Origin of the sequence: Achromobacter piechaudii NBRC 102461 (assembly GCF_001571245.1) — a bacterium.
GTDB lineage: Bacteria > Pseudomonadota > Gammaproteobacteria > Burkholderiales > Burkholderiaceae_B > Achromobacter > Achromobacter piechaudii.
The window spans coordinates 279271-335247 of sequence record NZ_BCTK01000001.1 but is presented as its reverse complement, the minus strand read 5'-3'; the positions used below and the strand labels follow the sequence as shown (position 1 = coordinate 335247).

At 65.2% G+C, this 55977-nt stretch carries 56 protein-coding genes (2 of these 56 cut by a window edge); 14 read left to right on the top strand and 42 right to left on the bottom strand.

What is annotated here, in order from left to right; genetic code table 11:
• Positions 1–908: the 5' portion of an extracellular catalytic domain type 1 short-chain-length polyhydroxyalkanoate depolymerase gene (locus API01S_RS01615; RefSeq protein ID WP_006220434.1), read on the bottom strand. 178 nt of this gene lie to the left of the window's left edge; 908 of the gene's 1086 nt are visible here — the first part of the coding sequence; its start codon is at positions 906–908; its stop codon lies beyond the left edge, outside the window.
• 389 nt (positions 909–1297) lie between these two features.
• Here API01S_RS01615 and trhA point away from each other — a divergent pair, with 389 nt between their 5' ends.
• Positions 1298–1942: a PAQR family membrane homeostasis protein TrhA gene (trhA, locus tag API01S_RS01610; protein ID WP_061302817.1), complete on the top strand. Its 645-nt coding sequence runs from the start codon at positions 1298–1300 to the stop codon at positions 1940–1942.
• 18 nt (positions 1943–1960) lie between these two features.
• On the opposite strand, the gene API01S_RS01605 is transcribed toward trhA, so the two are convergent.
• Positions 1961–2728: an AraC family transcriptional regulator gene (locus API01S_RS01605; protein ID WP_061302815.1), complete on the bottom strand. Its 768-nt coding sequence runs from the start codon at positions 2726–2728 to the stop codon at positions 1961–1963.
• A 109-nt stretch (positions 2729–2837) separates the two neighbouring features.
• Between API01S_RS01605 and API01S_RS01600 the strand changes: the two genes are divergently transcribed.
• From API01S_RS01600 to API01S_RS01590, 3 genes are all read left to right on the top strand, one after another.
• On the top strand, positions 2838–3656 hold the full coding sequence (locus API01S_RS01600; RefSeq protein WP_061302813.1) for a sulfite exporter TauE/SafE family protein: 819 nt from the start codon (positions 2838–2840) through the stop codon (positions 3654–3656).
• Between the two features lie 302 nt (positions 3657–3958).
• The gene (locus API01S_RS01595) at positions 3959–4351 is read left to right on the top strand and encodes a DUF4168 domain-containing protein (RefSeq protein ID WP_050730004.1); all 393 of its coding nucleotides are present in this window, start codon (positions 3959–3961) and stop codon (positions 4349–4351) included.
• Positions 4352–4530: 179 nt separating this feature from the next.
• A complete protein-coding gene (locus tag API01S_RS01590) occupies positions 4531–5229 on the top strand; it encodes a glutathione S-transferase family protein (protein WP_039884327.1) in 699 nt (232 codons plus the stop codon).
• Here the strand turns inward: API01S_RS01590 and API01S_RS01585 are convergent, their stop codons facing one another.
• The 6 genes from API01S_RS01585 to API01S_RS01560 form a co-directional block, all read right to left on the bottom strand.
• Positions 5230–5991 (bottom strand): ABC transporter permease, encoded by a 762-nt coding sequence (locus API01S_RS01585; RefSeq protein WP_006220442.1) that lies wholly within the window; start codon positions 5989–5991, stop codon positions 5230–5232.
• Positions 5988–6911 (bottom strand): ABC transporter ATP-binding protein, encoded by a 924-nt coding sequence (locus API01S_RS01580; RefSeq protein ID WP_006220443.1) that lies wholly within the window; start codon positions 6909–6911, stop codon positions 5988–5990. The genes API01S_RS01585 and API01S_RS01580 overlap by 4 nt, the downstream gene beginning before the upstream one ends.
• Positions 6912–7021: 110 nt before the next feature.
• Positions 7022–7954: a dihydrodipicolinate synthase family protein gene (locus API01S_RS01575; protein WP_061302811.1), complete on the bottom strand. Its 933-nt coding sequence runs from the start codon at positions 7952–7954 to the stop codon at positions 7022–7024.
• Between the two features lie 6 nt (positions 7955–7960).
• Complete coding sequence (locus API01S_RS01570; protein WP_061302809.1) at positions 7961–9133, bottom strand: L-rhamnonate dehydratase; 1173 nt, start codon at positions 9131–9133, stop codon at positions 7961–7963.
• Between the two features lie 13 nt (positions 9134–9146).
• Positions 9147–10172 carry a 4-hydroxythreonine-4-phosphate dehydrogenase PdxA gene (locus API01S_RS01565; RefSeq protein WP_061302807.1) on the bottom strand — a complete coding sequence of 342 codons (1026 nt, stop codon included), beginning with the start codon at positions 10170–10172 and terminating at the stop codon, positions 9147–9149.
• A gap of 7 nt (positions 10173–10179) precedes the next feature.
• A complete protein-coding gene (locus tag API01S_RS01560) occupies positions 10180–11154 on the bottom strand; it encodes a Bug family tripartite tricarboxylate transporter substrate binding protein (protein ID WP_061302805.1) in 975 nt (324 codons plus the stop codon).
• Between the two features lie 121 nt (positions 11155–11275).
• Here API01S_RS01560 and API01S_RS01555 point away from each other — a divergent pair, with 121 nt between their 5' ends.
• Both API01S_RS01555 and API01S_RS01550 read left to right on the top strand, forming a co-directional pair.
• Entirely contained in the window at positions 11276–12205 is a 930-nt protein-coding gene (locus tag API01S_RS01555) for a LysR family transcriptional regulator (RefSeq protein ID WP_061302803.1), read from the top strand.
• An 86-nt stretch (positions 12206–12291) separates the two neighbouring features.
• The gene (locus API01S_RS01550) at positions 12292–12636 is read left to right on the top strand and encodes a zinc ribbon domain-containing protein YjdM (protein WP_050730241.1); all 345 of its coding nucleotides are present in this window, start codon (positions 12292–12294) and stop codon (positions 12634–12636) included.
• A gap of 54 nt (positions 12637–12690) precedes the next feature.
• Here API01S_RS01550 and API01S_RS01545 read toward each other — a convergent pair whose 3' ends face one another.
• The 12 genes from API01S_RS01545 to API01S_RS01490 form a co-directional block, all read right to left on the bottom strand.
• Positions 12691–12927, bottom strand: a complete 237-nt coding sequence (locus tag API01S_RS01545) for a hypothetical protein (protein ID WP_061302801.1) — start codon at positions 12925–12927, stop codon at positions 12691–12693.
• Positions 12928–12942: 15 nt separating this feature from the next.
• Positions 12943–13179, bottom strand: a complete 237-nt coding sequence (locus API01S_RS01540) for a FixH family protein (RefSeq protein ID WP_050729997.1) — start codon at positions 13177–13179, stop codon at positions 12943–12945.
• An 18-nt stretch (positions 13180–13197) separates the two neighbouring features.
• A complete protein-coding gene (gene ccoG, locus API01S_RS01535) occupies positions 13198–14688 on the bottom strand; it encodes a cytochrome c oxidase accessory protein CcoG (RefSeq protein ID WP_006220453.1) in 1491 nt (496 codons plus the stop codon).
• A gap of 56 nt (positions 14689–14744) precedes the next feature.
• The gene (ccoP, locus tag API01S_RS01530; protein WP_061302798.1) at positions 14745–15752 is read right to left on the bottom strand and encodes a cytochrome-c oxidase, cbb3-type subunit III; all 1008 of its coding nucleotides are present in this window, start codon (positions 15750–15752) and stop codon (positions 14745–14747) included.
• Complete coding sequence (locus tag API01S_RS01525) at positions 15749–15925, bottom strand: cbb3-type cytochrome oxidase subunit 3 (protein ID WP_006220455.1); 177 nt, start codon at positions 15923–15925, stop codon at positions 15749–15751. Before API01S_RS01525 ends, ccoP begins: the two co-directional genes overlap by 4 nt.
• Positions 15926–15927: 2 nt before the next feature.
• The gene (ccoO, locus tag API01S_RS01520; RefSeq protein WP_061302797.1) at positions 15928–16671 is read right to left on the bottom strand and encodes a cytochrome-c oxidase, cbb3-type subunit II; all 744 of its coding nucleotides are present in this window, start codon (positions 16669–16671) and stop codon (positions 15928–15930) included.
• Between the two features lie 10 nt (positions 16672–16681).
• The gene (gene ccoN, locus API01S_RS01515; RefSeq protein WP_006220457.1) at positions 16682–18169 is read right to left on the bottom strand and encodes a cytochrome-c oxidase, cbb3-type subunit I; all 1488 of its coding nucleotides are present in this window, start codon (positions 18167–18169) and stop codon (positions 16682–16684) included.
• Positions 18170–18424: 255 nt separating this feature from the next.
• Complete coding sequence (gene ccoS, locus API01S_RS01510) at positions 18425–18586, bottom strand: cbb3-type cytochrome oxidase assembly protein CcoS (protein ID WP_006220458.1); 162 nt, start codon at positions 18584–18586, stop codon at positions 18425–18427.
• Positions 18583–19557, bottom strand: a complete 975-nt coding sequence (locus tag API01S_RS01505) for a P-type ATPase (protein WP_061303795.1) — start codon at positions 19555–19557, stop codon at positions 18583–18585. Before API01S_RS01505 ends, ccoS begins: the two co-directional genes overlap by 4 nt.
• Before the next feature lie 63 nt (positions 19558–19620).
• A complete protein-coding gene (locus tag API01S_RS01500) occupies positions 19621–20817 on the bottom strand; it encodes a CaiB/BaiF CoA transferase family protein (RefSeq protein ID WP_061302795.1) in 1197 nt (398 codons plus the stop codon).
• Positions 20814–21692 carry an HpcH/HpaI aldolase/citrate lyase family protein gene (locus tag API01S_RS01495; protein ID WP_050729994.1) on the bottom strand — a complete coding sequence of 293 codons (879 nt, stop codon included), beginning with the start codon at positions 21690–21692 and terminating at the stop codon, positions 20814–20816. Before API01S_RS01495 ends, API01S_RS01500 begins: the two co-directional genes overlap by 4 nt.
• A 39-nt stretch (positions 21693–21731) precedes the next feature.
• Positions 21732–22724: a Bug family tripartite tricarboxylate transporter substrate binding protein gene (locus tag API01S_RS01490; protein ID WP_050729993.1), complete on the bottom strand. Its 993-nt coding sequence runs from the start codon at positions 22722–22724 to the stop codon at positions 21732–21734.
• 146 nt (positions 22725–22870) lie between these two features.
• Between API01S_RS01490 and API01S_RS01485 the strand changes: the two genes are divergently transcribed.
• Positions 22871–23728, top strand: coding sequence for a LysR family transcriptional regulator (locus tag API01S_RS01485; protein ID WP_061302793.1), 858 nt, complete (start codon positions 22871–22873; stop codon positions 23726–23728).
• A gap of 28 nt (positions 23729–23756) precedes the next feature.
• Here the strand turns inward: API01S_RS01485 and API01S_RS01480 are convergent, their stop codons facing one another.
• The gene (locus API01S_RS01480; RefSeq protein WP_061302791.1) at positions 23757–24653 is read right to left on the bottom strand and encodes a LysR family transcriptional regulator; all 897 of its coding nucleotides are present in this window, start codon (positions 24651–24653) and stop codon (positions 23757–23759) included.
• A 105-nt stretch (positions 24654–24758) separates the two neighbouring features.
• On the opposite strand from API01S_RS01480, the gene API01S_RS01475 reads away from it, so the two are divergent.
• Positions 24759–25823, top strand: a complete 1065-nt coding sequence (locus tag API01S_RS01475; protein ID WP_050729991.1) for an NAD(P)-dependent alcohol dehydrogenase — start codon at positions 24759–24761, stop codon at positions 25821–25823.
• A gap of 111 nt (positions 25824–25934) precedes the next feature.
• Here API01S_RS01475 and aceA read toward each other — a convergent pair whose 3' ends face one another.
• Positions 25935–27254: an isocitrate lyase gene (aceA, locus tag API01S_RS01470; protein WP_039883373.1), complete on the bottom strand. Its 1320-nt coding sequence runs from the start codon at positions 27252–27254 to the stop codon at positions 25935–25937.
• Positions 27255–27573: 319 nt separating this feature from the next.
• Between aceA and queF the strand changes: the two genes are divergently transcribed.
• The 3 genes from queF (at position 27574) to API01S_RS01455 (ending at position 31120) form a co-directional block, all read left to right on the top strand.
• Positions 27574–28398 carry an NADPH-dependent 7-cyano-7-deazaguanine reductase QueF gene (gene queF / locus API01S_RS01465; protein ID WP_061302788.1) on the top strand — a complete coding sequence of 275 codons (825 nt, stop codon included), beginning with the start codon at positions 27574–27576 and terminating at the stop codon, positions 28396–28398.
• Positions 28399–28546: 148 nt separating this feature from the next.
• Positions 28547–29701: a M20 aminoacylase family protein gene (locus tag API01S_RS01460; protein ID WP_061302786.1), complete on the top strand. Its 1155-nt coding sequence runs from the start codon at positions 28547–28549 to the stop codon at positions 29699–29701.
• A gap of 90 nt (positions 29702–29791) precedes the next feature.
• Entirely contained in the window at positions 29792–31120 is a 1329-nt protein-coding gene (locus API01S_RS01455; RefSeq protein WP_217481362.1) for an MFS transporter, read from the top strand.
• Here API01S_RS01455 and API01S_RS01450 read toward each other — a convergent pair.
• The 12 genes from API01S_RS01450 to API01S_RS01395 all read right to left on the bottom strand — a co-directional run bounded on the left by API01S_RS01450 (position 31066) and on the right by API01S_RS01395 (position 46011).
• Positions 31066–32379 (bottom strand): MFS transporter, encoded by a 1314-nt coding sequence (locus tag API01S_RS01450; RefSeq protein ID WP_061303791.1) that lies wholly within the window; start codon positions 32377–32379, stop codon positions 31066–31068. The two genes, API01S_RS01455 and API01S_RS01450, sit on opposite strands and share 55 nt — an antisense overlap.
• 212 nt (positions 32380–32591) lie before the next feature.
• Positions 32592–33164, bottom strand: coding sequence for a CDP-diacylglycerol--glycerol-3-phosphate 3-phosphatidyltransferase (gene pgsA / locus API01S_RS01445; protein WP_006220473.1), 573 nt, complete (start codon positions 33162–33164; stop codon positions 32592–32594).
• Between the two features lie 107 nt (positions 33165–33271).
• On the bottom strand, positions 33272–35101 hold the full coding sequence (gene uvrC, locus API01S_RS01440; protein WP_061302784.1) for an excinuclease ABC subunit UvrC: 1830 nt from the start codon (positions 35099–35101) through the stop codon (positions 33272–33274).
• Entirely contained in the window at positions 35064–36122 is a 1059-nt protein-coding gene (gene nagZ / locus API01S_RS01435; protein WP_061302782.1) for a beta-N-acetylhexosaminidase, read from the bottom strand. Before nagZ ends, uvrC begins: the two co-directional genes overlap by 38 nt.
• Before the next feature lie 47 nt (positions 36123–36169).
• Complete coding sequence (gene acpS / locus API01S_RS01430; RefSeq protein ID WP_006220476.1) at positions 36170–36601, bottom strand: holo-ACP synthase; 432 nt, start codon at positions 36599–36601, stop codon at positions 36170–36172.
• 63 nt (positions 36602–36664) lie between these two features.
• Positions 36665–37405 carry a pyridoxine 5'-phosphate synthase gene (locus tag API01S_RS01425; RefSeq protein WP_006220477.1) on the bottom strand — a complete coding sequence of 247 codons (741 nt, stop codon included), beginning with the start codon at positions 37403–37405 and terminating at the stop codon, positions 36665–36667.
• A complete protein-coding gene (locus tag API01S_RS01420) occupies positions 37402–38919 on the bottom strand; it encodes an efflux transporter outer membrane subunit (RefSeq protein ID WP_006220478.1) in 1518 nt (505 codons plus the stop codon). Before API01S_RS01420 ends, API01S_RS01425 begins: the two co-directional genes overlap by 4 nt.
• Positions 38916–42146, bottom strand: coding sequence for an efflux RND transporter permease subunit (locus tag API01S_RS01415; protein WP_006220479.1), 3231 nt, complete (start codon positions 42144–42146; stop codon positions 38916–38918). The genes API01S_RS01420 and API01S_RS01415 overlap by 4 nt, the downstream gene beginning before the upstream one ends.
• Positions 42147–42210: 64 nt before the next feature.
• Positions 42211–43470 (bottom strand): efflux RND transporter periplasmic adaptor subunit, encoded by a 1260-nt coding sequence (locus tag API01S_RS01410; RefSeq protein WP_039883374.1) that lies wholly within the window; start codon positions 43468–43470, stop codon positions 42211–42213.
• A gap of 166 nt (positions 43471–43636) precedes the next feature.
• Positions 43637–44038, bottom strand: coding sequence for a helix-turn-helix domain-containing protein (locus API01S_RS01405; protein ID WP_084802335.1), 402 nt, complete (start codon positions 44036–44038; stop codon positions 43637–43639).
• Positions 44039–44197: 159 nt separating this feature from the next.
• A complete protein-coding gene (locus API01S_RS01400; protein ID WP_050729985.1) occupies positions 44198–45391 on the bottom strand; it encodes a DUF3734 domain-containing protein in 1194 nt (397 codons plus the stop codon).
• A gap of 14 nt (positions 45392–45405) precedes the next feature.
• Positions 45406–46011, bottom strand: a complete 606-nt coding sequence (locus API01S_RS01395) for a DUF4136 domain-containing protein (protein ID WP_061302780.1) — start codon at positions 46009–46011, stop codon at positions 45406–45408.
• Positions 46012–46206: 195 nt separating this feature from the next.
• Here API01S_RS01395 and API01S_RS01390 point away from each other — a divergent pair, with 195 nt between their 5' ends.
• Positions 46207–47001 carry a TOBE domain-containing protein gene (locus API01S_RS01390; protein ID WP_006220484.1) on the top strand — a complete coding sequence of 265 codons (795 nt, stop codon included), beginning with the start codon at positions 46207–46209 and terminating at the stop codon, positions 46999–47001.
• 28 nt (positions 47002–47029) lie between these two features.
• On the opposite strand, the gene API01S_RS01385 is transcribed toward API01S_RS01390, so the two are convergent.
• From API01S_RS01385 to API01S_RS01355, 8 genes are all read right to left on the bottom strand, one after another.
• Positions 47030–47716 (bottom strand): ATP-binding cassette domain-containing protein, encoded by a 687-nt coding sequence (locus API01S_RS01385; RefSeq protein WP_050729983.1) that lies wholly within the window; start codon positions 47714–47716, stop codon positions 47030–47032.
• Positions 47713–48399: a molybdate ABC transporter permease subunit gene (gene modB / locus API01S_RS01380; RefSeq protein WP_006220486.1), complete on the bottom strand. Its 687-nt coding sequence runs from the start codon at positions 48397–48399 to the stop codon at positions 47713–47715. The genes API01S_RS01385 and modB overlap by 4 nt, the downstream gene beginning before the upstream one ends.
• 24 nt (positions 48400–48423) lie before the next feature.
• On the bottom strand, positions 48424–49182 hold the full coding sequence (gene modA / locus API01S_RS01375; RefSeq protein ID WP_061302778.1) for a molybdate ABC transporter substrate-binding protein: 759 nt from the start codon (positions 49180–49182) through the stop codon (positions 48424–48426).
• 126 nt (positions 49183–49308) lie between these two features.
• Positions 49309–49659, bottom strand: coding sequence for an adenosylmethionine decarboxylase (gene speD / locus API01S_RS01370; RefSeq protein WP_061302776.1), 351 nt, complete (start codon positions 49657–49659; stop codon positions 49309–49311).
• Positions 49656–49832, bottom strand: coding sequence for a hypothetical protein (locus API01S_RS29295; RefSeq protein ID WP_006220489.1), 177 nt, complete (start codon positions 49830–49832; stop codon positions 49656–49658). Before API01S_RS29295 ends, speD begins: the two co-directional genes overlap by 4 nt.
• Before the next feature lie 4 nt (positions 49833–49836).
• Complete coding sequence (locus API01S_RS01365; protein ID WP_061302773.1) at positions 49837–51306, bottom strand: DUF4178 domain-containing protein; 1470 nt, start codon at positions 51304–51306, stop codon at positions 49837–49839.
• Between the two features lie 6 nt (positions 51307–51312).
• Positions 51313–52341: an SPFH domain-containing protein gene (locus API01S_RS01360; RefSeq protein WP_061302771.1), complete on the bottom strand. Its 1029-nt coding sequence runs from the start codon at positions 52339–52341 to the stop codon at positions 51313–51315.
• Positions 52342–52382: 41 nt separating this feature from the next.
• Positions 52383–52769, bottom strand: coding sequence for a DUF350 domain-containing protein (locus API01S_RS01355; RefSeq protein WP_006220492.1), 387 nt, complete (start codon positions 52767–52769; stop codon positions 52383–52385).
• A gap of 90 nt (positions 52770–52859) precedes the next feature.
• On the opposite strand from API01S_RS01355, the gene API01S_RS01350 reads away from it, so the two are divergent.
• Complete coding sequence (locus tag API01S_RS01350) at positions 52860–54371, top strand: polyamine aminopropyltransferase (RefSeq protein ID WP_006220493.1); 1512 nt, start codon at positions 52860–52862, stop codon at positions 54369–54371.
• On the top strand, positions 54371–55977 hold the 5' portion of the coding sequence (locus API01S_RS01345) for an NAD(P)-binding protein (RefSeq protein ID WP_061302769.1). 31 nt of this gene lie beyond the right edge of the window; only the first 1607 of its 1638 coding nucleotides appear in the window; it begins with the start codon at positions 54371–54373; its stop codon lies beyond the right edge, outside the window. The genes API01S_RS01350 and API01S_RS01345 overlap by 1 nt, the downstream gene beginning before the upstream one ends.

Below are 55977 nucleotides of genomic sequence, written 5' to 3'. Positions count from 1 at the left end.
ACGCGGCGATAGGCTTTCTCGGTGCCCAGCCCCAGCACGCGCTCGACGGGCACGTCTTCGGGGCGTGTGGGATTCAAGGCGCGAAACTGCTCGAACAACTGTTTGGCGTTGCGCGGCGCGACGGCCGGATCCAATTGGCCCTGGAGTATCAACGCCGGCATGCCCAGATCGAAGACGGCGGGGTCCGCCACGCCTTCGATCAGCGGCAGCAAGGGCTTGAGTGAACCGCGGCGCATGGTGCCGATGCCAGCGGCGGCGCTGTGTGCATCGCCCACGACCGGCCCCGAGTGCATGGCCACGGCGGCGATCAGCGAAGGATGCCGCAGGGCCACCAGTGCGGCCATGCCCGCCCCCGCCGACAGCCCCGCGACGTAAACGCGTTCGGGGTCCAGCCCATGCCGGGCCACTTCCGAGCGGATCAGCGCCGCGATCAGATCGGCCTCGGCGCCGCCATGTGCATCGTCGGGTTGGAACCAGCGCCAGCAGCGCTGCACCTGACGTGTCATGGACTGCTGCGGATACAGCACCATGAAGCCGCCTGCATCCGCCCACTGGTTCATGCGCGTGCCGCGCGCGAAGGACAATGAGGTCTGGCGGCAGCCGTGCAGCATGACCACCAGCGGCATGCCGGCTGGTGTGGCGCCTGCTGGCGTATAGCGCGCGTAGGTCAGCTGGCGTCCCTTGCCATCGGAAAATTGACGGGTGCCTTCCCACCGGCCCGTGCCCAACGATGCGGCGGCTGCCGCGCGCGGCGTGGCGGCTGCCGGGCTGGGCTTGGCGGCGGCCTTGCGCGCGGCCGTGGCGCGCTTTTTGGCGGGCTTGGGCGTGGCCAGGCGCAGCGCCGTGCGCTGTAGCTTGCTGATTTTCTTCGCGGCTTTGAAAAACAGATTGGTGAAACTGCGCGCCATTGGTAGGCCTCGGCCAGTAAACCTGCTTGAACCTCCCGGCCCGGCCGGGGCCGTCTGTCTGCAATGGCGAACAAGACGCCAGCGCGACGGCGATGGTCAGGACGGTAAGGATATCCGTTGCGCATTGCGCGACTGCGCGAGCGCGGGGCGAGCCCAGAAAAAAGAACAGGATTCCTCCGCTGCGAGCGGTCGGAAAGCCGCAGGAAATGTATCACAGAGTAACCACCCCTCCCACCCTTTTTGCGCGCGCGCAAGCCTGACCCTTGCCTCAGATCAATTCGCATCCATGACGGGCTGCCTATCCATTGAACCCGCAGCCCAAAGCGCTTATGGTGGGCAACTTGCATTCCTTATGTCCCCAGCTTCCCCCGCATCAACAAGACCCTCCCATGTTTCCCAATGACCGACCCCAGACCCTGGGCGAAGAAATCGCCAACACCATCAGCCACGGCATCGGTGCGATAGGCGCCCTGGTCAGCGCGCCCATCCTCATCGTGGCCGCCGTACGTCAAGGCGACGCGGCATTCATCGCGGCCGCGACGGTTTTCGCGGCATCGATGTGCATGCTGTATCTGGCCTCCACGATCTATCACGCCCTGCCCCGGTGCCGCGCCAAGCAGATCTTCAACGTGCTGGACCACTCCGCCATCTACCTGCTGATCGCCGGCACCTATACGCCGTTTGCCCTGGGCGCGCTGCGCGGCCCCTGGGGCTGGACGCTATTCGGCCTGGTCTGGGCCATGGCCTTGCTGGGCGTGGGCCTGAAAGCCAGCAAGCGCCTGAACCGACCGGCGCTGTCCACCGGGCTGTACCTGGCGATGGGGTGGCTGGTGGTGATCGCCATCAAGCCGCTGATCGACAGCGTGCCCAGCGGCGGGCTCGCATGGCTGGTGGCGGGCGGTCTGGCGTATACCGGTGGCGTGGTGTTCTTCGTGTTCGACAACCGCTGGCGCTACAGCCACTTCATCTGGCATCTGTTCGTGCTGGCCGGCACGGTCTGCCACTTCTTCGCGGTGCTCTGGTACGCGGCCTGAGCCCCGGCGCGCCGGTCTTCAGCGCTGGCGCAGATAGTCCGTGGGCGAGCGGCCCAGCACACGGCGAAACATCGTTGAGAACGCAGCCGGGCTTTGGTAGCCGAAGTCCAGCGCAATGGCGGTGACCGAGCCGCCGGCCGCCAGCCGCGCCAGCGCCAGCACCACGCAAGCGCGCTGGCGCCATTGCGAAAACGCCATCCCCATCTGCTGCCGGAAATAACGGCTGAACGTGCGCGGGCTCATGTGCAGCCGGACTGCCCAGGCCTCGGGCGGGATACGCGCATCGGGCGCGGCGATGAAGGCGCGGCAAAGCGGCGCCAGCTTCTTGTCGCGCGCCAGCGGAATGTGCAGGGGCAGCACCGGCGCGCATTCGATTTCATGCAACAGCAATTGCGCCAACGCGCCGTCGCGTCCGTCGCGGGCATAGGCGGCGGGCATATCCACGGCCTCAAGCAGAAGCTGCCGCAACAGCGGCGATATCTCGATCACCTCGCAAGCGTCGACCCCGGCGCGCGCGATGTCCGGTTCGACGTACGCGCTGCGCGTGCTGACGTCCAGCATGCGTACCTGATGCGTCACCCCGGCCGGTATCCACACGGCATGCTGCGGCGGCACGACCCAATTGCCATCGCGCGTGGCCACCTGCATGACGCCTGTCGCGCCATACAACAGCTGCGCGCGCCGATGCGCGTGCGCGGGCAGCTCGTGACCCGGCGGGTAGTCGTTGCCGATGGCGACTACCTCGCGGTCCAGGTGGTCATAGCGGTCGATATGGGTATTGCGCAAGGGAGATCGTAAGGCGGTTGGCTGAAACGCAAACATTATTGACCAAAGCGCGAACGCCGGCCATCGAGGCGCCCCGTATCGTCATGGCTACCCTTTTTTCGGATCTTCCATGACGCTTTATCTGATATTGGCTTTCTTCGGCTGCCTCTGCGGCGTTACCACCGTGTTGTTCGGCTTTGGCGGCGGCTTCGTCGTGGTGCCGGTGCTGTATGGCGTGCTGACCGCCACGCACGGCGCGGCAGACCCCATCGGCGCGTCGGCCATGCACATCGCGGTGGCGACATCGACCAGCGTGATGGTGGTCAGCGCCCTCGCCGCCACCCGCAAGCAGTTGCGCGCCGGCAATATCCTGCGCGCCTATGTGTGGCCGCTGGCGGCAACCATCGGCGTGGGCGCGCTTGCCGGTGCGCTGGCCGCCACGCACGCCAGCGGCGCGCTGGTGCGCTGGGCCTTCATCGCGTATCTCGCGGTCACCATCCAGGACTGCCTGCTGCGCCAGGGCTTCCTGGCGCGATCCGATGATGGCGAGGCCACTGCCTTGCGGCCCGCCGTGCTGGTCGGCGGCGGCGTGGCGATTGGCGCCATCGCCACGTTCCTGGGCGTGGGCGGCAGCGTGATGACGGTGCCCTTGCTACGCCGGCGCGGACTGCCCATGGCCAAGGCGGCCGCCATGGCGAATCCGCTGACGATACCCGTGGCGGTCGTGGGCACGGCGGCCTACCTGGCGGCGGCGCGCGATCTGCCCGCTCCGCTTGCGCCCTGGATCATCGGCTACGTCGACCTGTACGCCTTCGCCGTGCTGGCCCTGGGCGCGCTGCTGGGCATCCGCCTGGCGGCGCCGCTGATCCCGCGCATCGCCGACGGCCTGCATGCGCGCATCTACATCGCGCTGCTGGCGCTCGTGATGCTGGCGATGCTGCTCATGTAAGGGCGCGCTGCTGGCGCTGGCAATGCGGGCCACGCTGCGCATGTAAGGGCGCGCTGCTCGCGCTGCTAATGCTGGCCATATCGCGCATGCAAGCGCGCGACGCGCACACCTGCGGAAACATCGCGGCCAGCAGCGACTACGAAACCACGCAAAACGTTTCCGCGCCGCCCCCAGGGGCCGCCCTCCTGACGAACCGCGCGCACTCGTGTCCTGCCGACACAGGAAAACACATCGCGAAACTTGTCCCATGGCCGTTGCGGTCGTCATCATGGTCGGACACTTAACCGGAACACGGAGGTTTCATGCAGCGTTCCAAATACGCATTCCTATCCGCCGCCATCCTGACGACGGCGCTGTCCGGTGCATCGGCCATGGCGCAAAATGCCAGCCAGCCGCCGGCCCAACCGCAGATGGCCCCTGCGATCACCCAGCCCACGGATCAGCAGTTGCAGCGTTTCGCTTCCGCATCGCAGAAGGTGTCCGGCGTGGTTGACGAATACCGTCCCAAGGTCGAGGCCGCGAAAACGGACGACGCCAAGCAGAAGGTGGTCCGCGAGGCTGACGAAAAGATGGTCAAGCTGGTTCGCGCCGACGGCCTGTCGGTCGAAGAATTCAACGGGATTGGCCAGGCCGTGCAACAGAACCCGCAGCTCAAGCAGAAGGTGATGAGCATGAGCCAGGGCGCGCCCAAGTAGGCCAAGACAAGCAGGGCAAGGCTGGACCGGGGATTGTCCGGCCTGCGCCACGCGTTCTTTGGGCGCGTGGCGCTTTTCTTTGCGTGCTCGCCCGCGATGCGCGGTTTGCACGGCCGGGGCAAAGCAGTATCCTGGCAGCCGGCTTGCGTACGACCAACCCTTGGAAGGAGCACGGCACCTTGACCCCGGATCTCACGCTTTATGACCTGGCTGGCGCAGACGAAACGCTGCGCTTCAGCCCGCATTGCTGGAAGACGCACATGGCCCTGGCGCACAAGGGGCTGACGGCGCAGACCGTGCCGTGGCGCTTCACCGAAAAAGAAAAGATCGAATTTTCCGGGCAGAAGCTGGTGCCCGTGCTGGTGCACGACCAGCATGTAGTCAGCGATTCCTGGCGCATCGCCTGCTATCTGGAAGACACCTTCCCCGAGCGGCCCTCGCTGTTTGGCGGCGACGGAGGACGCGCGGTAAGCCTGTTCGCCAATTCCTGGGCCGACACGACCTTGGTGCCGGTGCTGGCGCGCCTGCTGCTGCCCGCCATCCACGGGCTGATCCACGAACAGGACAAGGACTATTTCCGCGCGTCGCGCGAAAAGCGCTTTGGCCCGATCGAAGACCTGCCGTCAGGCTACGCCGAGCAGATCCAGGCGCTGCGAGCGGCGCTGCTGCCCTTGCGGCACACTCTGGGCAAGCAGCCCTTCCTGTCGGGCGCGCAGCACGGCTATGCGGACTACGCCGTGTTCGGCATGTTCATGTGGGCGCGCTGCACCAGCACGCTGGAACTGCTGGAGCCCGATGACCTCGTGTATGCATGGCGCGAGCGGCTGCTGGACGCCTTCGACGGCCTGGCGCGACGCGCGCCGGCCGTCTGGGGTTGATCAGGTCTTCAGGCGATAACCCGTCTTGAAGATCCAGCGCACGCCGATCAGGCAGGCCAGAAGGAACACCAGCGTCATGCCCACGCTGACGCCGACGCTGACGTCCGACACGCCGTAGAACGCCCAGCGAAAGCCGCTGACCAGGTAGACCACCGGATTGAACAGCGTGGCGGTCTGCCAGAACGGCGGCAGCATCTTGATGGAATAGAAGGTGCCGCCCAGGAACGTCAGCGGCGTGATGATCATCAGCGGGATGATCTGCAACTTCTCGAAGCCGTCGGCCCAGACGCCGATGATGAAGCCGAACAGGCTGAACGTCACGGCGGTCAGCACCAGGAACCCCAGCATCCAGATCGGGTGCGCGATCTCGAACGACACGAACAGGCGCGCCGTGGCCAGCATGATCAGCCCCAGGATGATGGACTTGCTGGCGGCCGCCCCCACGTAGCCCATGACGATTTCCACATACGAGATGGGCGCGGAATGGATTTCATAGATGGTGCCGGAAAAGCGCGGCATGTAGATGCCGAACGACGCATTGGCGATGCTTTGCGTCAGCAGTGACAGCATGATCATGCCGGGCACGATGAAGGCGCCGTAGCTGACACCGTCGATCTCGACCATGTGCGACCCGATGGCCGAGCCGAACACCACGAAGTACAGCGACGTGGAAATCACGGGCGACAGCACGCTTTGCATCAGCGTGCGCCAGGCGCGGGCCATTTCAAACAAGTAGATAGCGCGGATGGCGTAGAAGTTCATGATTGACCGTGGACCAGGCTGACGAAAATATCCTCAAGCGAACTTTCCGAGGAATTCAGGTCGGTGAATTCGATTTGAAGCCGGCTCAAATCCTGAAGCAGCTGAGAAATCTGGCCGCCACCCTGGTTGTCGTAGGTGTAGACCAGTTGATAGCCATCGGCGGACAGGTCCAGCTGATAGCCTTCCAGCGCGGTGGGGATGCCCGGCAGCGGCGCGGTCAACGTCAGCGTCAGTTGGCGCTTGCCCAGCTTGGCCATCAGCGCGTTCTTCTCTTCCACCAGGATGATCTCGCCCTTGCGGATCACGCCGATGCGGTCGGCCATTTCCTGCGCTTCTTCGATGTAGTGCGTGGTCAGAATGATGGTGACGCCGCTTTCACGCAGCCGCCGCACCATTTCCCACATGCCCCGGCGCAGCTCGACGTCCACGCCGGCGGTAGGTTCGTCCAGGAAAAGAATGGCCGGTTCGTGCGACAAGGCCTTGGCAATCATCACGCGGCGCTTCATGCCGCCCGACAAGGCCATGATGCGGCTGTCTTTCTTGTCCCAGAGCGACAGGTCGCGCAACACCTTTTCGATGTATGCCGGATTGGCCGGCTTGCCGAACAGGCCCCGGCTGAAGGTCACCGTGTTCCAGACGCTTTCGAATGCGTCGGTGGAAATTTCCTGCGGCACCAGCCCGATCTTGGAGCGGGCGGCGCGAAAGTCCGACACGATGTCATGGCCATCGGCCAGCACCCGCCCATCGGACGGGTTGACGATGCCACAGATGATGCTGATCAGCGTGGTCTTGCCCGCGCCGTTTGGCCCGAGCAAGGCGAAGATCTCGCCGCGCTGGATCTCCAGGTTGACGCCCTTGAGCGCCTGGAATCCCGAGGCGTATCGCTTGGATAAACCTTGAACTGAAATGACCGGCTGCACACAAGCCCCCAACGTGATCGATAGCCGGGGATTTTACTCGCTACCCCGGCCTCGCTTGGTCGGCCTGGTGGAACGCTGTGTTCGGCGGCCGGGGCAACGGCACCGGGCAGCTAGCGCCCCCAGCGCAGCACCAGGGGGTCCAGGCGCCTTGCCGTTTCCAGCAGGCCCTGGCGCACTTCCTCGCGCATGGGCGGGAACGGATGCCGGGGCGCATCGCAATCGATCACGCCGCCAGCCTTCATCAGCGCCTTGGCCGTCAGGATGCCGCCCTGCCGGTTTTCATAGTTGATGAGCGGCAGCCAGCGCTCGTACAGACGGTAGGCGTCGTCGCGCCGGCCTGCGCGGTGCGCCTCGATGATGGGGCGGATGCCATCGGCAAAGCCGCCGCCTGTCATCGAGCCCGTCGCGCCCGCATCCAGATCGGGCAGCAGCGTGATGGCTTCCTCGCCATCCCAGGGGCCCTTGACCGCGTCGCCGCCCAGCGCGATCAGGTCGCGCAGCTTGGAAGCCGCGCCCGCCGTCTCGATCTTGAAGTACGACACGTGTTCGATGTCGCGCGCCATCTTGGCCAGCAGCGCGGCCGACAGCAGCGTGCCCGCCACCGGCGCGTCCTGGATCATGATGGGAATGTCCACCGAGTCGGACACCTGCTGGAAGAAGGCTTCGATCTGCGCCTCGGGCACCCGGATCGTTGCGCCATGGTAGGGCGGCATGATCATCAGCATGGCGGCGCCCTGCGCTTGCGCGCGCTGGCTGCGCGCCGCACACACCTTCGTGCCGAAGTGCGTCGTCGTGACGATGACCGGCACGCGGCCCCGCACATGCTCAAGAATGGTCCGCGTCAGCACCTCGCGTTCGTCGTCAGACAGCACGAACTGCTCCGAGAAATTGGCCAGGATGCACAGCCCGTCCACGCCGCAGTCGATCATGAAATCCACCGCGCGCTTCTGGCTGGGCAGGTCCAGCTCGCCCGATTCGGTGAACGTGGTGGGCACCACCGGGAAGATGCCGCGATAAAGCGGCGCCTGGGATGTCGTGGTCATGGCGGGCTACTCGATGATGTTGAAATCGTTGAGGTATTCGGTCTTCAGGGTCAGTCCCAGGCCGGGCTTGTTGTCGTCCAGATCGATGAAGCCTTCCTTGGCGACGGGCTCGCCTTCGAAGATGTAGTAGAAAAGTTCGTTGCCCACTTCCACATCGAACATCGGGAAGTATTCGCTCATGGGCGAGGCCAGCGTGCTCATCGTCAGATGGTAGTTGTGCATCTGCCCGGCATGCGGAATGACCGGCACGCTGTAGGCTTCGCACAGCGCATTGATCTTGTGCGCCGCCGTAATGCCGCCCACTCGGTTGGTGTCGTACTGCACCACCGACACAGCCTTTCTGTCCAGCAGCTGCTTGAATCCATACAGCGAAAATTCGTGTTCGCCGCCCGAGATCGGTACCGAGCCACGCTGGTTCAGCTCGGCATAGCCGTCGATATCGTCGGCGATGACGGGCTCTTCCAGCCAGCGCGGTTCAAACTTCTCAAGCTTGGGCAGCATGCGCTTGGCGTATTCCAGGTTCCAGCCCATATAGCATTCCAGCATCAGGTCGGTGTCGTAGCCGATGACTTCGCGCACGGCTTCGACTGACTTCAGATTCTCCACCACGCCCTTCTGCAAGTGCGCCGGGCCGTAGCCAAAGCGCATCTTGAACGCGGTGAAGCCCTGGTCCAGATAGGTCTGCGCTTCTTCCTGCATGGCTTTCAGGTCGGTGCGGTACAGCTTGGAGTAATAGACCGGAATCTTCTCCTTGGTGCGCCCGCCCAGCAGCTTGAAGACGGGCTTGCCCACCGACTTGCCCAGGATGTCCCAGATGGCCAGGTCCACGCCGGAAATCGCCGCCATGGTCACGCCCTTGCGGCCCCAGGCATGCGTGGCGCGGTACATGCGCTGCCACAGGAATTCGTAGTCCCACGGGTCCTGTCCGACCACCAGCGGCGTCAGGTACTGGTCGATGATGGCCTTGGCCACGCGCGGCGCAAGCGCCACGTTACCCAAGCCCACGATGCCGTCGTCCGTTTCCACTTCCACCACCGTCCAGCCGTGAAAGCGGAACGTGCTCATGGTTTCTTCGCGCGATGGCACGAGGTCCATGGCGTTGGAGCAGAAGTTGCCTTGCGGCGGCACGGTCTTGCCGGTCCATTCGAAGACGCGGGCGCGGACGGATTTGATTTTCATGGTGCTGTCCTGTTCAAACAAAAGTAGCTCGGTGCGATGCGCCCATGCGGCAGGCGATCAGGAAGGCTTGCCAGGTGGCGTCCACATTGGCGCGTCCCTGGCCGGCGATGTCGTAGGCGGTGCCGTGCGCGGGCGTGGTGATGGGTATGGGCAGTCCGCCCTGCACCGTGACGCCGCGCGAGAAGCCCAGCAGCTTGATCGCGATCTGGCCCTGATCGTGATACATGGTGACGATGGCCTGGAACTGGCCGGCCTGCGCCTTCAGGAAGATCGTGTCGGCGGGGAACGGCCCCTGCACCGCCAGCCCTTCCTCGTTCAGCTGCTGCACGGCCGGCGCGATGATGTCGATTTCCTCGCGCCCGCAGGTGCCGCCGTCGCCGCCATGCGGATTGAACGCCGCCACCGCCACGCGCGGCTCGGCGATGCCGTTGGCCTGCAAGGACCGATAGATCAAGCGCGTGGCTGCCTTGATGCCGTCCACGCTCAGCGCGGCGGCCGCACTTTTAAGCGGAATGTGCGAGGACACGCGCGAGGTCCACAGCTCGCCCAAGGTATTGAATTCGCAGAAGTAACCCGTCACGCCCAGGTACTGCGCAAAGTGATGCAGCTCGTCGTCGTGCCGCAAGCCGCCCTGCTTCATGGCGAACTTGTTCAAGGGCGCAAAGCAGATGGCGTCGATCTCGCCGTCGCGCGCCGAATCCATGCAGGCGTTCAGCACCCGCAATACCGACGCCCCGCCTGCCGCGCCGGCCTGGCCCACCGTCACCTGCTCGGGGCGTACGGTGTTCATGGCCAGCCATGCCGGCAGGCGGGTATCGGCGCGGCACCGCACGGCCGCCAGGCTGTCGACCGACTGCGTCGGCACCGACACGCCGGCCACGCGCTGGCCTTCGCTCCACAGCCAGGCATCGCCCACCAGCACGATGTTGGCGTGTTCACAGGCTTGCGGGCGGGCCAGCAGGCGCGCGATCAATTCGGCGCCGATGCCGGCCGGATCGCCCAGCGTCAACGCCACCACGGGTTTTTGCTGCATGTTCATACAGGCCTCATTCCACAGAGATGTGGTTCTTCTTGATGATGCCGGCGTAGCGCTGGTTTTCCGCTTGGTGAAACTGCGCGAACTGCGCCTGGCTCATGGGGGTGATGTCCGCGCCGATCGCCAGCAGTCGCGCCTGCGTTTCGGGCATGGCAAGAATGCGGTTGACGTCGTCATGGATGCGCGTCTGGACGGCGGCCGGCGTGGCGCTCGGCATGTAGATGCCGTACCACGCGCTCATTTCGACGCCGGGCACGCCGGCTTCGGCCATGGTCGGCACGTCGGGCAGTTGCGGGTTGCGGCGCGCGCTCAACACGGCCAGCGCGCGCACCTTGCCGCTCTTGATGTGGGGGATGACCGACGACGCGGTCTCGAAGGCGATCTGCACCTGCCCGCCCATCAGGTCCACCATCGCGGGACCGCTGCCGCGATACGGGATGTGCGTCATCTGCACACCGGTCGCGTCCTTGAACAGCTCGGCTGCGATGTGCTGCGTGCTGCCCGAACCGCTGCTGGCGAAGTTGAATTCACCGGGGCGCGCACGCAGCAAGGCAAGCAGCTCGGCGACGGACTTGGCCGGCACCTGATTGTTGACCACCAGGATATTGGGCACCGCGCCCACGAACACCACGGGCGTCAGGTCGCGGTCGTTGTCGTAGGCCAGCTTGAGCAGGTGCGGGGCAATGGCGTGGGCGGTCGATACGCCCATGACCATGGTGTGGCTGTCGGCCGACTTGGCGGCCAGGTCGGCAGCAAGCGTGTTGGACGCGCCCGGCTTGTTCTCCACCACAACGGTCTGGCCCAGCATGGGACCCAGCCGGTCGGCCACGGCGCGCGCCATGGCGTCCGTGCCGCCTCCGGGCGCCGAGCCTACCAAGAGGCGAAGCGGCTTGGTAGGCCAGTCGGCGCGTTGCGCCTGGGCGGGGGCCAGGGCCGACAGGCAAAGGGCGCCCGCCGCCATCGCGGCCAATACGCGGATCTTCATGGTTGTCTCCTTGATGCTTCTTTGCCGTCAGCGGCGATTTGTTGTGCAGCCATCTTAGAAACAACCGTTGTTTCCGTAAAATGAAACTTTTGCACCAACCGTTCACCACAGGCGATCAATCATGGAACGCAATCTGAACGTCCCCGCCCTGCTCTCGCGGCTGCGCATGCGGCAGATCGTGTTGCTGCTGGCGATCGACGAACGCGGCACGCTGCGGGCGGCCGCCACGCAGCTGAACATGACGCAGTCGGCTGCCAGCAAGATGCTGCACGAACTGGAGCTGGCGCTGGGGCAACCACTGTTTGAACGCGTGGGCCGCGGGTTGGCGCTGACGCCGGCCGGCGTGTGCGTGATGGGGTACTTTCGCGGCATGCGCGGCACGATGTCGTCGCTGGCGCGCGAACTGGACGAACTGCGGCTGGGCAGCGCGGGCAAGCTGTTCATCGGCAGCATCATGGCGGCCTCGCCCGGTCACCTGACCGACGCCTTGCTGCGCCTGAAGCAGACCTATCCGCTGTTGGCCGTAGAAATATCGACCGGCACCAGCGACCTGCTGATCACGCAACTGAACGAAGGCCGGCTGGACGTGGTGATCGGCCGCATGCAGACCCTGTCGGACCGCAACTACGTGTTCCGCCCCATTGGCGACGAGGCGCTATCCGTGATCGCGGCCTTGGACCACCCGCTGGCCGCGCACAAGCGCCTGAGCTTCGAGGCCATGCTGGCCTATCCGTGGATACTGCAACCGCATGGCAGCCCGATGCGCGAAGTCATCGAGCAGGAATTCCACTCGCATAACGTGGCGACGCCCCCGGGGCTGATCGAATCCGCTTCCATCCTGACGACGACCAACCTGGCGATGAAGTCGCAGATGCTGGGGGTGATTCCGGAATCGGTGGCGAGCCGCTACGCGGCGCATGGCCTGCTGGCCATCCTGCCCTACCAGATCCGCCAGTCGCTGACGGCGTTCGGCAGCATCGTGCCACGCGACCGCCCCTTGAGCGCAGCCGGACAGCATTTTGTCGACCTGCTGCACGAAAATAAACGATGATGCGACCGCGTTAGGCGAAATTTCCGCTTTACAGGAAGTACAATCGCCGATTGCGCTACCCGCGCGTTTTATCCGAGGTCGATCCCGTGAGTGCCCTGCCCGCCTGTCCCCAATGCCAATCCGAATACACCTACGAAGACGGCGGCATGTATATCTGCCCGGAGTGCGCGCACGAATGGTCTGCAAATGACACCGCCGCCCCGGCTGCCGACGAGGCCCGCGTCTACCGCGATTCGGCTGGCAACGTGCTGGCGGACGGCGACACCATCACCGTCATCAAGGACCTGAAGCTCAAGGGCTCGGGCGGCGTGGTCAAGATGGGAACGAAGGTCAAGGGCATCCGCCTGGTCGATAGCGACCACGACATCGACTGCAAGATCGACGGCTTCGGGCAGATGAGCCTGAAATCGGAATTCGTGAAGAAGGTCTAGCGCGCCAGCGCTTTGCCCATCCGACGGCATTGCGCCGCGCGGATGGGCTGCACGTCAAAGGTCTTCATCTTCGTCGGCCTTGGGCATCAGGTAAGCCGTCAGCGTGCTGGACAGCCCCGCCATCACCCACAACACGAAGAACGACACCGTGTAAAAGCCCACGCGTCCGGTGGGAACATGCCCGAAGATCGCCACATCCAGCGGGTCGATCAGCGCGAAGATCAACGCGCTGCCCACAGCGGCCGCCAGAAACGACGGCCACAAAATCCACATCAATGAACGCAGGCCCATCTTTGCTCTCCCTGGTTAAGGGTTGGCTGGCGCGGCGCGTGCGCCCTCGCTTGCCCGGGATGCGGCCTGCTCGATCACCAGGCCGCGCTTGACCACGCCGTCCAGAATCGGTTCGTGGGTGAAGTTGCTGTAGGCGAAGTAGATGGTGATGAAGCAGCCGACCATGGCGGCGAAGGGGCCGGCCATCAGGATCCACGGCCAGGGCTCGCGATACCAGGGCTTGGGCGTCGGGGCGGTTTGCGCAATAGTCATGAGAGGTCCTCGTCGGGCTTATTCGGGTACGTAGAAACTGGCGGCTTCGTCGGTCTCGATGGACCGGTTCTCGCCGTCGTGGCCGCGCGCGCGTAGCGTGATGGAATGGGCGCCCGGCTCCACGCCGGCCGGCGCGCGGATCACCATGGGCACCAGCTTGTTGGCGGCGGCTTCCACCTCGACCATGTCCGACCCCTGGCGGCCGGCCATCACTTGCAGGCCCGGCATGCCCTCGGCCGACAGGCGCAGCTTCATGGGGGTGTCCGACGTGTTGATGATCTGGAGGCGATACACGTTCTCGATCTGACCGCCCGCCACTTCGCGGCCCAGCGCTCCCCGGTCCCGGATGACGTCCACGCGCAAGGGGTTGCGCAATGCCAGCGAGGCGACGAAGGCCACCGCCAGGATCAGGATCAACGTGCCGTAGATCAGCACGCGCGGGCGCAGCAGGTGCTCGCGAGCGCTTTTGGCGTTCAGGCCGTCCTGCACGGCGCGGTCCGAGGTGTAGCGGATCAGGCCCGGTTCGTACTGCATCTTGTCCATGACCTGCTCGCACGCGTCGATACAGGCGCCGCAGCCGATGCACATGTATTGCAGGCCGTCGCGGATGTCGATGCCGGTGGGACAGACCTGCACGCACAAGCTGCAATCGACGCAATCGCCCATGCCCGCCGCCTTGTGATCGACCTTGCGCGAGCGTCCGCCGCGCGGGTCGCCCCGGCGCTTGTCATAGGTGACGACAAAGGTGTCCGGGTCCACCATGACGCTCTGGAAACGCGCGTAGGGGCACATGTACTTGCAGACGGATTCACGCATGAAGCCGGCGTTGCCCCAGGTGGCGAAGCCATAGAACAGCATCCAGAACCATTGCCACGGACCCAGCTGCAAGGTGAACAGTTCGTGGCCCAATTCGCGGATCGGCGCGAAATAGCCGATGAACGTCGAGCCGGTCCACCAGGCCAGCGCGATCCACAGAAAATGCTTGGTGATTTTCAGGCGCGCCTTGTGCAGGCTCCAGGGCGCTTCATCCAGACGGATGCGGGCGATCCGGTCGCCTTCGACCTTGCGCTCGATCCACATGAAGATTTCGGTGTAGACGGTCTGCGGACAGGCGTAGCCGCAAAACAAGCGGCCGGCCACGGCGGTGAACAGAAACAGCGCCAAGGCCGAGATGACCAGCAGCACGGCCAGATACACGACGTCCTGCGGCCACAGCACCAGGCCGAACAGATAGAACTTGCGGGCGCCCAGATCGAACAACACGGCCTGGCGGCCATTCCATTGCAGCCACGGCAAGCCGTAGAAGATCAGCTGCGTGATGAAGACAAACGCGATGCGCCAGCGGGCGAAGACGCCGCTGACGGATCGCGGATAGATCTTGCTGCGCACACCCGCCAGCGTCTGCTCCAGGGTTTCGGCCCCCGGACGCGGAGGACGCGTGTGCGGGCGCCAGGGCGGCGGGTCGTCGCCGGACGGTGCGCCGACGCTTGCTGTTGACCCATCTTCCATATGCTGCTCCGTGCTGTAAGTCCGATGATGTGAAGGGCCGCCGTGCGTCCCTTCACCTATGCGCCGCTGGCGGCGTTACTTGGCCGCTGGCGCGGCGCCGACCGTGGCGGTGCTGACCGCCCCGCGGCGTCAACCGTGGCCGGCGTGCTGCCTTCCGGCTTGTTCGACAAACCCCACACCCAGGCCGTCAGGACCTTGATCTGCTCAGGGTTCAGGATGTGCTCATGCGCCGGCATGCGGTTGTCGCGGCCGTCAAGAATGGTCTTGACGATCGTCGCTTCCGACGAGCCATACAGCCACACGTCATCCGTCAGGTTGGGCGCGCCCAACAGCTGGTTGCCCTTGCCATCGACACCGTGACAGGCGACGCAGAAGTTGCCGAATTCACGCTTGCCGCGAAACACGCGCACTGGATCCGCCGTCAGGCCCGACAGGGACCGCACGTATTGCGCGATGTCGCCGGCGGTCTTGGCGTCGATGGCGGCTTTCCACGGCGGCATCACGCCATGGCGGCCTTCCTTGATGGTCTTCATGATGGTTTCCGGCGAACCGCCGTGCAGCCAATCGCCATCGGTCAGGTTGGGAAAGCTGGGGCCGCCCTTGGCGTCCGAGCCGTGACACTGCGCGCAGTTGTTCAGGAACAGGCGCTGGCCGATTTCACGGGCGCCCGGGTCCTGCGAGATCTGCGGCACCGTCATCGTTTCAAAGCGCGCGTAGATGGGCCGCACGGCCTCGGCCATCTTGGCCTGCTGACGCGCCACTTCCTCGGTGCTGCTGTAGCCCAGCTGGCCCTTGTACTCACCCAGCCCCGGCATGAAGAACAGATAGCCCAGCGCGAACAGGCACGCCAGCAGGTACATCCACGTCCACCACGTGGGAACGGGATTGTTCAGTTCGGTCAGGTCTCCGTCCCAGACGTGGCCGGTGTCTTCCACCTGCCCGGATGTCGGCTTGGCGCCCAGCCAGCGGCGCTGCGTGTACAGCAGCCACACGCACCAGATGACGCCGCCCACCGCGACGATCGAAATGAAAATCCCCCAGAAGCCATTGACGAAATCGCTCATGACCGATTCGCTCCATCTTGTTGTGCCTGACCGAATTCGTCAGGCAGTGCGAACGGCAACATGGCCGATTCGCTGTTGGCGTCCTTGCGACCGCGCGAGCAGGCCCACCAGACAATGCCGAAAAAGGTCGCCATCGAAATGGCGGTAACGATCGCGCTCAGGTAGCCCATCATGATCAGCCTCCCGTGGCCGCTTGCGCGGCGGGTTGCACGGCGGACTGCGCGCTCGGTTGCGTCGCGGCTTCGGCGGCCTTCTTGGCACGCTCGGCCGCCTCGGCCTGCTCGGCCTGTTTGGCGCGGCGCACGCCCACGCCCAGGCTTTGCAGGTAGTCGACCAGCGCGTCCTCTTCGGTCTTGCCTTCGATGGCCTTGGGCGCGGCCGCGATCTGCTCGTCGGTGTAGGGCACGCCCAGCTTGCGCAGGGCGCGCATGCGATCGGCCACGTTCTGGCCGGTGATCACCGTCTTTTGCAGCCAGGGATAGGCGGGCATGTTCGATTCCGGCACCACCTTGCGCGGATCGCGCAGGTGGATGCGATGCCAGTCATCGGAGTAGCGTTCGCCCACGCGCGCCAGGTCGGGACCGGTGCGCTTGGACCCCCACAGGAAGGGGTGGTCGAACACCGATTCCGCGGCGGTCGAATACGAACCGTAGCGCTGCACCTCGGCGGCCAGCACGCGCACCTGTTGCGAGTGGCAGCCCACGCAGCCCTCGCGGATGTACACGTCGCGGCCCATCAGGCGCAGCGCGCTGTAGGGCTCGACGCCGGCCGCCGGCTGCGTCGTGCTGTGCTGGAAGAACAGCGGGATGATCTGCACCAGGCCCGCGAAGGACACCACCAGGATGCTGGCGATGATCATCCAGCCGATGTTCTTTTCAAGCGTCTGGTGGGAAAAGAAGCCAGGTTTCTTGTTGGCCATGATGTCCTCGTCAAACAGTGGCCGGCACGGCGGTCGCGGGGACCGACGGGCGAGCGGCATGGGGGTCGTCTTGCGGAATCACGGGGTTGACCGGCTGCGCGCCGCGCACCGTCTTCCACACGTTCCAGGCCATCACGAACACGCCCGACAGGAACAAGGTGCCACCCAGCAAGCGGATCAGGTAGTACGGCACGCGCGTCTTGAGTTCTTCGACGAAGCTGTAGACCAGCGTGCCGTCGGCCGCGGTGTCGCGCCACATCAGGCCCTGCTGCACCCCGGCGATCCACATCGCGGCGATGTACAGCACCACGCCGATGGTGGCGATCCAGAAGTGCAGTTCGATGGCTTTGACGCTGTACATCTTTTCGCGGCCATACAGGCGCGGGATCAGGTAGTAGAGCGAGCCGAACGAAATCATCGCCACCCAACCCAGCGCGCCGGAGTGCACGTGGCCGATGGTCCAGTCCGTGTAGTGCGACAGCGCGTTGACGGTGCGGATCGACATCATCGAGCCTTCGAACGTGGACATGCCGTAGAACGACAGCGCGGTGACCATGAACTTCAGGATCGGGTCGGTGCGCAGCTTGTACCAGGCGCCTTGCAGCGTCATGATGCCGTTGATCATCCCGCCCCAGGACGGCGCCAGCAGAATCAGCGAGAACGTCATGCCCAGCGACTGGGTCCAGTCCGGCAGCGACGTGTACAGCAGATGGTGCGGGCCGGCCCACATGTACGTGAACGCCAGCGCCCAGAAGTGGACGATGGACAGGCGGTACGAATAGATCGGGCGGCCGGCCTGCTTGGGCACGAAGTAATACATCATGCCCAGGAAGCTGGTGGTCAGGAAGAAGCCCACGGCGTTATGGCCGTACCACCACTGCACCATGGCGTCCTGCACGCCGGCATAGGCCGAGTACGACTTCCACATCGACACCGGCATTTCGATGTTGTTGAAGATGTGCAGGATGGCGATGGTCAGGATGTACGAGCCGAAGAACCAGTTGGCCACGTAGATGTGCTTGGACCGGCGCTTGATGATCGTGCCGAAGAACACGATGGCGTAGGCCACCCAGACCAGCGTGATCAGGATGTCGATGGGCCATTCGAGTTCAGCGTATTCCTTGCTGCTGGTGAATCCCATCGGCAAGGTGATCGCGGCGGCCACGATGACGATCTGCCAGCCCCAGAACGTGAAGGCGGCGAGCTTGTCGCAGAACAGCCGGGCCTGACAGGTGCGCTGGACCACGTAGTACGACGTCGTGAACAGCGCGCTGCCGCCAAAGGCGAAGATGACCGCGTTGGTGTGCAACGGACGCAGGCGGCCGTAGGTCAACCATTCGGTATTGAAATTCAACTGCGGCCAGATCAGCTGCGCGGCGATCAATACGCCCACAGCCATGCCGACGATGGCCCAAACTACCGTCATGAGCGCGAACTGCCTCACGATCTTGTAGTTGAAGGTGTCGGCCTTGCTTGCGATTGCGGGGCAATCGTTCATCACCCTTCCCCTAAAGTAACAAATAGCTCCAGGCTTGAATGATGGGACTAGGCACACAAGTCGACGTTGATATGGATCAAGCGCGCACTGGCCAGTCGGGGAACGCGGCAACGCCGCAACGAAGCAAAAGAACAGGCGGGGAAATCGAAGGCGCAGAAGACCGCTGGCGCGCTGCAATCAGCGGCCGGTCGACGTTGGGGATGGGGGTGTTGGCGTGCGGAGTGGGTGGCTCGGGTGGGGTCGGCGGCGCGGGCTTCAGCCGCGCGGCGGACGTGCGCTGTCGTCGTCGCGCAGGATCGCGGTGCCGGCGTCGTCGGTGTCGTCGTACTGGCCGTTGAACACGGCCCACCACAGCGACACGCCGATGGCCAGCACGAACAGCAGCGACAGGGGCAGCAACAGGTAGAGGATGGTCATGGCGCGGCTTCCAATGCGCCTAGCGGCGCCGGGCCGACCGACCAGTCGCGGCGGCACAGGCGCCACGAGTTATAGGCCACCGCCAACGAAGACACCAGCATGGTGATCGCAGCCAGCCACGGCTGCACCCAACCCATCAGCGCCAGCGGCGTCATCAACAGATGCCAGATGAGCGATCCGTACAGGTTCTGCCGGGCCTTCTCGCGTGCCCGGCGCAACAGCGCGTCAAGCGCGGCGTCGGACATGTTCGGGTGCGCCGCCAGCGCCGAATGCGCGGACGCCATGGCCGTGGGCACCGCCATCGACATGGCACAGGGACAGCTCATGACCAGCAGCGCGACCATCACCGGCAGGCTATGGGCGGGGTCGATGGCCGCCCAACCGATCGCGGCGGCCAGCGCCAGCAGCACCTGGGCCAGCACGAAGCGCGAGGCCACCCGATCGGCGCGCGCGCCCAGCTCAAGGCGCTGGGCTTCGACGCGTTGATGGCGCTGCCCACCGGCGGCATCGCCAAACGATTGCCGCGCGCATAGTTCGAGGTAGCGCGCGGTCAGCAAAAACGCCACGAACATCGTGACGGAATCGAAATAGACTTCGCCACGGCCGGTCCAGGTGGCGTGGACGCTGGGAACGAAGGCGGCCACGATGCCCAGCGCCACGGGCACGTCCATGCCCGCGCGGCCATGGCGCAGGTTGTCGCTGGCGTGGCGCCAGATGGGCCAGGCGGAATACAGCACCACGGGAATGGTCAGCGCGAAGCTGGCCCAGTTCATCAGCACGATGGCCCAGTCCAGCGTTTCCAGCGCGTCGGCGGGCATGCTGTCGTGCCGCAGATAACCCGGCCAGGCGAACATCATGACCTGCATCATCGCCAGCCACGCCAGGGACAGGCGCACCAGCGCATGGCGGCGCTGCTGGCGGTCGGCGTCAGACAGGGACGCCGGGACGGCGAAAATCGATTTTGCTCGCATGCGCCGATGGTACCCAGCGCCCGCCCCCGGCATCTTGATCTGGATCAAGCCGCCCCGGGCGGCCTAGCGCAATGCCCCGCGCGTTTTCAGCTCGGCGATCCGCGCCGGTGAAATTCCCGCCTCGGCCAGCACCTGTTCGCTATGTTCGCCAAAGTCTGGCGCCGCGCGCGGCGTCGCGGGCGTACTGCGCCCGAACTTGATGGCTTGCGCGAACCCGCGGTAGCTGCCCACGACCGGATGCGTGAAGGTCGAGATCATGTTTTCGGCCTGCACCTGCGGAAAATCGAACATGTCTTCGACGCCCCGCGCGGCGGCGCAAGGCACTTCTTCGCCAAACCAGGCTTCCCATTCCAGCGCGCTGCGCGCGCGCAGCGCGTCGTGCAGGCGGGGCACGATCTCGTCGCGATGCTCGGCGCGCTTGCGCACCGAGTCGTAACGCGGATTCGCGCCCAGGTCGTCCAGGCCGGTCTTGGCGCACAGCGCTTGCCAGAAGTGCGGCGTGTTGGCCGAGATATACAAGTAGCCCTCGCCAGTGGGATGGATGCCGGTGATGCCGCCCGAGCGCATATCGCGCCCGATCTCGCGCGGTTCACCCTCGGCCCAGATCAGCCGGGCCGATTGCAGCGCCAGCGCGCTGCGCAGCAACGACACGCCCACGAACTGGCCCCGGCCGCTGCGTTCGCGTTCGTACAGCGCCGAGGCGACGCCGGCCGCCACCATCGACGAAGCGTAGTAATCGACCACCGACCCATACAGGATTTCGGGCGGACCATCGGCCTTGCCCTGCAAGGCGCACATGCCCGTCATGGTCTGGAGCACCTGGTCATACCCCGCCTTGTCCTTGAGCGGGCCGGCCTCGCCATAGCCGGTGACCGCGCAATAGATCAGCCGGGGGTTCACCTGGGCCAACTGTTCGTAGGCGATGCCCAGTCGCGCCGGCACGCTGGGGCGGAAGTTGTGCACCAGTACGTCCGCCTGCCGCGCCAGATCGTGCAGCACGGCCAGGGCTTCGGGCTGTTTCAGGTCCAGCACCAGGCCGCGCTTGCCCCGGTTCACGCCCAGGAAGGCGCGGCTTTCGGATTCCAGCGTGGACGGATACTTGCGCAGGTTGTCGCCGGTGGGCGGTTCGACCTTGATCACGTCCGCGCCCTGGTCGGCCAGCAGCGTGCAGCCATAGGGGCCGGCGATATAGGCGCTCAGGTCCAGTACGCGTACGCCGGCCAGCGGCCCGCCCGAGGAAGTGTGTTCGGCTGCCATCATTGCCCCTCCGCGCCGTTCAGACCCAACTCGCTCGCCGACCGCAATATGGCTTCGGCGCGGCGCAGGAAGGGGCCGTCGATCATGCGTCCATCCACCACGAACGCCGCCACGCCCTTGTCCGAGGCCTCGCTTGCTGCCTGCACGACGCGTCGCGCGTGCGCGATCTCGTCGTCCGTCGGCCGAAAGGCGGCGTTCACCAGCGGCACCTGGCGGGGATGGATGCAGCTTTTGCCCAGGTAGCCCAGGCTGCGCGCCAGCTCGGCCTCGGCGCGGAATCCGGCTTCGTCTTCGATATTGGCGAAGGCGGAGTCATAGGCGAACACACCCGCCTCCGCCGCCGCCATGCGCAGCGCAAACATGGCCTGCTGCACGGCGACGTTCTGGCGGCGGTTGATGCCGGCCGGCTCAAACAGATCCCCCAGCCCCAACTGCAAGCCGGCCACGGACGGATGCGCCGCCGCCAGGCTGGCTGCGCGGCGCAGGGCGCGTGGCGATTCGATGTTCAAGAGCAGGCCCACCGGCTCGTCCACGCCATTGGCGGCGCGCGCCTGTTCGATGGCGCTGGCGGCGGCCACCACGTCCGCCTCGGATTCCGCCTTGGGCAGGTTCACCAGATGCAAGCCGGGCCGCACCACCGCCTGCACGTCAGCGTAGAAATGCCCGCTGTCCAGCGCATTGACCCGCACGATCAGCGTCTTGCCCGAGGCGCGCGCCTGCGGGTCGGCCAGCATGCGGGCCAGATGTTCGCGGGCCTCGGCCTTGCGCGAGGGCGCGACCGCGTCCTCCAGGTCGAAGGACAAGGCGTCCGCCGGGCCGCTCAAGGCCTTGGCGAACAACTCGGGACGGGAGCCGGGGACGAACAGTTTGCTTCTCATGCTTGCGCTCTTGTGACGGAGGGTGAATCGGGGCCGTGCTTACTGGATGGAGATGTTCCGGTCGCGCGCCACCTGCTTCCACTTGGCGGCGTCGGCCTGGACCAGATCGGCGAATTGGGGCACGGTCAGTTCGGCGGGCACGGCGCTTTCCTCGGCGAACATGGCGCGCATCTTTTCATCGTTGACGATGGCGCGGATCTCGGCGTTCAGCCGCGTGACCAGCGGCGCGGGCGTGCCGGCCGGGGCCAATACGCCCCACCACAGCTCGACTGAATAACCGGGCTGGCCTTCGCCGATGGTGGGCAGGGCCGGATAGAACTGCGAGCGCTTGGGCGAGGTGACCGCCAGCACGCGCAGCTTGCCGCCCTTGAGCAGCGAGGCCGTCGAGGCGAAACTGCCGATCACGAAATCGACGCGGCCACCGGCCAGGTCGTTCAGGGCGTGAGACATGCCCTTGTAGGGCACGTGCGTGAACGAGGTCTTCTCGCCCCCGGCCAGGATTTCGCTGGCCATCTGATTGACCGAGCCCAGGCCGGCGCTGCCGTAGGTCAGCTTGCCGGGTTCGCGGCGGCCGACGGCCAACAGGTCGGCCATGGATTGGTACGGCGAATCCTTGCCGACCACCAGCGCCATGGGGCTGCGCGCCAGCATCGCCACCGGCGCAAAGCTGCTCACCACGTCGTATTTCAGATTGGTCTGGACTGCGGCGTTGGTAGTCAGCGTGGACGAGGACAGCATCAGCACCGAGCCGTCCTTGGGCGCGCGCGCCACGTACTCCGCGCCGATCGCGCCGCCCGCGCCGGGCCGGTTTTCGACAATGACGGTGTTCGACAGCCGCGCGCCCAGCTTTTCGGCCAGCACGCGGGCAAAGACATCGTTGCTGCCGCCAGGCGGAAACGGCACCACCATGGTGATGGTGGCGGGCACGGCCGGCGAGTCGGCCGCCATGCCGGGCGCGCCCGCGACGGCCAGCGTCAGGCCCATGGCCAGGGCGGGTAATGCCGCGCGCAGCTTACGCAGATTCAGGTTCATCGTATGTCTCCTCGGTAGCGGTCTGCACCGGCAGGCATGGCTCGCCCCGGTTCACAGCCGCTTTTCGTTGTGGTCGAGCCGAATGGTAGGACTGCCCACTGATGATATAAAGCGAGGATTCTTAAAACACTACGTGAGGATTTCTGATGAAGATCGAATCTTTCCGTACGCTCAACGCCGTGCTGCGCGGCGGCAGCTTCGCGGCGGGCGCGGCGGACATGAACCTGTCGCCCAGCGCGGTAAGCCTGCAAATGAAGCAGATGGAGGAATACTTCGGCCAGCCGCTGTTTGACCGGTCGGCGCTGCAAGTCAGGCCGAATGCCTTTGCCGCCGAAGTGGACGCGGTGCTCCAGGACGCGCTGGCCCGGCTGGATGAACTGCGCCGGCGCAGCACGCCCGCCGTCGAGGGCCGCGTGCGCCTGGGCACCATCGAACCCTTGCAGGTGACCTTGCTGCCGCCGCTGCTGCGCAAGCTGCGTGAGCGCTATCCCCTGTTGGACGTGCGGCTGGTGCGCGGCCGCGCCACCGAGCTGACCGAGAAGTTGAAAAAGGGGGAAATCGACGCCGCCATCATCACGCAACCCGAAACTGGAGGCTCAAGCCGGCTGGCCTGGACGCCGCTGTTTCGTGAAACGCTGGTGCTGATCGCGCCGCCCGATTCCCACGAGACTCGCGTGGCTGAGTTGTTCCAGCAATACGAATGGATCCGTTTCGACAAGACCACCATCGGCGGACGGCTGGCCGCGCGCTATGTGGCCGAGCACGCGCCGCACGCGCGCTGCCGCATCGAAATGCAATCCTTGGCGGCCTTGACGGCGCTGGTGTCGGCGGGGCTGGGCGTGTGCGTGCTGCCGGAGCCGGGCCGCAATCTGCTGGACGTGCATCCCGTGCGCGTCGTGCCCCTGGGCAAACACGCGCCCTACCGCCAGATTTCATTCGTGTGCCGGTTGGCGGACGAGGAAAACCGGCTGGTGCAGGCATTGCTGGAAGGCGCGCGGCCGTAAGGCATGGGGCTCCGGGCGCGGCAAGCGATCAGCCCTGGCCCGTCTGCCTGGCCATGTCGATGAATGCCCGCAAGGCCGAGGACACGCGCCGCTGGCGCGGGTAATACAGCATGAAGCCGGGGATCGTCGGACACCAATCGTCCAGCATGCGCACCAGCCGGCCCGATTGCAGCCCGTCGCGCGCATAGTGTTCCGGCACGCAGCTGATCCCGATGCCGTCCACCGCCGCGCGCAGTTCCGCGTGCACGTCGCTCAACGCAATGCGGCCCGTCACGTCCACTTCGATCGCGTCGCCGTCCTTTTCAAATTCCCATTTGTAGTAGCGCCCGCTGGGAAAGCGATAGCGCACGCACTCGTGGCGCAACAGCTCATCGGGATGGCGCGGCAACGGCCGCCCCGCCATGTAGTCCGGCGAGGCCACCACCGCTGCCCGCAGGGCCGGCCCGATCTGCACCGCCACCATATCCTCGGGCACGGCTTCCAAGAGGCGCACGCCCGCGTCAAAGCCCGACGCGACGATATCGACGAAGCTGTCGTCCTCGGCGATCTCAAGCCGGATGTCCGGATAGGCGGCCAGGAACCTCGCGGCCATGGGCATCAGCAACATGTAGGACGCGGCGCGCGAGGTATTGATTCGCAAGGTGCCGGACGCCGAGCCGCGAAAGTGGTTCATTTCTTCCAGCGCGTCGCCCAGGTCGTTCAGCGCCGGCAGCAGCCGTTCGGCCAGGCGCTGTCCAGCGTCGGTCAGCGCGACGCTGCGCGTGGTGCGATTGAACAGGTTCACGCCCAGCCGCTCTTCCAGGCTGCGGATGGCGTAGCTGACGGCAGAGGTGGACAGGCCCAGTTCTTCGCCTGCTCGGCGAAAGCTGCAATGCCGGGCCAGCGCGGCGAAGGCCGCCAGGTGGGACAGGTTATCCGCTTGCACGATTATGCAAATCCCTTGAATAAAGCATGCGGAAATTCTAGCTTGATCGCCAGAATTCAGAGGAATATTGTGAACGCTTGCTTAACAAAATCAGCAGAGTTCATCATGACCCAAGCCCGTGGCTACGCCGCCCACAGTTCCGACACCCCGCTCGTTCCCTTCAGTTTCACCCGTCGCGAACCGGGCGATGACGACGTGCGGATCGACATCCTGTACAGCGGCATCTGCCACTCGGACCTGCACCAGGCGCGCGGCGACTGGGGCAACTCGGTCTACCCGATGGTGCCCGGCCACGAGATCATCGGCCGCGTTGCGCAAGTGGGCAAGAACGTCACGCGCTTTGCCGTGGGCGACTATGCCGGTGTGGGCTGCATGGTGGACTCGTGCCTGCACTGCAAAGCCTGCCGCCTGAACCTGGAACAGTATTGCGAGGAAGGCGCTACGCTGACCTACAACGACAAGGAACGCGGCAGCGAGCAACTGACGTTCGGCGGCTATTCCGATCACATCGTCGTCAAAGAACATTTTGTGGTGAAGGTGTCCGACAAACTGGACTTGAAGGCCGTTGCTCCGCTCTTGTGCGCCGGCATCACCACCTATTCGCCGCTGCGCCACTGGAAGGTGGGTCCCGGCCAGAAAGTGGGCGTCATCGGCCTGGGCGGCCTGGGCCACATGGGCGTGAAGTTCGCGCACGCGATGGGCGCGCACGTCGTGATGATCACGACGTCCGCCGAGAAAGGCCGCGACGCCCGGCGCCTGGGCGCGGACGAGGTGCTGGTGTCGCGCGACGCCGACGCCATGGCCGCGCACGCGGGCACGTTCGATTTCCTGTTGAACACCGTACCGGTCAGCCATGACGTCAATCCGTACCTGGCCTTGCTCACGTTGAACGGCACGATGGCGCTGGTGGGCGCGCTGACGCCGCTGGATCCGATCCCCGGCGCGAACCTGATCATGGGCCGCAAGACGCTGGCGGGTTCCGCGATTGGCGGCATGCAGGAAACGCAGGAAATGATGGACTTCTGCGCCGAGCATGGCATCGTCAGCGATGTCGAGATCGTGCCGATCCAGGCCGTCAACGACGCCTACGAACGCCTGGTCAAGAATGACGTGAAGTATCGCTTCGTCATCGACATGGCCTCGCTGGACGGGCAAGCCGCAGCCGCCTGACGCAACGCGCGCGGTCGGGGGTGAAAAAAAAGGGTGCCCGAAGGCACCCTGAATCCACCCTACAACAGCACCTACAACTGCAAAGCAATCAATGCGATCACGCTTGCGCGATCAGGCAACCTTCTGTTCCTTGCCGTGTTCGAACTGGGCCTCTTCCGTGGAGCCGGTAAGCGCCGTGGTCGAGGACTGGCCGTTTTCGATCGTCTGGGTCACGGCGTCGAAATAACCCGTGCCGACTTCGCGCTGGTGCTTCACGGCGGTGAAGCCCATTTCGGCGGCGGCGAATTCCTTCTGCTGCAATTCCACGAAGGCGCTCATCTGGCGGCGGGCGTAGCCGTGGGCCAGTTCGAACATGCCGTAGTTCAGCGCGTGGAAGCCGGCCAGCGTGATGAACTGGAACTTGTAGCCCATCGCGCCCAGCTCGCGCTGGAACTTGGCGATGGTGCCGTCGTCCAGGTTCTTCTTCCAGTTGAACGAGGGCGAGCAGTTGTACGCCAGCAGCTTGCCCGGGAATTGGCGATGAATGGCGTCCGCGAATTTGCGGGCGTATTCCAGATTGGGCGTGGACGTTTCGCACCAGATCAGATCGGCATAAGGCGCGTAGGCCAGACCGCGCGAGATGGCCTGGTCGATGCCGGCCTTGGTGCGGAAGAAGCCTTCAACCGTGCGCTCGCCGGTGATGAACGGGCGGTCGTTTTCATCCACGTCGCTGGTCACCAGGTCGGCCGCGTCAGCGTCGGTGCGGGCCAGCAACACGGTGGGCGTGCCCATCGTATCGGCCGCCAGGCGCGCCGACACCAGCTTGGCGACGGCTTCGCGGGTCGGCACCAGCACCTTGCCGCCCATGTGGCCGCACTTCTTCACGGACGCCAGCTGATCTTCGAAGTGCACGCCCGAGGCGCCCGCGTCGATCATGGCCTTCATCAGTTCAAAGGCGTTGAGCACGCCGCCAAAACCCGCTTCGGCATCAGCCACGATGGGCGCGAAGTAATCGATGTAGCCCTCGTCGCCCGGGTTCTTGCCTTCCATCCATTGGATCTGGTCGCAGCGCGCCAACGAATTGTTGATGCGGCGGACCACTTGCGGCACCGAATTGGCGGGGTACAGGGACTGGTCGGGATACATTTCGCCGGCCAGGTTGGCGTCGCCCGCCACTTGCCAGCCCGACAGGTAGATGGCCTTGAGGCCGGCCTTGACCTGTTGCATGGCCTGGTTGCCGGTCAGGGCGCCCAGAGAATTCACGAAAGGTTCGCTATGCAGCAATTCCCACAAGCGGGTGGCGCCACGTTCGGCCAGCGTGTGCTGCACGCTGATCGAGCCGCGCAGGCGGATGACATCTTCTGCGCTGTAGTCGCGCTTGATGCCCTGCCAGCGGGAATTCTCGGCCCAGTCTTTCTGCAAATTGCGGATTTCGGTTTCGCGAGTGCTCATGGTGATGCTCCTGGTCAGTGATAAGAAGACTTCAAAGATTCGCGTCTTGCATTGCGTGAATCGTTGGAGAAAGTCTATGCCTGTGCTGCAGAGCAATGTGGGCTTATGTCTTATAGAAGATGAAAAATGTTTTCCCGTAAAATCAATCACTTGAAAGTTCAATTTCGCATTACGGAACGTTTTTTCCATCCGTGAAATGCGCTTTGGTTGCGCAGCAGCAGGAACTTTCACATGACGAGACTTACATTTCACAATGCGGAAAAATGGCGACTTTGAAGCGCCTACAATGCCGCTATTCCCCCGACACACCTGATTTGCCATGACCCAGTCTCACGGCCCCCTGGGCCAGAGCGTGGCCTACGCCTCGCAATACGATCCTTCGCTGCTGTTTCCCATCGCGCGTTCGCATAACCGCGCGGCGCTGAACCTGCATGCCGGCAACCTGCCCTTCAAGGGCGTGGACCTGTGGAATGCCTACGAGCTGTCCTGGCTGGACGCCAAGGGCAAGCCGCGTGTGGCGATGGCCACGTTCTCGGTGCCGGCCGACAGCCCGAACATCATCGAATCCAAGTCGTTCAAGCTCTATCTGAATTCGTTCAACCAGACGCGGCTGGTCAATTCCGCCGCGCTGCGCGGGCGGCTGGAACGCGACCTGAGCGCGGCTGCCGGCGCGCCGGTGGGGCTGGATTTCTTCCTGCCCCAGCGCTTTTCCGAATTGCAGATGGGCGAGATGGACGGCATCTATATCGACAAGCTGGATATCGAGATCGACACCTACGAGCCCGCGCCCGAAGTGCTGCGCACCCGCCCCGGTGACGTGGTCGAGGAAACGCTGGCGTCGCGCCTGCTCAAGTCCAATTGCCCGGTGACCGGCCAGCCCGATTGGGCCAGTGTGCAGATCCGCTACCGGGGCGCCCCCATCGACCGCGAATCGCTGCTGCGCTATGTGGTCTCGTTCCGCCAGCATGCCGAATTCCACGAACACTGCGTCGAGCGCATTTTCAGCGACATCATGCAGGCTTGCGCGCCGGAACAGCTGACCGTCTATGCGCGCTACACGCGTCGCGGCGGGCTGGACATCAACCCGTGGCGCAGCAACGTCGACACCGCTCCCCCGGTGGACGTGCGTACGGTCCGCCAGTAAGTCGCATCGCGGGGCCGCCCGCTGATGATTAGTTACAAACGCACTACCCTCTGCGGATTTCGTTTATGGTTCGCTCGGCATCAGGCGGGCCGCCCGGCCCGCCGCCTATCCGAATCCCAGACATTTCACTTCCCCCAAGGAGGCGGCAATGCAAGTGCGAGATTGGTTTGTCGAGCGCCAACCCGAGTTCGCGCAATGGAGGCAAGACCTTCACGCGCATCCGGAATTGGGTTTCCAGGAACATCGCACCGCCGAACAGGTGGCGGCCAAGCTGCGGCACTGGGGCCTGGAGGTGCACGAGGGCATAGGTGGCACGGGCGTGGTGGCCGTGTTGCCAGGCAAGCGGTCCGGCAATCGTCGCATCGGCTTGCGGGCAGACATGGATGCGCTGCCCATGCAGGAAAAAACCACGCTGCCCTACCGCTCCGTTCATGACGGCGCCTTCCATGGCTGCGGGCACGATGGCCACACCGCCACCTTGCTGGCGGTCGCTTTGCATCTGTCGCAGAACCGGGACTTTGCGGGCACGGTCAACTTCATCTTCCAGCCCGCCGAAGAAACCCTGGCGGGCGGCGCGGCGATGATCGCCGACGGACTCTTCAAGCGTTTTCCCTGCGACGAAATCTACGGGCTGCACAACAACCCGATGCTCGGCAAGGGCCGCGTCGCCGTGCGCGAAGGGGCCTTGCTGGCCGCCTGTGACGGGTTCACGATTCGCGTGCATGGCGTGGGCTGCCATGGCGGCATGCCGCAGCAAGGCAATGACCCGGTCGTCATCGCCAGCCAGTTGGTGGGCATGCTGCAAACCGTGGTCAGCCGCTCGCTGGATCCGCTCGTGGCGGGCGTGGTCAGCGTGGGCATGATGCACGGCGGCTCCGCGCCCAACGTCATCCCCGACATGATGGAGCTGCGCGGCACGGTACGCACGATGAGCGTTTCCGCACGGGAAACAGCGCTGCGCCGGATGCGCGAAATATGCGAGGGGCTGGCGCTTGCCAACTCCACCCGCATCGACTGCGAATTCGGCCTGGGGTGCCCGCCCACCATCAATGCACCGGGCCCCGCCGCCACCGTCGCGGCCGCCGCCGCCCGCGTGGTCGGCGCTGAATCGGTGGACACGCGCATCACGCCGCTGATGGCCTCGGAAGATTTCTCGTACCTGCTGCAGGAATGCCCGGGCGCGTATTTCTTCGTCGGCCAGGACGGCCCATTCTGCCATCACCCGGAATTCGATTTCGACGACGACATCCTGCCCACCGGCGCGGCCGTCTTCGTCGAGATCGTGCGCGACCGCCTGGGCTGATCCCCCTTCCCTTCGCTTGGCCATCCGGGCTGCGCCACGCTGGCGCGCCCGTGTCCCCTTACGCCTGAACAGCGCTTGCAGGAGTCCGTCATGACGCTCCCCGCTTATCAAGTCAGCCCCGCCATGCGTCGCCGCGTGGTGATTGCCTCGGTGCTGGGCAACGCCTTCGAGTGGTTCGACTTCGCCATCTACGGCATGTTCGCCGCCGTGATCTCGCGGCTGTATTTCCCCACCGGAGACAACGCCACGTCGCTGCTGCTGGGGCTGGCCACCTTCGGCGTGGCCTTTGCCGTGCGACCGATCGGCGGTCTGGTCCTGGGCATCTACGCCGACCGCCACGGACGCCGCCGCGCGCTGTCCCTGATGATCCTGATGATGGCGGGCGGCACCGCCATGATCGGCGTGCTGCCCACCTACGCTTCCATCGGCGTCGCGGCCAGCGTGCTGATGCTGGTGGCGCGGCTGATCCAGGGGTTCTCGGTAGGCGGTGAATATGCGAGCGCCAGCGCCATGCTGGTCGAGTTCGCCCCGCCCGGCAAGCGCGGCCTGTACGGCAGTTTCCAGATGTGCTCGCAAGCCTTGGCGTTTTCCGCCGGCGCGGGCGTCGTCTACCTGCTGTCGTCCAATCTGGCGACGGCCGACCTGGAAAGCTGGGGGTGGCGCGTGCCGTTCCTGTTCGGCATGCTGATCGGCCCCATCGGCTATTACCTGCGCACGCAAGTCGATGAAACACCGGAATTCCGCCGTTTCCAGGACCAGCGCGACAAGCCCACGCAGACCACGTTGCGCGCGCTGTTCTCGCGCTATCCGCGCGAACTGATCGGGTCGTTCTGCATCGTGGTCACGGGCACGGCGTCCAACTACGTGATGCTGTTGTACCTGCCGCTGTTCGCCGTCACGGAATTGGGGCTGTCGATGGGTGACGCGCAACTGAGCAGCGCGCTGGCGGCCGTGCTGCTGCTGGTGCTGTGTCCGCTGTCCGGCGCGCTGTCGGATCGCCTGACGCGCCGTGCCCTGATGCTGCCGGCGACGTTCGCCTTTGGGGTCGTCACGTGGGTGATGATGGCGCGCGTGCTGCAAGAACCGTCGTTCGCCACCCTGCTGCAAGCGCAACTGGCGGCCGCCGTCTGCATGGGTGTCATGTGGGGGCCCACGCCCGCGCTGATGACCGAGATCCTGCCGGTGAACCTGCGGTCCACGGGCGTGTCGCTGTCGTACAACCTGGCGGTGATGCTGTTCGGCGGCCTCGCGCCCTTCATCAACACCGCCCTCATCCAGCAGACGGGCAACCGGATGGTGCCCGCCTACTACGTGGCGCTATGCGTGCTGATCGGCCTGGCCGGGCTACTGTTGCTGGGGCGGGGTCAGGACCGGACTGCCGCGCCCGCCGGCACGATCGGGTCGGCGCGACGCGCCTGAACCGCGATCCACTGCGCCAGCAAGGCCGCCGCCGTGAACGCTACGCCCGCGCCCACCCATGGGCCCTGACGGAAACCGGCATCCAGCAGCAAGCCGAACGCCAAGGGGCCCAGCGCCGAGCCGACATCCATGCCCGAATACACCAGCCCGTAGACCGAGCCGGTCGAGCCCTTGGGCGTCACGCGGCGGATCAGCATGTCGCGCGAAGGCGCGGCCACGCCGGAGCAGAAACCGGCCAGCCCCACCACGGGCGCTGCCAGCGCGGCGGGCACGAGACCCAGCGCCAGCACCACCAGCGTCAAGCCGGCCAACAGCAGCGCCACCATGACCGTGCGTTCGGTGCGCGGGTTGGCCGACACCAGAAAGCCGCCCGCCGCCATGCCTACCGCCGAGGCCACCATATAGCCGGACAAGGCCGAGCTGGCGACGACTTCGGACAGGCCGTACAGCTGGTCCAACAGCGGAATCGTGTAGTTCTGCACCGACGACAAGGCAATCGACGTGCAGGCGAAAAACAGGAACGCGCCCCACAGCGCCGGCTTGGACAGCAGCGTGGCCAGCGTGGTCAGCACGCCTTCCGGCGGTTTGGCGGCCGGCTTGGCTGCCGGCGTCGCCGCTGCCTGGAGGCCTTCATGCGCCGCCGCATCCTCCGGCAAGGGACCGCCCAGCAGCTTGCCGCCCAGTATCGTCAACAGCAGCACCACCGCCACCAGGCCGGCCGCGCTGTAGGCGGCCACGCGCCAGTCGGCCAGCAAGATGATCGTGGTCATGAAAACCGGGGTCAGCGCCCAGCCCAGGTTGCCTGTCAGCCCGTGCGCCGAAAACGCATGCCCCAGCCGCGACGCCGTGATGCGATGGTTGATGATGGAGTAGTCGGCGGGGTGGAAAACCGAATTGCCGATGCCGCCGACGATAGCGGCAGCCATCAACATGGGGTAGCCGTTAGCCGAGCCAATCAATACGCCGGACAGGACAAAACACGCCAGTCCAAACCACAACACGGGCCGCGCGCCGATGCGGTCCACCACGAAACCGGACGAAGCCTGGCCGATGCCCGACACCACGTAGAAGGTAGCCACCAGCGCGCCGACGCGCGCGAAGTCCAGGCCGAAGGCCGTGGCCAGCGACACGTTGAGCAGCGGCAGCACCAGTTGAAAAAAGTGCGAGGCGGCGTGGGCAACGCCAATGAGCAGAATGGTTTTCCAGTCGCGCCGGCGTATGTCGGCGTCCGATGGCAGTGTGGTGGCGGCGGTGTTCATCGCAAAAGGCCGCGGCGGCGGCGGGTAGCGCACGCGGCGAAGCGATGCGCGGGTTGTCTCCGGCAACGGCCGGGAAGCCCGGACGTCGTGTTCATGGCGATTGCGGCGTCAAGGCCGGGCCGGATCGTGCCGGCCATCGCTCTTTGGCTGTGTCGGCGGCCGTCCTGCGCGAGCCGGGCCGCCGGCTTGAATATCGGGTTACCGCAGCAGGCTTACAGCGCCTTCTCGCGAATGGCGGGCCAGGCGCGTTGCAGGTAATACAGCATCGACCAGACCGTCAGCACGGCTGCCACGACAATCAGCACGTCGCCCAGCAGCTTGGTGTTCATGCCGTAAACCGGCTGGTTGTACAGCAGGCAGGGAATCGCCACCATCTGGGCGGCGGTCTTGAACTTGCCCAGGCGATGCACGGCGACGCTGGCGCTGGCGCCGATCTTGGCCATCCATTCGCGCAGGGCCGAAATGGTGATTTCACGGCCGATGATGATCAGCGAGATGAAGGCGTCGACGCGGCTCAGGTCCAGCAGGACGATCAGCGCGGCGCACACCATGAGCTTGTCCGCGACAGGGTCGAGGAAGGCGCCGAAGGCCGAGGTCTGGTTCCAGCGGCGGGCCAGCCAGCCGTCGAACCAGTCGGTCAGCGCCGCGATGATGAACGCCCACGCCGCAAACGTGTCGCGGGTGGGAACCGACATCCAGCTCTCGGGCAGGTAGAACAGCCCGACCACCAGCGGAATCATGGCGATGCGCAGCCATGTCAGGATAATGGGTACGTTAATTGGCATAGTGTCCGTATGCTACATCAGCCGGATGACGCTGGCTGTATCGGCGCGTCCCGTTGACCGCCCATCGACCGCCCCCCTGCCCGGCCGACCGCGCCATGGCCGTCGGGTCAGCCACGCAAGGCCTCATAAATGCGCTCGGCCAGGTCCTGCGAAATGCCGTCCACCGACGCCAGGTCCTCGATGCTGGCCGACGCCACCCCCGAAAACCCGCCGAAGCGAGCCAGCAGCCGCTGGCGCCGCCGCGCGCCCACGCCTTCGATCTCTTCCAGGCGCGACACGTTGCGCGTCTTGGCGCGGCGCGCGCGCATGCCGGTGATGGCGAAGCGGTGCGCCTCGTCGCGCACCTGGGCGATCAGCATCAGCGCGGCGGACTCGCCGCCCAGCGCCACAGGCGGCCGTTCGTCGGCGAACACCAGGGTTTCCAGGCCGACCTTGCGCCCTTCCCCCTTGGCCACGCCCACCAGTGTCTGGATATCCAGTCCCAATTCCACGAACACCTTGCGCGCGACCTCGACCTGGCCCTTGCCGCCATCGATCAGCACCAGCCCCGGCATCGGGGCGTCGCCGTCGGCCACCTTGGCGAAGCGGCGCGTCAGCACCTGGCGCATCGCGGCGTAATCATCGCCCGGCGTGATCCCGGCGATGTTGTAACGGCGATAGAGCGAAGGCTGCATGTCATGGTGTTCGAACACCACGCAGGACGCCTGGGTGGCTTCGCCCGCCGTGTGGCTGATGTCGAAGCACTCGATGCGCAGCGCGTCCAGCGCGGCTTCGTCGGTGTCCAGGTCCAGCGCTTCGGCCAGCGCCAGCGTGCGGGCGGCGCGCGCGCCGGATTCGGTCAGCGCGCGAGCCAGCGCCATCTCGGCATTCTTGGTCGCCTGTTCCAGCCACGACCGGCGCGCGCCCTGCGGACGCGTCAACAGGCGCGACGGACGCCCGCCTGCCTGTTCGATCAGCAGGTTGATGAGTTCCGGGTCGGGCAAGGCATGCGAACAGACCAGCACTGGCGGCATGGCGTTGTCGGTGTAATGCTGGGCAATGAACGCCTCCAGCACCTGCGGCGCGGCCTCGCCTTCGGCGTGCGTCGGGAAAAAAGGCTTGTCGCCCAGGTGGCGGCCGCCGCGCACCATCGCCAGGTTCACGCAGACCTTGCCGCCCGCAATCGCCACGGCGATGACGTCGGTGTCTTCGCCGCTGGTGTTCTCCATGGTCTGCTGGTGCAGCACGCGCGCCAGCGAGCCCATCTGGTCACGCAAGGCCGCCGCTTCTTCAAAGCGCAGTTCCATCGCCGCCTGCTGCATGCGCGTTTCGATTTCGCCCATGACGTCTTTCGCTTCCCCGTTCAGGAAGCGCACGGCGCGCTGCACGTCGCGCTGATATTCCTCGGCCTCGATCGCGCCCACGCAAGGGGCCGAACAGCGCCCGATCTGATGCAGCAGACAGGGCCGCGAGCGGTTGGCGAAGACGGTGTCTTCACAGGTGCGCAGGCGAAAGACTTTTTGCAGGATCTGGATGGTTTCGCGCACCGCCCAGGCATTGGGGAACGGCCCGAAAAACTGGCCGCGCTTGTTCGTCGCGCCCCGGTAATAGGCGATGCGTGCCCATTCGTGGCCGGTGATCAGCAGGTAGGGGTAAGACTTGTCGTCGCGAAACAGGATGTTGTAGCGCGGCTTCAGGCTCTTGATGAGGTTGTTTTCCAGGATCAGCGCTTCGGCTTCGGAGCGCGTGACGGTGACCTCAAGCCGCGCCACTTTCGACACCATCTGGGCGATGCGCGGGCTGGCGAGGTTCTTCTGGAAATACGACGAGACGCGCTTTTTCAGGTCGCGCGCCTTGCCGACATACATGACTTCACCGGCCGCATCCAGGTGTCGATAGACACCCGGAAGATGCGGCAGGTCAGCCAGGAACGATTTGAGATTGAAGTCGTCGGGCATTCTGATAACGGCTTTCGGCCTGCAAGGTATCCCAGTCGGGCGCGTCGAAACGCGGCATCAGGCGGCGGATGCGCTCGACCGATTCGGGCGCGTGCTTGAACGTCAGCCGCGCAAGCAGGTCGTCGGCCAGGTCCGGGCGGTTGCACACCAGCACCATGTCGCAACCCGCATTCAGCGCAGCGTTTGCACGGGCCAGGATATCACCCGCCACCGAAGCGCCTTCCATGGTCAGGTCGTCGGAGAACACCACGCCGTCATAGGCCAGGCGCTTGCGCAGGATGTCCTGCACCCAGCGCTTGGAAAAGCCGGCCGGGTGCTTGTCGACCTTGGGATAGATCACGTGCGCGGGCATCACCGACGGCAGCACCGCGTCGCCCAGCCACGCGTAAGGGGCCGCGTCGTCGTTCAGGATCTCGTCCAGCTTGCGCGGGTCGACGGGGATTTCGTGGTGCGAGTCCGCGCCTACGAAACCATGGCCGGGGAAGTGCTTGCCGCAGGCCGACATGCCGGCCAGCGCCAGGCCCTGGATCAACGCGCGCGACAGCATCGTCACCACGCGCGGATCCGAATGGAACGCGCGGTTGCCGATCACCTTGCTGACGCCGTAGTCCAGGTCCAGCACGGGCGTGAAGCTCATGTCCACGCCGCAAGCACGCAGTTCCGCGGCCAGCACGTAGCCCGCCTCGGTCGCCAGGCGCATGGCGTGCAGCGGGTCGCGGTCCCACAAGACGCCCAGGTCGCGCATGGCGGGCAAGGCGGTGAAACCGTCTTCGCGGAAGCGCTGCACGCGGCCGCCCTCGTGATCGACCAGGATCAGCAGCGGCTCTTTGCGGGCCTTGTGGATCTGGCGGGTCAAGCGCGTCAGCTGCTTGCGGCTTTCGAAGTTGCGGGCAAAAAGAATCACACCGCCCACCAGCGGGTGGCGCAGGCGTGTCTTTTCTTCCTTGGTGAGCGAGGTGCCCGCCACGTCGACCATCACGGGGCCGGGAGGCAGGACTTCCTTGGATTTTTTCTTGGCCATGAGGCTGTCCTTATATCTATTGGGCAAGCGGCGGCGCGGCGGCCGGCTCAGGGCTTGCGTTCGACCACCACGTAGGCGGCGGCCATATCGGATTCGTCGGTAATGGACACGTGCGCGGCGCCGAAACGCTGACCATACCAGTCCAGCAATTCGGGCGCGATGACCAGCACCGGGCGGCCACCGGGCGCGTTCAGCGTCTGCACGCGCCGCCACGTCATCGGCATGCGCATGCCCAGCCCGATGGCTTTGGAAAAGGCTTCCTTGGCGGCAAAGCGCGTGGCCAGGAAGCGCACGCCGCGCACGGGATCGCGGGCGCGGCGTGCGTGGAATTTCTGCAATTCCTCAGTACCCAGGATCTTTTCCGCGAAGCGGTCGCCGTGCCGCTCCAGCGCGCGTTCGATGCGGTCAATGCGCAGCAGGTCCATGCCGATGCCGGCGATGGCGCCAGCGGGCGACGGGGCTTTCGGGGAGTCAGACATGGGCGTCAACCAGAAACAGCGGCTTGGGAAACGACGGGCGCGCGGATGCGATCCAGGCTGGCGTCACAGGCCGCGCAGTGCTTGAAGGCGGGCTCGCACCATCACCGCTTTCATGTCGCGCACCGCTTTTTCCCAGCCGTCGAACACCGCTTGCGCCACGATGGCATGGCCGATGTTCAATTCGGAAATGCCGTCGATGGCGGCCACCGGCGCGACATTGCCCAAGTGCAGGCCATGGCCGGCGTTCACACGCAGGCCGTGGCGCAAGCCTTCGGCCACGGCCAGGCGTATGCGTTGCAATTCGGCCTGGGCTGCCTCGCCCTCGGCTTCGGCATAAGCGCCGGTGTGCAATTCGATCACCGTGGCGCCGGCCTTGGCCGCCGCCGCGATCTGCACCGGGTCTGCGTCGATGAACAGCGACACGCGGATGCCGGCTTCGGTCAGCAAGCCGACCGCATCCGTCACGGCTTTCATTGCGCCGGCAACTTCCAGGCCGCCTTCGGTGGTCAGTTCGGTGCGCTTTTCAGGCACCAGGCAGACGTCGTTGGGTTTGACGGCGCACGCGATTTCCAGCATTTCATCCGTGATCGCGCATTCCAGGTTCATGCGCGTGCGCAGTTGCGGACGGATGGCGTAGACGTCGGCGTCCTGGATGTGGCGGCGATCTTCACGCAGATGCAGCGTGATGAGGTCGGCCCCGGCATCTTCGGCGCGCAGCGCCGCGGCCACCGGGTCCGGATACACCGTATGGCGTTGTTGCCGCAACGTGGCAACGTGATCGATATTTACACCAAGTTCTATCATTGAGCGGTCGTCGTCACTTTGGTCGGTTCTTTCGTGTTTTCTTCCCAGCCGCCGCCCAGCGCTTTGTAGAGCTCCACGCGGTTGATCAGCGCGGCCAAACCGGTTTGCACCAGCGAGAGCTGGGCATTGAAGAAGTCCACCTGCGCGGTCTGCACCTGCAAGTAGCTGTCGATGCCATTGGTATAACGCAGATTCGACAGTTCCAGCGTGCGCGAGGACGATTCCTGCAACGCGCGCTGGGCGTCAAGCTGCGCGCCATACGTGGCTTCGCCCGCCAGCGCGTCGGACACTTCCCGGAACGCCTGCTGGATGGTCTGCTCGTATTGCGCCACGGCGATATTGTCGCGCGCCTTCGCCAGATTCAGCCCCTCGCGGATGCTGCCGCCCGCGAACAGCGGGGTCGTAATCGACGGCGAGAAGCTCCAATAGCCCTGCCCGCCCTTGAACAGATCGCCCAACGACGGGCTGGCCACGCCCAGCAGGCCGGTCAGCGAGATGGTCGGGAAGAACGCAGCGCGTGCGGCACCGATGTTGGCGTTGGCCGATTTCAGCTGGTTTTCCGCCGCCAGGATGTCGGGGCGGCGCTCCAGCAGATCGGACGGCAGGCCGGACGGCACGGTGGCCAAGAGCTGGTCGCGGCCGAACGTGGCGGCCTCGGGCAAGTCGGCGGGCAGCGGCGTGCCCACCAGCAGCACCAGGGCGTTCAGGGCCTGCGCGCGGGCGCGCGCCAGTTGCGCCAGGTCGGATGACGCCGTGTCCAGCAAGGACTTGGACTGGTTCAGATCCAGTTCCGAGGCCACGCCGCCGTCGAAACGGCGCTTGACCAGGTTGTAGGATTCCTGGCGCGAGGCCAGCGTACGCTGCGTCAGATCCAACTGGACTTCGGCCGCGCGCAGGTTGAAATACGACTGCGCAACGGAGCCGACCAGCGTGATCTGCACGGTCTTCTGCGCCTGCTCGGTCGACAGGTACTGCTGATATGCCGCCTCGGACAGATTGCGCAAACGGCCGAACAGATCGATTTCAAAGGTCGTCAGGCCGATGCCGGCCTGGTACGAACTGGAGATCGAGCTGGAATCCGGCCCGCCCGCGCGCATGTTGGCGGGCAGATGCTGGCGTTGCCCCTGGATGCCCGCGCCAATGCTGGGCCATTGCGCCCCGCGTTGGACGCCGTACTGGGCACGCGCCTCTTCCACGCGCTGCACTGCCACGCGCAGGTCGCGGTTGTTCACCAGCGACAGCGAAATCAGTCTTTGCAGGCGGGGATCGCGGAAGAATTCGCGCCAGCCCAGGTCGGCGGCGGGAATCCCGGCCTCGGGCACGACGGCCGAAGCCGGTTGCGTGCCCAGCGACGTGGGATTGTTGTAGCCGCCGTATTGCACCTTGGGCTGGTCGGGCCAGACGCCCGTGACCGGGGCGTCGGGACGCTGGTAGTCGGGCGCCAGCGAGCAGCCAGCCAACGCCACCGCCACGAAGGCGGACAAAGCGGATTGCTTGATCATCAGGGCTTTCATGCCTTGCCCTCCGGGCCACCGTTGGGTTGTGCGGGAGTGTGGCCCGTGTCCGTCACGGGCTGGCCATCGGCCGTTTTCTTGGCGGCCTGCTCTTCTTCCCAAGCCTTCAATTCTGCGCCCAGCAGGCGCGGACGGGTCTTGAACAGGCCCAGGACCACCACGAAGAAGGTCGGCACGAAGATCACGGCGAACGGCGTGGCGGCCAACATGCCGCCCAGCACGCCCAGGCCGACCGCGCGCTGGCTGGCTGCGCCCGCGCCGGTGGCCAGCGCCAGCGGCAGCACGCCCAGAATGAATGCCAGCGAGGTCATCAGGATCGGCCGGAACCGCAACCTGGCGGCTTCCACCGCCGATTCATACAACCCCATGCCGCGCGCGTACTGGTCCTTGGCGAACTCCACGATCAGGATGGCGTTCTTGGCCGCCAACCCGATCACGGTCACCATACCCACCTGGAAGTACACGTCGTTGGACATGCCCAGCGCGCTGACCAAAGCCACCGCGCCCAGCATCCCCAGCGGCACCACCAGCATGACCGACAGCGGGATGGCCCAGCTTTCGTACAGCGCGGCCAGCACCAGGAACACGATCAGCAGCGACAGGCCCATCAGGATCGGCGCCTGGTTGCCCGCTTGCCGTTCCTGGTAGGACAGCCCCGTCCATTCATAGCCGAAGCCCTGCGGCAACTGCGCCACCAGGTTCTGCATTTCTTCCATCGCCTGGCCGGTGGTGTAACCCGGCGCGGCGCTGCCGCCGATACGCATGGACTCGTAGCTGTTGTAGCGCACCACCTGCACCGGCCCCTGCACCCACTCGGCCGACACAAAGGTGGACAGCGGCACCATCCCGCCCTGCGTGTTGCGCGCGTTCAGCTGCAACACATCAGACAGCTGCATGCGGTACGGCGCGTCCGCCTGAACCCAGATGTTCTGCATCCGGCCCATGTTCGGGAACTTGCTCAGGTAGGCCGAACCCACCGCCGTCGAGATCAGCGAGGCTGCTTCATTGAAGTCCACGCCCAGGGCGGCGGCCTTGTCGCGGTCGATGTTCAGCGTCAGCTGCGTACCCGCCGCCAGACCCGTGATGCGGACCTGCGACAACACCGGGCTCTTCATGGCCATGCCCATCAACTGGCCCGTGGCCGCGGCCAGCGCTTCGGTCCCGCCCGACGCACGATCCTGCAAGCGCAGGTCGAAGCCGGTGGCGTTGCCCAGGGACGAAATGGCGGGCGGCACCAGCGTGAACACCTGCGCATCGTGGATGCCCATCAACTGCTTCTGGAAAGCGTTGAAGGCGATGGCGCCGGCGGAATCCTGGCGTTCCTTGCGGTCCTTGAAGTCCTTCAGGGTGGTGAACGCGATAGCGGCGTTCAGGCCGTTGCCGTTGAAGCTGTAGCCCTGCACGGCAATGACGTTTTCGACGGCCGGGACATTGCGGAAATATTCCTCGACCTGCTCGATCACTTCGATCGTGCGGTTGGCGCTGGCGCCGGTGGGCAGCTCGATGTTGCTGATCACGTAGCCTTGATCTTCCTCGGGCAGGAACGAAGACGGCAGGCGCAGGTACAACCAGCCCAGCAGCAACACCAGCACCAGGAAGGCCAGCATCATGCGGCCGCCCTTGTGCAGAATGCGCGACACCCAGTTCTGATAGCCGTGCGTGGTGGCGTCGAACTTGCGGTTGAACCAGCCGAAGAAGCCTTTCTTCTCGTTGTGGTGGCCCTTGGGCACCGGCTTGAGAATGGTGGCGCACAAGGCCGGCGTGAAGGTCAGCGCCAGCAGGGCCGAGAAGAAGATCGACACGGCCATGGCCACCGAGAACTGCCGGTAGATCACGCCCACGGACCCGCTCATGAATGCCAGCGGCAGGAACACCGTCACCAGCACCAGCGTAATGCCGATGATGGCCCCGCTGATCTGCGGCATCGCCTTCTTGGTGGCTTCCTTGGGCGGCAGGCCTTCGGTCGCCATGATGCGTTCGACGTTCTCGACCACCACGATCGCATCGTCCACGAGAATCCCGATGGCAAGCACCATCGCGAACATGGTCAATACGTTGATGGAAAAGCCCAGCGCGAGCATCACTGCGAACGAGCCCAGCATGGCGACCGGCACGACCAGCGCCGGGATCAGCGTGTAGCGCACGTTCTGCAGGAACAGGTACATCACCAGGAACACCAGCACCATGGCTTCGACCAGGGTATGCAGCACCTGCTCGATCGAGACCTTGACGTAAGGCGCGGTGTCGTAGGGGATGGCGTACTGGATGTTGCCCGGGAAATACTTGGACAGCTCCGCCATCTGCTGGCGCACGCCCTGGGCAGTGGCCAGCGCGTTGGCGTCCGGCGACAGCACGATGGCGAAGGCCGCCGTGGGCTTGCCGTTCAGGCGGGCGCCGAATTGGTAGTTGTCGGCCCCGACTTCCACGCGGGCCACGTCACGCAGCAACACCTTCGAACCATCGGTGTTGGCGCGCAGCACGATCTTGCCAAAGCCTTCCACCGTGCTCAATTGCCCGTTGGCGGTGACAGTGGCGGTGATGCGCTGCGATTCCGGGTTGGGCGGCGCACCGATGCTGCCGCCGGAGATCAGGACGTTCTGCGCCGAGATCGCCTGGTTGACTTCGTTCATGCTCAGGTTGAAGCCCACCAGCTTGGCGGGATCCACCCAGATGCGCATGGCGCGCGGCGCGGCGAACAACTGGAACTGGCCCACGCCGGCTACGCGCGATACCGGGTTCTGCACGTTGCGCGTGATGTAGTCGGCCAGCGCCGTCTGGTCCAGCGAGCCATCTTCGGACGACACCGTCACGATCATCAGGAAGCCGGTACTGGTCTGCTCGTATTGCAGGCCCTGTTGCTGCACGGCCGCCGGCAACTGCGCGATCACGTTGGATACGCGGTTCTGCACGTCCACCTGCGCAAGATCGGGATTGGTGCCCGGCGCGAAGGTGGCGGTGATGGTGGCGGTGCCGTAGGAATCGCTGACCGACTCGTAATAGATCAGGCCCTTGGCGCCGTTAAGCTTGTCTTCGATGATGCTGGTGACCGATTCCGCCACTTCCTTGGCGGACGCGCCCGGATACGTGGCGGTGATCGTGATGGCCGGCGGGGCCACGTCGGGGTATTGCGCCACTGGCATGTTCGGGATGGCCAACACCCCGGCCAGCAAGATGAACAGGGCGACTACCCAGGCGAAAATTGGTCGATCAATGAAAAATTGCGGCATGTGGGCTGACTCTGAAAGCGATGCTCACCAAAGGGGAACGCGGCGCCTGAGCGCCGCGTGCCGCTTAAGATTTCTGGCCTGCGGCCTTGTCCTGCGATGCGGGCTGGGCAGGCTTGGACGGGTCTGCCGGCGCGGCCGGCTTGGCGCCGGGTTGCGCGGGCGCCTGGCCGTCTTTCGGCGCGGCCCCGTTCTTGGTCCATTGGCTTACCTGCACCGGCGCGCCCGGGCGGATCTTCTGGAAGCCTTCGACCACGACCACGTCGCCGGCCGTCAACCCGCTGGTGATCAGCCAATTGTTCTTGAGCGCGCCGCCTGTCGTGACGGGCACCTGTTGGATCTTGTTGTCCTTGACCAGCATCAGGCTCTGAGAACCGTCGGCGGTGCGTTGCAGCGCCTGCTGCGGCACCACCAGCGCCTTGTCGTCCACGCCCTGCTCCAGCCGCACCCGCACATACATGCCGGGCAACAGGATGCCATCGGGGTTGGGGACTTCGGCGCGCAGGTTCACCTGGCCCGTGGACGGGTCCACGGTGATGCCGGTGAACAGTAGCTTGCCCGCATGCGAGTATTCAGTGCCGTCTTCCAGCACGACGGTGGCGCGTGCGGTGTCCTTGCCCACCTGTTGCAGCTTGCCGCTGGCGAACGCGCGGCGCAGTGCAGCCAGCTCGGCGGTGGACTGGGTGAAGTCGACGTAGACCGGGTCCAGCTGCTGCACGGTCGCCATCTGCGTGGCGGACGTGGATTCCACCAGCGCGCCTTCGGTGACCAGCGGCTTGCCGATGCGGCCCGTGATGGGCGAGGTGACGTCGGTGTAGCTCAGGTTGATGGCCGCGTTGTCCTGCGCGGCCTTGGCCGCGGCAACGGCGGCGTCGGCCTGGCGGAACGAGGCCACGGCGTTGTCGTATTCCTGCTTGCTGACCGCGTTGGCCTTGACCAGCGGCGCGTAGCGGTCCGCCAGCAACTTGGCGCTGAACAGATTGGCCTGCGCCTGCTTCAACTGCGCGGTCGCCTGATCGTAGGCGGCCTTGTAGGGCGCCGGGTCGATCTTGAACAGCAGTTGGTTTTCCTTGACGTCGCCACCTTGCTCGAAGGTGATCTTCTGAACGATGCCGGTGACGCGTGAACGGATCTGTGCATCGCGCACGGCGTCCACGCGGCCCGGCAGTTCAGAGACGATGGGCGCGCGCTCGGGTTGAACGGTGATGACGCTGACCTGAGGCATGCCCGGGTTCATCTGGGGTTTTTCGCCGCACCCCGCCAATATCAGCGCGAGGATGCCACCGGAAACAGCCAGACCTGAAACACGTTTAGGCAAAAACCGCATTGAAACCCCCGCGTAGCGTAGTGAACCGAAACCAACAAGGCGATCAGGCAATGCCTTATATCAGTCATGGCACGTGAATAGCCCAATAATGTAACTCAGTTATTGGGGAAATTACGTATTTTCAGCCGCTCAAACGATGCGTGGGAGAGACAAATCGGTAACAGGTTCAGAGATCGGAAAGCTCTCTGAGATTGCCCAGGAACACATAGCCCACGCCGTGAACAGTATGCAGCGGCAAACGGATTCCCGTGCGCAGAACTTTGCTGCGTAGTCGGCATATCGCAACATTCAAGGTGCGCAGGTTGGTGCTGGCGCGCGTGGCCATCAACTCTTCGCGCCGCAATTCGCGGTTCGGATTGCGCAGCAGGCATTGAAAGCAGGCGCGTTCGATTTCGGTCAGGTCGATGCGTACGCCGCTAGGCGCCAGTAGCGTCCACCCCCGGTAAAGCAGGCTCCACCAGCCATCGAGACTGTCGCTGCCCGGCAGCGGCGGCGCGGCCGTTCGCGGCAGTTGCGAGGCATTGGGCGGCGGCGGGCCTAGCGGGGAAAAAGCGTCGAAAGCAGTCATCTTGAGTCTCCACCGGGACGGCCTGGCCAACGATGGCGGCGGCCGTGGTCCGGAACCAGGTTGCTGTTTGTGCTTGGAGACTACCGGCGTTACGGCCTGATGACGCGCTCTTGGCGCGGGTTAGGCCCGGATATCAGACCAGTCCTACGCAAATGCGCATTAATTGCGGTGGCCGTTGCGGTGGATATCGTGCGTCACGAAGCAACTGTCCTCGGTAGGCCGGGCCAGGATGCCGGGCTTGGCCAGCGTCTGGCGTATGTCGGACAAACCGGATTCCCAGTGTTCCCGCATGGCCTCGGTGCCGAATTCATAGTCCTTGGAAAAGCGCTCCCGGTGCTTGGCTTCGTAGATGAGGTTGATGATGTTGGTGGCCGGCGTGTGCGACAGCTTGCGGATGTCGGCCAGGTCGCGCGCATTGCGCTCGGCTTCGGGCATGCGCTCCAGCAGGCGCTGCAGGCCATGCCGCAACTTGAGCACGCGCCGCAACTGGTCCGTGACCAGGCGCGTGCGGCTCGAATACTGGATGTCCTTCTGCCGTTCGGCCACCTCTTCGAGCGACGTCGGCAGCCCGCCACGCGCGGGCCACAGGTCGACCTGAAAAGCCAGCGTGTCGCGCATGTTGTCGGTGGTCAGCACCTGCGCCAGCGGCGTATTCGAGACCACGCCCCCGTCCCAATAATGTTCGCCATCGATTTCCACGGACGGAAAGCCCGGCGGCAATGCGCCCGACGCCATGATGTGTTCGGGGCCGAGCTTATCCGTCAGGCTGTCGAAATAGGCGAAGTTTCCGGATCGCACATTGACCACGCCAAAGCTGGCGCGCACCACCCCGCTGTTGAGCACGTCGAAATCCACGAACTGGCGCAGCGTGGCGGCCAGTGGCGTGGTGTCGTAGAAGCTGGTGGAGGCCGCGCCCCCGCCCTTGGCCCAATACGGCGGCGGAAAGCGCGGCTTGAAAAAGCCGGGCTGACCCGAGAACAAGGCCTGGAACGCCGACAACTGGCCGTTCATGGCGGGCGAACCAAAGCCGAACGGAATGCCTTCGAACATGCCGGCCAGCGTGTCGCCCCAGGGCACGGCGGCAAAGCCGGCTGGCCGGCAGATGCTTTCCCAGAAACCGCGCAGGCGATCCACGCGTTCATCTTCGCGCGAGCCCGCGATGATGGCCGCGTTGATCGACCCGATGGAAATGCCCGATATCCAGTTGGGCCGGATGCCCGCCTCGTGCAAGCCCTGGTACACGCCCGCCTGGTAGGACCCCAGCGCGCCCCCGCCTTGCAGGACCAGGGCGACGGTGTCGTAGGGCGGCGTGTCGCCGGTGTCTTCGGTCAGGTCTTTGCGGCGAGCGGTCATGCGGCTACCTCGATTCAGGGTTTGCTTTTATCCGGCAACTGCGGCGCGGCGACGCCGGCGCGGAACGGGTACTTGGAGAAGATCTGCGCCACGGCCTTGTCCACGTTCTGGGGTGTGTTGGCGCTATCCGGATTCTGGACTTCGCCCACGGCCACGCCTTCCCAGACGAGTTGCTTGCGGCGCGGATCGACCAGGTCGATATTCAACGTGCCCTCGGTGTATTGATAGACGTCGTCGCCCCAGCCGTAGCCGGGCCAGCCGCCATAGAAGCCGGAACGGTAACCATAGTAAGGGCCCATCGGCGGCGGCGCAGGCGTCACTTGCGTCTTCTGCTGCAACTTGGCGCCGAAGTTGACCAGCAAGTCGGGATTGGATGCGCTGTAGCTATAGCCGCGCATTTCCATCTGGCCGCGCGTGGCGGCCTTCAGGCGCTCGGTGAGCAGGGTGCTGTAGCCTGCTTTGTCGGTGCCCAGGGGGCTCATGAAACCGAAGGTCCGGTACTGCGCGAAATCGGCCTGGTGATCGTAATCGCCCTTGATCGTGGGGCCCGAGGCGCAAGCCGCGAGCAATGCCGCCATGGAACCCGCCGCCAACCATTTCACCGCGAAATTCGCTTTCATGTCGATGTCTCCGAGAGGACTGGGCCACGACATAGTGCCGCGAAGCCCATAAAGTTTCAACAGAATCTCATTCGCATCGCGCGCCCACATCGGGCTTCTGGCGACGCGTCGCGACCACGATTTCGCCCCGCCGCAGCGGGCGTCCTCCAGTACACTCGGGGCTCATTTTTGACCCCTGACCTTGACCCTTTACGCATGTTGGAACTTGACGGCTCAATCTGGTTTCGTTCTGGCGCCCAGACCTGGGGCGGAAAAAACCGCATAGACCTGCTGGCGCAGATCGACGCCACCGGCTCGATCACGGCCGCCGCGCGCGCCGTGGGCATGAGCTACAAGGGGGCTTGGGACGCCATCGACGCGATGAACAACCTGGCGGGCGAACCGCTGGTGCTGCGCGCGGCGGGCGGCAAGGGCGGCGGCGGCACGCAGCTGACCGATCGCGCGCGGCGTCTCATCATGACGTTTCGCGCCCTGGAAGCCGAACACCGCAAGTTCATGGACAACCTGACGCGCGCGGGGCTGGACGCCAGCGGCGACATCGACCTGATGAGGCGCTTCATGTTGAAGACCAGCGCACGCAATAAATTCCTGGGCACCGTGACCGAAATCCGCACCGGCGCGGTCAACGATGAAATCCAGCTTCGCATCGCGGGCGGCCATCACATCACCGCCACCATCACGCGGGAAAGCACCGAAGAGCTGGGGCTCGAACCGGGCAAGGAAGCGATTGCGCTGGTCAAGGCATCGACCGTCATCGTCGGGGCGCCAGGGCCCGGGCTGCGGCTGTCGGCCCGCAACCAGTTGCAAGGCCACATCACCGCCATTCGTCCGGGCGCGGTCAACAGCGAAATCCTGATCGGCATGGAAGGCGGCGCGACGCTGGTGGCCATCGTGACCAACGACAGCGCGACGGAACTGGGCCTGGAAGTGGGTGCGCCGGCCGTGGCCATCTTCAAGGCGTCCAGCGTGATCCTGGGCGTGCTGGACTGATTACGCCACCCGGTCCGGCCGTGCGCGGCTAGACGCCCACATCATCCCGGCGGCTGCCGACCCTGCCGTCACGCACTTCGAATACCTCGTCGGCCAAGGCATCGACATCGGCCGGGTCGTGCGTGATCAGCAGCATCGGCACGTTCAACTCGCGTTGCAAGGCGTTCAGCTCCTGGCGCATGCGCCCGCGCAGCTGCGAATCCAGCGCCGAAAACGGCTCGTCCAACAGCAGCATGTCGGGTTGCAGCATCAGCGCCCGCGCCAGCGCCACGCGCTGCTTCTGCCCCCCGGAAATTTCGCTGGGATAGCTGCCCGTGATGGCGCCCAGTTCGAACGCGTCCACCCAGCGCCGCGCCTCGGGCCCGACTTCGTTGCGCGGCGGATTGCGCCAGCCGCGACGCAAGCCGAACGCAATGTTCTGCGCCACCGTCAGATGGGGAAACAGCGCGTAGTCTTGGAACAGATACGCCACGCGCCGCGACTGCGGCGGCAGGCATATGCCGGCCTGGGCGTCGAACAGCACGCGGCCATTGATCTCGATGCGCCCGGCGTCCGGGCGCAACAGCCCTGCCACCGCGCGCAAGGTCAGGCTTTTGCCCGCTCCGGACGGCCCGAACAAGGCGATGCGCTGGGACGAGGAAACGAAGGCGGCATCCAGTTCAAAGTGGCGCTCGCCCGACACCATGCGTTTGGTCACGCGGATATCGACGCTCATCGTCCGCCTCCATCGCGCAGGCTGGCGCCCTTGGGCACGAGCTTGCCGGCCGCCAGCAGAACCACCACGCAGGTGATCGAGGTCACCAGCACCAGCAGGTTGGCGGTACGGTCATCGCCCGCCTGCACGGCTTCGTAGATGGCCACGGACAGCGTCTGCGTGCGGCCCGGCAGGTTGCCCGCGATCATCAGCGTGGCGCCGAATTCGCCCAGCGCGCGGGCAAACGCCAGCAGCACGCCGGCCAGGATGCTGCGCGCCGCCAAAGGCAGCGTCACTCGGAAAAAGATGCCCACCTCGCCCACGCCCAACACGCGGGCCGCGTTTTCAAGCTGGATATCCACGTTCTCGAAAGCGGCGCGCGCGGACTTGAACACCAGCGGAAACGCCACGATGGACGCGGCGATCACCGCGCCCTGCCAGGTGAAGACCAGTTCGATGTTCCACTTGGCCAGCACTTCGCCGATGACGCCGCGCCGGCCCAGCAACACCAGCAGGTAATAGCCCAGCACGGTAGGTGGCAGCACCAGCGGCAAGGTCAGCAGCGCGTCCAGCAGATCGCGCCCCGGCCAGCGCCAGCGCGACAGGCCGTAGGCCGCCGCGGTGCCCGCCAGCGTGGCCAGCAAAGTGGCCCAGCCCGCCACCTTCAGCGACAGCAGCAACGGGATCCATACGGGATCAGTCATCGGTAAGCGCCGTCAGGCCAGGCGTCAGGGCTGTTGAAAACCGTAGCGCGACAGAATCGCCTGACCCGCCGGCGACAACACATACGCCACGAAACGCTGCGCTTCCTTGGCGGCCGGCTCGCGCGCCGTCACGGCGATCGGATAGGTGACCGGGGTTTGCGACGGCACGCGCAAGGCCACCTTGACCTTGCCCGGCATGATGGCCGCGTCGGTGGCGAACACGAAGCCGGCGTCCACCTCGCCGCGCGCCACGTAGTCCAGGCTTTGGCGCACGTTCTGCGCCAGCACGCTCTTGGCCTGCACGGCGTTCCACAAGCCGGCCGCCTCCAGCGCGCCCTGCGTGTAGCGGCCCACCGGCACCGATGCCGGGTTGCCGTAGGCGATGCGCTTGATGTCATCGCGCGTCAGGTCCTTCAAGGACGTGATGCCCGCCTTGCTGTCCTCGGGCACGATCAGCACGATCTGATTGGCCGCGAAGTCCACGCGGGTATCGCGCCGGACCGCCTTTTCCTCGACCGCCTTGTCCATCGCCTTCTGGTCCGCCGAGGCGAATACGTCGGCGGGCGCGCCCTTCACGATCTGCTGCAACAGCACGTCGGACGCGCCGAAATTCAGCACGACGTGCGTGTCCGGGTGTTCCTTTTCATAGGCCTGGGCCACGTCCTTGAACGCATTGGTCAGGCTGGCGGCGGCGGAAACAACCAGATCGGCGGCCTGGACGCCGGCGCTCCAGAGGGCGGACAGCGCCAGGGACAGCGCCAGCAGCGGACGTTTGCAAGACATGATCTTCCTTCGAAGCGGATGGGCAAAAACAGCGATAGCGGTAACGAAATATATAGAGGTATATAGCGCCCGTCAATTTGCGCCGACCCGCCCACTGCGCCAGATCAAAAAAAGGGAAAACGTCGTTCAGCCGCGCGCGACGGAGGTGACCTTGACCGTGGCGGGCGCCAGCGCGTCGCGCAGGCTGGCCAGCGCCAGCTCGGGCTGCGCCGCGCCGCACATGAAGATGTCCAGCGCCGCGAAGCCGTGTTCCGGCCAGGAATGAATGCTGATGTGCGATTCGCTCAACATGACCACGCCGGTCACGCCCGCGCCTTCGCCAAAGTGATGGAAATGCGCGCTCAATACCTGCGCGCCGGCCGCCTTCGCCGCCGCGACCAATTGCGCTTGCAGCGCCTCGGCGTCGGTCAGCCGGTCGGCGGCCACGCCGCGAAAATCGGCCAGCACGTGGCGGCCGGCGCAATCATGCACGATCACTTGTGCGACCCGCCCGAGGACCAGCCCGAACTGCCCGACGAGCTGCTGCCCCAGCTGCTGCTACTGCTTGAGCTGCTGCCTCCCCCGCCGACCATGCGCACGCCGGGCGAACTCGCGCCCGTGGTCGCCAGCACCACCACCAAGGCGTACACGCCATACAGGAACTTGCCCATCGTCCTAGTCGTCCTTTCCGGAAAGCTTGTCCGCCATCTTGGCGGGTAACCACAAGAAGGCCAGCCCGATCAGGATCGGGATGAAACGGCCGTTCAGGATGTTGCCCAGGTTCAGGAACACCATGCCGATCGTGGCGATCCATGCCCACTTGGCGTAGCCGCCCCGCTTGCCGCCCATCGGCATGGCTTTCTGCTTGGCCAGCAGCGGGTCGCCAAACCACTCGGCCAGCTGGGCCGGCGCCACCGGGGCCGCCGCCGACCACCCGAGTTCCGCTTCACCCTGCTCACGCGTGAGCTTGAGCGTGCCGGCCTTGTAGTCGGTGATCTTGGTGGTGTCGCCCGCCTTGACGCGCCAGTTGAACGCGCCCAGCGGCACCTCGACGCGCGAGGTGTAGTCGTACAGTTTCTGGTACAGCTTCGAGCGCCAGCGCACGCTGGTCGCGTTGTTCAGGCTGGGCCAGGTGTCGCACACCTGCACCCGCTCCCAGCCTTCGTCGGTTTCCACCAGCCAGATAAAGCCCTTGGCCGGATTGAACAGCAGGTATTCGACCCAGTCCGACGGCTCTTCGGGATCGGGGTCGGCGCATTTCATCAGGCCGATCAGGGTATAGCTGGCGCCGTCGATCTTGGCCACCGCGCCCAGCGACAAGGTGGTGGTGATGGATTTGAGCTTGCGCGCCTTTTCGATCACCTGGGCGGTGGGCCCGGAACAATCCACGGCGGCCGCGCAGGACGGGCACACCACGTGGGTGGCCATGGCCGCCACGAAGCTGATCGGCGCGCCGCAATTGGGGCAGTCCAGCGCCTTGATCTGGCCGCGAAAACGGCCCAAAGTCTCCTCGACCTGTTCATTGGTGCGCAGGCTGGCAGCCTGCATGGCGGACAGGTCAAAGGCCTTACCGATGTACAGCTCGGGTTCGGGCGCGTCGGAAAAATCCAGCGTGAGAAAGGCGTCCAGGCTGCGAAAGTCCGCCACCTTGGCTTCCCAGCCATCGCCCGGCACGAAGGGCAATTCGCCTTGCGCGCCGCCCGCCTGCGCACGCCGAATGTCCGAGGCCACGAAGCGCTGGCCGTCCAGCTTGAGCTCATCGCCGGGTGCGATGTCGGCAAACGCCGGCATGCCCTGCGTGGACTTGACCTTGCGCCGCCGCGTAACGGCGTACTGGCCCGAGGCGTCCGACAGCCAGCCGTCCGAACCGTCCTCGAACCAGACGTACCACTCGTTCCAGAAGCCGTCGTCATAGCGCAACTGGATGCGGCCGATGACATCGAAACGCTTGCCGTCAAAGCTGCCCGCCGCGCCCAGACACAGCGGCGAATAGTCTTCCAGCACGTCGGCCATTTCGCCGATGCGCTTGACCGATTCCGCGTCTTTGAGCAAGGTGCTGCGGCATGCGCCGCAAACCGCCATGACCGAGGCGGTGGACGTGAACTTGACCGGGGCGCCGCACTGCGGACACAGAACCTGCTGCATGGGGCCTTAGCTGGTTAATTTCTTCAGCACTTCCGCCTTGGCCGTGTCGTAATCGGCGGCGGTGATCAATCCTTTGTCCAGCAGGTCTTTCAACTGCTGCAAGCGCGCGACGGGATCCGCGCCCGCGGCGGCCGGCGTGGCTGCTGCGGCTGGCGCGGCCTGGCCGGCTTGGCCCTGCCCCGCCGTCAAGCCCGCCGCCATGGTCTGTCCCAGCGCCGCGCCCGCCGCCAACCCCGCGCCGATGCCCGCGATGCCGCCTTCGTTCTGCGCAGCCAACGGAATCGACGTGGCGGTCTGGTACTGCGTGAACTTGCCCAGGTCGCCGGCCATGCCCATCGAAATACGCGTGTCCAGCGCCTTTTGCAGCTCTTCGGGCAGCGACACGTTTTCAACCGTGAAGTTGTCCAGCTTGACGCCGTAGCGGTCGAACACCGGGGCCAGCTGCTCGCTGATGCTCTGCGACATCAAGCCCTGGTTGCCCGCGATGTCCAGGAACGGCACCTTCGAACCGCCCAGCGCCGTGGTCATGGCGGCCACCACCATGTTGCGCAGTTGCGCTTCCAGGTCGTCCACCGTGTATTCGTCGCGCGTGCCGCTGATTTCGCGGTAGAACTTGGCGGGGTCCGAGATCTGATACGAGTACACGCCGAACGCGCGCAGCCGCACCATGCCGAATTCGCTGTCGCGCAGCGTGACCGGCTGCGCCGTGCCCCAGCGCCGGCCCAATTGCAGGCGCGTGCTGAAAAAGATCACGTCCGACTTGAAGGGCGACTCGAACAGCTTGTCCCAATTCTTCAGGTAGGTCAGGACCGGCAGCGTCTGCGTCGTCAGCTTGTACATGCCGGGGCCGAACACGTCGGCCACCTTGCCTTCGTTGACGAACACCGCCATCTGCGACTCACGCACCGTCAGGCTGGCGCCGTACTGGATTTCAAAGTCCTGCATCGGATGGCGCCAGGCGAGCACGCCGTCGCGATCTTCGTTCCATTGCAGGATGTCGATGAACTGCTTGCGGATAAACGAACCGAGACTCATGAAAAGTCCTCCCGTGTCGGATGGGATTTTGCCGGCTGCCTTCAGGTCAGGCAGGCCGCGTTCACGATGCCGGCGGCCAGCGAGATCGAACCGATCAGGCCGCCCATGGCGATATTGTTTTGTTCGATGGCGTCGTTCATGCCGTCAATGGCCTTGTTGACCACGACATACACGACGATCTGGACCAGCATGGCGGCCACGCCCCAGACCAGGAACATCACGAAGCTGGCATGCACGGCAATGCTGGAACACAAGGTCAGGCTGAACCCCACCAACGCGCCGCCATAAGAGAGCACCGCGGCGATGTTGCCTTCGCGGATCAGATCGAATTCCTTGTAGCGGGTCACGGCGGTATAGACCGCGGTGAACACGCCCAGCATGACAAGCGCCGAGGCGATGTAGATCAGATAGGTCACCGCCGGATGCATTGCTTCTCCCATTGCCACCCTCCTAATTGCGCGCAGTATATACGCGGCGTTCGATATACTGCGAACGCATTTTTCGCCCCGGACACCTCAATGCGCGACCGCGTTCTCATCCTATCGGTATTGATCGTTGCTTCCTGCGGTTTGGGCTATGAGCTCATCAGCAGCGCGCTGGCCAGCTATTTACTGGGCGATTCGATCCTTCAGTTCTCGTCCGTCATCGGCTGCTATTTGTTCGCCATGGGCATCGGCTCGTGGTTGTCAAAATATGTAAAAGACGAAGACGTTTTGAATCGGTTCATCGACGTTGAACTGCTGGTGGCGCTTCTGGGTGGCGTCTCGGCGGCCGTCCTGTTCCTGGTCTTTGCGTGGTTGTCCGCGCCCTTTCGCGCGGCGCTGTATGTGGGCGTCTTCGTCATCGGCCTGATGGTCGGCATGGAGATACCGCTGGTGATGCGCGTGTTCAACCAGCGCAAGGCCGAGTTCCGCGAGATCGTCAGCCGCGTGCTGACCTTCGACTACCTGGGCGCACTGGCCGTATCGCTGATCTTTCCGCTGTTGCTCGCGCCCAAGCTGGGCCTGCTGCGCACCAGCTTCCTGTTCGGCATCCTGAACGCCAGCGTCGCCTTGTGGACCACCTGGCTGTTTCGCGCCGAGGTGCGCCGGCCCGGTGAAAAGGCCATCCGCGCCTGCGTGGTGATCGGCTTTCTGGCGATGGGCTTCATCTATTCCACGTCGATGACCGCCTGGGCCGAAAAGGGGCTGTACGGCGACGACGTCGTGCATGCCGAAACCACGCCGTACCAACGTCTGGTGGTCACGCAATGGCACGACGACCTGCGCCTGTACATCAACAACAACCTGCAATTCTCGTCGCGCGACGAGCATCGTTATCACGAGTCGCTGGTGCACCCGGGCTTGCAGGCGCTGCCGTGGGCGCGCAACGTGTTGGTGCTGGGCGGCGGCGACGGCCTGGCGGTGCGCGAAATCCTCAAGTACAAGCACATCGAACACATCACGCTGGTGGATCTGGACCCGGCGATGACCGGTCTGTTCTCGCGCTCCGCGCCGTTGGTGGCGCTTAACCAGGGCTCGCTCAAGGATCCGCGCGTCACAGTCATCAACGACGACGCCGGGCGTTGGCTGGAAACGCACGCCGAGGTCTATGACTTCATCGTGGTGGACTTTCCCGACCCGTCCAACTTCGGCCTGGGCCGCCTGTATTCCGTGCCCGTCTATCACCTGATGGCGCGCCACCTGGCGGAAAACGGCTACATGGTGATCCAGTCCACCTCGCCCTACTTTGCGCCGCGCTCGTTCTGGAGCGTGGACGCCACCTTGAAGGAAGCCGGCCTGAACACCTGGCCGTATCACACCTATGTGCCGTCCTTCGGCGACTGGGGCTTCATCCTGGCCAGCAAGCGCCGCGACTACACGCCGCCCGACAAGATCACCGTGCCCACGCGCTACCTGGACCCGGCCACCACGCGCGAACTGTTTCACTTCCCGGCCGACATGCCGGCGCTGGCGATGCCGCCCAACCGCTTGAATGAGCAGTCGCTCGTGCGCTATTTCGACGAGGACTGGCGCAAGGTCATCCGCTGATGCGCCGCCGCAGCTTTCTACTGGGCGCGGCCACTGCGGCGGTCGCCGGCACCGCCGGCTACTACCGGCAGCGCATCGTCGAAACCCCGGCCAACGTTTCCTACCCCGGGATGCAGGCGGGCCACGCCTTGCGCGACGGCGCCGCCCTGCCCGCCGCCAGCGCTCATCATCGGCACGAGGTCGTGATTCTTGGCGCGGGCGTGGCGGGCTTGTCCTGCGCCTGGAAGCTGGCGCGCGAAGGGTTCACCGACTTCGTCGTGGTGCAGGGGCCGGAATTCGCCGGCAACGCCGCATCCGGCCAGCAGGACGAACTGCACTTTCCGCTGGGCGCGCACTACCTGCCGCTGCCTTCGATGGCGTCCAGCCACGTGCGCGAGATGCTGGCCGACTTCGGCATCATCGAAAGCGGCGCGGGCGATGCACGTCCCGTGTATGACGAGACCGTCCTGGTCCACTCGCCCGCCGAACGCCTGCTGCGCAACGGCCGCTGGGAAGACAGCCTGCTGCCCATGACCGGCCTGTCCGATGCCGACCTGGCGCAGCACCACCGCTTCCTGGCGTACATCGAACGCCTGCATACGCAGCTGGGCAATGACGGGCGGCGGGTGTTCAGCATCCCGATCGTGCTGTCCTCGCAAGACCCCGCCTGGCGCGCGCTGGACCAGATCACCTTCAAGCAATGGCTGGAACGCGAAGGCTATACCTCGCCCGCGCTGCACTGGTACCTGAACTACTGCTGCCGCGATGACTACGGCGCAGGCTATGACGTGGTCTCGGCCTGGGCGGGCCTGCATTACTTCGCGAGCCGCGACGGCCACGCCGCCAACGCGGCTGAAGGCGCGGTGCTGACGTGGCCGGGCGGACTGTCGGTGCTGGCCGAACGCATGCGCCAGGCTATCGACGCCAGGCTGGGGCACACGCGCTGGCTCATGGCCGGCACGGCGGTGCGCATCGCCGAAACACCCACCGGCCCCATAAGCACTTGCCTGACGTCGGACGCCGAGCCCCGCGCCTATACGCTGCAAAGCCGGCGCACCGTTTGCGCCATGCCCTTGTTCGTGGCGCAACGCCTGTTACCCGACATCCGCGCCTACGGCTATGACCCCGCCGTGCACGCGTCGGCGCACGCGCCCTGGCTCGTGTCCAATTTCCTGTTGGAAGGCTATCCGCTGGAAGCGCCGGGCGAGCCGCTGTCCTGGGACAACGTGGTGTACGACGGCCGCGCGCTGGGCTATGTGGTGTCCACGCACCAACTGCTGCGCGTGGCGCGCTCGCCGCGCTCGGTCTTCACGGCGTATGACGCGTTAAGCGGGCAATCGCCGCAAGCGGTGCGGCAATGGCTCACCACGGCCAGTCCGCAAGCGCTGCGCGACGAAGCCTCCGCTGACCTGATCGCCGCCTACGGCAAGGAATTCTGGCGCCACGCGCGCCGGCTCGACATCACCGTGCGCGGCCATGCGATGGCCTCGCCGCTGTGCGGCTACCTGTCCAATGCAGGGTTGGCTGCGCTGCGTGAAGTGGACGGACCCTTGCTCTTTGCGCATGCGGACCTGTCGGGCTATTCCGTTTTCGAGGAAGCATCCTGGTGGGGCGTGGTGGCGGCGGG

Excerpts from the sequence above, each read along its gene's own strand:
- trhA (WP_061302817.1), top strand. The coding sequence starts at position 1,298 with ATGTTTCCCAATGACCGACCCCAGACCCTGGGCGAAGAAATCGCCAAC.
- API01S_RS01600 (WP_061302813.1), top strand. The coding sequence starts at position 2,838 with ATGACGCTTTATCTGATATTGGCTTTCTTCGGCTGCCTCTGCGGCGTT.
- API01S_RS01595 (WP_050730004.1), top strand. The coding sequence starts at position 3,959 with ATGCAGCGTTCCAAATACGCATTCCTATCCGCCGCCATCCTGACGACG.
- API01S_RS01585 (WP_006220442.1), bottom strand. The coding sequence starts at position 5,991 with ATGAACTTCTACGCCATCCGCGCTATCTACTTGTTTGAAATGGCCCGC.
- API01S_RS01575 (WP_061302811.1), bottom strand. The coding sequence starts at position 7,954 with ATGACCACGACATCCCAGGCGCCGCTTTATCGCGGCATCTTCCCGGTG.
- API01S_RS01570 (WP_061302809.1), bottom strand. The coding sequence starts at position 9,133 with ATGAAAATCAAATCCGTCCGCGCCCGCGTCTTCGAATGGACCGGCAAG.
- API01S_RS01565 (WP_061302807.1), bottom strand. The coding sequence starts at position 10,172 with ATGAACATGCAGCAAAAACCCGTGGTGGCGTTGACGCTGGGCGATCCG.
- API01S_RS01560 (WP_061302805.1), bottom strand. The coding sequence starts at position 11,154 with ATGAAGATCCGCGTATTGGCCGCGATGGCGGCGGGCGCCCTTTGCCTG.
- API01S_RS01555 (WP_061302803.1), top strand. The coding sequence starts at position 11,276 with ATGGAACGCAATCTGAACGTCCCCGCCCTGCTCTCGCGGCTGCGCATG.
- API01S_RS01545 (WP_061302801.1), bottom strand. The coding sequence starts at position 12,927 with ATGGGCCTGCGTTCATTGATGTGGATTTTGTGGCCGTCGTTTCTGGCG.
- API01S_RS01540 (WP_050729997.1), bottom strand. The coding sequence starts at position 13,179 with ATGACTATTGCGCAAACCGCCCCGACGCCCAAGCCCTGGTATCGCGAG.
- ccoG (WP_006220453.1), bottom strand. The coding sequence starts at position 14,688 with ATGGAAGATGGGTCAACAGCAAGCGTCGGCGCACCGTCCGGCGACGAC.
- ccoP (WP_061302798.1), bottom strand. The coding sequence starts at position 15,752 with ATGAGCGATTTCGTCAATGGCTTCTGGGGGATTTTCATTTCGATCGTC.
- API01S_RS01525 (WP_006220455.1), bottom strand. The coding sequence starts at position 15,925 with ATGATGGGCTACCTGAGCGCGATCGTTACCGCCATTTCGATGGCGACC.
- ccoO (WP_061302797.1), bottom strand. The coding sequence starts at position 16,671 with ATGGCCAACAAGAAACCTGGCTTCTTTTCCCACCAGACGCTTGAAAAG.
- ccoN (WP_006220457.1), bottom strand. The coding sequence starts at position 18,169 with ATGAACGATTGCCCCGCAATCGCAAGCAAGGCCGACACCTTCAACTAC.
- ccoS (WP_006220458.1), bottom strand. The coding sequence starts at position 18,586 with ATGACCATCCTCTACCTGTTGCTGCCCCTGTCGCTGCTGTTCGTGCTG.
- API01S_RS01505 (WP_061303795.1), bottom strand. The coding sequence starts at position 19,557 with ATGCGAGCAAAATCGATTTTCGCCGTCCCGGCGTCCCTGTCTGACGCC.
- API01S_RS01500 (WP_061302795.1), bottom strand. The coding sequence starts at position 20,817 with ATGATGGCAGCCGAACACACTTCCTCGGGCGGGCCGCTGGCCGGCGTA.
- API01S_RS01495 (WP_050729994.1), bottom strand. The coding sequence starts at position 21,692 with ATGAGAAGCAAACTGTTCGTCCCCGGCTCCCGTCCCGAGTTGTTCGCC.
- API01S_RS01490 (WP_050729993.1), bottom strand. The coding sequence starts at position 22,724 with ATGAACCTGAATCTGCGTAAGCTGCGCGCGGCATTACCCGCCCTGGCC.
- API01S_RS01485 (WP_061302793.1), top strand. The coding sequence starts at position 22,871 with ATGAAGATCGAATCTTTCCGTACGCTCAACGCCGTGCTGCGCGGCGGC.
- API01S_RS01475 (WP_050729991.1), top strand. The coding sequence starts at position 24,759 with ATGACCCAAGCCCGTGGCTACGCCGCCCACAGTTCCGACACCCCGCTC.
- aceA (WP_039883373.1), bottom strand. The coding sequence starts at position 27,254 with ATGAGCACTCGCGAAACCGAAATCCGCAATTTGCAGAAAGACTGGGCC.
- queF (WP_061302788.1), top strand. The coding sequence starts at position 27,574 with ATGACCCAGTCTCACGGCCCCCTGGGCCAGAGCGTGGCCTACGCCTCG.
- API01S_RS01460 (WP_061302786.1), top strand. The coding sequence starts at position 28,547 with ATGCAAGTGCGAGATTGGTTTGTCGAGCGCCAACCCGAGTTCGCGCAA.
- API01S_RS01455 (WP_217481362.1), top strand. The coding sequence starts at position 29,792 with ATGACGCTCCCCGCTTATCAAGTCAGCCCCGCCATGCGTCGCCGCGTG.
- API01S_RS01450 (WP_061303791.1), bottom strand. The coding sequence starts at position 32,379 with ATGAACACCGCCGCCACCACACTGCCATCGGACGCCGACATACGCCGG.
- pgsA (WP_006220473.1), bottom strand. The coding sequence starts at position 33,164 with ATGCCAATTAACGTACCCATTATCCTGACATGGCTGCGCATCGCCATG.
- uvrC (WP_061302784.1), bottom strand. The coding sequence starts at position 35,101 with ATGCCCGACGACTTCAATCTCAAATCGTTCCTGGCTGACCTGCCGCAT.
- nagZ (WP_061302782.1), bottom strand. The coding sequence starts at position 36,122 with ATGGCCAAGAAAAAATCCAAGGAAGTCCTGCCTCCCGGCCCCGTGATG.
- acpS (WP_006220476.1), bottom strand. The coding sequence starts at position 36,601 with ATGTCTGACTCCCCGAAAGCCCCGTCGCCCGCTGGCGCCATCGCCGGC.
- API01S_RS01425 (WP_006220477.1), bottom strand. The coding sequence starts at position 37,405 with ATGATAGAACTTGGTGTAAATATCGATCACGTTGCCACGTTGCGGCAA.
- API01S_RS01420 (WP_006220478.1), bottom strand. The coding sequence starts at position 38,919 with ATGAAAGCCCTGATGATCAAGCAATCCGCTTTGTCCGCCTTCGTGGCG.
- API01S_RS01415 (WP_006220479.1), bottom strand. The coding sequence starts at position 42,146 with ATGCCGCAATTTTTCATTGATCGACCAATTTTCGCCTGGGTAGTCGCC.
- API01S_RS01410 (WP_039883374.1), bottom strand. The coding sequence starts at position 43,470 with ATGCGGTTTTTGCCTAAACGTGTTTCAGGTCTGGCTGTTTCCGGTGGC.
- API01S_RS01405 (WP_084802335.1), bottom strand. The coding sequence starts at position 44,038 with ATGACTGCTTTCGACGCTTTTTCCCCGCTAGGCCCGCCGCCGCCCAAT.
- API01S_RS01400 (WP_050729985.1), bottom strand. The coding sequence starts at position 45,391 with ATGACCGCTCGCCGCAAAGACCTGACCGAAGACACCGGCGACACGCCG.
- API01S_RS01395 (WP_061302780.1), bottom strand. The coding sequence starts at position 46,011 with ATGAAAGCGAATTTCGCGGTGAAATGGTTGGCGGCGGGTTCCATGGCG.
- API01S_RS01390 (WP_006220484.1), top strand. The coding sequence starts at position 46,207 with ATGTTGGAACTTGACGGCTCAATCTGGTTTCGTTCTGGCGCCCAGACC.
- API01S_RS01385 (WP_050729983.1), bottom strand. The coding sequence starts at position 47,716 with ATGAGCGTCGATATCCGCGTGACCAAACGCATGGTGTCGGGCGAGCGC.
- modB (WP_006220486.1), bottom strand. The coding sequence starts at position 48,399 with ATGACTGATCCCGTATGGATCCCGTTGCTGCTGTCGCTGAAGGTGGCG.
- modA (WP_061302778.1), bottom strand. The coding sequence starts at position 49,182 with ATGTCTTGCAAACGTCCGCTGCTGGCGCTGTCCCTGGCGCTGTCCGCC.
- API01S_RS29295 (WP_006220489.1), bottom strand. The coding sequence starts at position 49,832 with ATGGGCAAGTTCCTGTATGGCGTGTACGCCTTGGTGGTGGTGCTGGCG.
- API01S_RS01365 (WP_061302773.1), bottom strand. The coding sequence starts at position 51,306 with ATGCAGCAGGTTCTGTGTCCGCAGTGCGGCGCCCCGGTCAAGTTCACG.
- API01S_RS01360 (WP_061302771.1), bottom strand. The coding sequence starts at position 52,341 with ATGAGTCTCGGTTCGTTTATCCGCAAGCAGTTCATCGACATCCTGCAA.
- API01S_RS01355 (WP_006220492.1), bottom strand. The coding sequence starts at position 52,769 with ATGCATCCGGCGGTGACCTATCTGATCTACATCGCCTCGGCGCTTGTC.
- API01S_RS01350 (WP_006220493.1), top strand. The coding sequence starts at position 52,860 with ATGCGCGACCGCGTTCTCATCCTATCGGTATTGATCGTTGCTTCCTGC.